This window comes from bacterium, assembly GCA_016708025.1.
Taxonomy (GTDB): Bacteria; Zixibacteria; MSB-5A5; order GN15; family FEB-12; genus FEB-12.
Window position 1 is genome coordinate 57,672 of sequence record JADJGQ010000004.1, and the last position, 57,671, is coordinate 115,342.

The window sequence follows — 57,671 nt, forward strand, 5'->3', positions numbered from 1 at the left end:
GCCAACAAATTTTTCAACGATTCGGCCCCCTGGCAATTGCGGAAAGCCGGCGAAACCGACAAGCAGGGGGGCGTACTATACGCCTGCTGCGAAGTACTGCGGATCGTCTCGATCATCCTCTATCCGGTGATGCCGCGAAAGATGAAAGAGATCCGCGGGGTGCTGGGTCTGGATGACAGCACGCTGACGCTGCGGAATGCGCGCCAGTTCTTTGATCTGGTCCCGGGAACGACGATCAATATCGATCAACCGATCTTCCCACGTATCGACGGTACCTTTACACCATCCGCACCATCGGCATCGCCGGACAAAGCGGAAGTGAAAAAGCCGGACCTTGCGCCGACCGATGACAAACTGCTGGATATCGCCGATTTCCAGAGGGCGGAGCTCCGGGTCGCGCAGGTGCTGTTTGCCGAGCCGGTCGAGGGCGCCAATAAACTACTGAAACTGCAGATCGATATCGGCACCGAGCAGCGACAGATCATTGCGGGGGTGGCGGAGTATTATTCTCCCGAGCAGTTGATCGGCACCCACATCATTGTGGTGACGAACCTGAAACCGGCGGTGATCCGAGGCGTGGAGTCGCGTGGAATGCTGCTGGCGGCCAAGTCCGGCAAAAAGCTGGTTTTGGTTCGGCCGGATGGCGTTATACCGCCCGGCGCCAAAGTAGGCTGATGATCGATTCACACTGTCATCTCGATTCACGAGTATACAATCACGAGATAGAGCCGCTCCTGGCGCAGGCAAAAGCGTCGGGAGTGGATACCGTCGTTACGATCGGCGCGGATATGGAATCCTCGGAAAATGTCGTGGCGATCGCGGCAAAGTATGAGATGGTGTACGGGACAGTGGGGATACATCCGCATGACGCCACGACATGCGATGCAAAGGCGCTGACACGACTCCGTGAACTTGCGAAGCGCGAGAAGATCCAGGCGATCGGTGAGATCGGATTGGATTACTATCGCGATATGTCGCCGCGACCGGTGCAGAAGCGGGCTTTTGGCGAGCAGTTGGATCTGGCGGTCGAACTCAAGATGCCGGTGGTGATCCATACGCGCGAGGCGTTTGAAGATACGCTCGAGATAATCAAGCCTTACGCCAAAAATCTTCCGGGCGGGGTTTTTCACTGTTTTCCCGGCAATGCTGAGGATGCCGCGAAAGTATTCGACCTGGGATTTGTGGTGTCGGTCGGCGGCGTGATAACATTTCCGAAAGCGGGAATGGCCGAGATGGCGAAACAGGTGCCGCTGGATAGGATCATTCTCGAGACAGATTCACCCTATCTGACCCCGGTGCCGTTTCGGGGAAAGACCAATGCGCCGGCGTATGTGGCATTGGTGGCAGAGGCGCTGGCAACACTGCGCGGAATCACCAAAGCGGAAGTGGTCCGCGTGACTGACCGAACCTGCCGCAAACTCTACCGGATGGTAGAGACCTTTGGCGGATAAGATGGCAGCATATTTCGCGAAAAAGCGGCTCGGACAACATTTCCTGACATCGGAGAAGATCGTCAGCCGGATGGTCGACCTGATCAGTCCGAAAGCAGAGCAGACGATTCTCGAAGTCGGGCCGGGGCGTGGTGTATTGACCTTGCCGCTGGCGGAGTCCGGCGCCAATCTCTGGGCGGTCGAGTTCGACCGCGACCTGATCGGGACACTTGAGCGGCTGCTTGATCCGTACAAAAACGCGACGTTGATCAATAAGGATTTTCTGGCGTTTCATCCCGAGGATTATGAACTCCAGTCGTTCTTGTTGGTGGGGAATCTTCCGTATAATATCACCTCACCGATCATCGACTGGTGCATTCGCTATTATGACCGGATCCAGATGGCGGTTTTCATGGTGCAACGCGAGATGGCCTGGCGCATCACCGGCTCGCCGGGGAGCAAGGATTGGTCGCCGATAGGGATCTTCACGCAGTTGCATTTTGACGCGACCTACTGTTTTGATGTTCCGCAGCATGCCTTCACGCCGCCGCCTGAGGTGGTCAGCGCGGTGATCAAACTGGAGCCGTGGCCGACCATCCCGAAGTTCAATATCGAAAAACTTGAAAAGGTGGTGCGCGCCTCGTTCACCCAACGGAGAAAAACGCTTATCAATAACCTGGTACCAAACCTGATCGCCGATGCGACCAAACTCAAGATCATCCTGGCTCAACTCGACCTGACTGAGAACTGTCGGGCGGAAGAGCTGTCGATCGCGCAGTTCGCCAAATTGAGTGAAATGCTGATCCCATCATCTCCGGGTGCGCATGAATAAACTGTCAGACAAACCGGACAGAAAGCTGGTGACGTTGACTGTCCCCGCGGATGCAGTCTCGCAACGGCTGGATAGCTGGATCGCGGCACAGCCGGAACTTGCCCTGTCGCGCACCAAGGTGCAGCGTCTGATCGAGGACGGGGAGATTCTGGTGAATGGACAGCGCGAGCAGACCAAGTACCTGATACAAGGTGGTGAGTCGATCGCGGTGCTGATCCCGTTGCCGCCCTCGACCGATGTCGTCGGCGAGAAGATAGCTCTCGATATTGTGTACGAAGATGAGTATCTGGCGGTGATCAATAAGCCGGTCGGCATGATCACACATCCGGCGGCAGGAGTTTATTCAGGGACATTGGTCAATGCGCTGGTGCATCATTTTAAATCGCTTCCCAAAATTCAGGGGGCGGAGCGGCCGGGGATAGTCCATCGGCTAGACAAAAATACTTCGGGGCTGCTCTTGGTCGCCAAGCAGGAAGAGACGCTGCTGAATCTGCAGCGCATGCTGGAAGCGCGGGAGATCAAGCGGACGTACCTTGCGCTCGTCTGCGGGCATATGCCGAATCCGGCGGGGAAGATCGATCTGAAGGTGGGGCGGTCGCAACGTGACCGGACGCGGATGGCAGTGACTGAGACTGGGCGCGAGGCGGTGACGGAGTATCAACTCAAGGAGCGGTTTCGCTCGGTGGAATTGCATGAAGTGCGGTTGCAAACGGGTCGGACACATCAGATACGCGTGCATTTTTCGCATCTGGGACATCCGGTGATGGGGGATCCGGAGTATGGCGGGCGGGAGAAATGGGTGCGAGGGATATTCGCGCCGGAGCGACTGCTTGCACGTAAGTTGCTCTCGATATTGGATCACCAGGCATTGCACGCGTGCCAACTGGCGCTGAAACATCCGCAGACGGGAGAGCAGTTGTTGTTTCAGGCGGAGGTCCCGGGGGATTATCAGACGGTGTTGGCGCTGCTGCGGAGTCAGCCGACGTAGGACGTGTGCAAGTCGACGGGGGTTACGAATGATTAAGAGATCTCAAATTCACTCTATCAAAAGCATATTCATTGCGCTGGTCGTTTGGGGAGTACTCACAGGCGGGGTGTGTGAAATGGTGCCTGAGTCTGACCCAATTTCAGAAAGCGATCTTTGGGGTCCGTACTCCGCGAATTTTCAGACTGGGCAGTTCGACAGCCTCTTTCTTCATCCTGACTCTAAGTACACTCGACTATTTGGATCAAGAGACGGGCGAGTCTTCGAAGACACTGGCAACTGGAGATTGAAGTATCTTAATGGAGAAGCCCCTGATTCACGTCGAATGGTAGTTGAATTCCCCGCCTTTGTGACAAGGTTCAACCTTGATTCGTTGGGTGAAGATGCTCCCTTCGGTGGAGCAATCGGAATTCCGGACTCATTACCTGCTCCACGGAGAGTTGGAGTTTACAAGTACAGGTGGGGGCAGGGTGCGGTGATTCAGTTGGGGCAAGTGTACGGGCCTGCATGGAAAAAGCACATTCAATCGCAGCACTAGTTAAGAGCTTAGTTTGATGGGTTGCTTCGAAATCGCGGAGGGGTAGGGGGTTGCTTCGTCGACCGCTCACTCCGTTCGCATGCTCCTCGCAATGACGGTATCAGGCAACTAGTCGCGGCGGGCTATGTCTTAAGGGGCACAAGTACTGGAGAGAACAACAATTCTGCGAAATTCCAGCACTGGGTTATCCTTCCGAAACGACGATTTCAACTCCGACGAACGCTGGTCGAGCCCACCCGCTTCAATGACTACTTGCTGTTGTCCATTCAGTACGCTTAACAGACTCCTTCGCAATTCTGTGAAACCGCTACGAGAACCAGATATCTCTAACATGTCCGAATTTTCGCGATGTAAATACCGCGGTACCGGGATTTGAAAAACTCCAAGAGCCGGAATGTCCACTGATTCTTCAACGCGTAGCGTAACAAGATTGACAATTGCGTTAGACGGGTTTTTGCACGAATCAGCCAGATCCTGGTCCTGACCATACTCGGTAGAGCATAGATGAAATTCACCGATGACTCCATCGGCGAGAAGTGTCAATATCTGACAAAGGTTTCCATAGCCAAGTATCGTACCTGAAATCAATACCTGTGAGTCTTTGCGGTCAATTTCGACAGTGAGTTTGCCCGCAGGCTCTGGCACCGGTCGAATAATCTGCAGCGACGACACCGGAAGCTGGGTGGGGAGTAAACCTTGCGAATACGTTGTATCGCACTCAATGTTCTCGCACAGAAGCTCTGAAGTTTCTGCATTAGCGAGACTCAGTACAGCTTTCAAAATTGCTGCCAAACCCTGTGGTCCCATGGATAGAGATAAGAGCCAATCGTCTTCTACAATTAGAGACGGGAGATTCGAGCTGCTCGTTTCGATGGAATAGACATTGACCTGGTTCAATAGCATGTCGGAATGATACGGAATCGGAGTTAGTTCGCTCCCGCCAGCGTCGGGGGTGAACAAGTGGAAATGATCTCTTCGGCCAGTGGTCAGCTCATTCAATTGTTTGGCAAAGCGGAATAGGCCACCGTTACCCGCCACCAAACGCACCCGTTGATGAGACTTGTCATAGTTGAAAGAGAATAACCTCATTAACTAATCCCCACGACTTGCCATATAGGGAAAAAATATATGTGCCGCTACAAAGGTGGGAGAAAGCAGTGCGCCTGTCAAGGGATAACAGGGTTGCTTCGTCGACCGCTCACTCCGTTCGCATGCTCCTCGCAATGACGATTGAAGCAAAAAAGATGGGGAGGAGACGGGGAGGCGGGGATGTATGCCGCGCAAATGGTGATACCCAATTTTTAAGCCAATCTCTCTTTGGAACGTTGCGTCAGGTCCTGCTTCGAAGCCCCTAGTGACGAACTTCTCCCACATCCCGCGTTATCCGTGCCCTGCTTCGAAGTGTGACCTGACGCTTTAACGGAGATGAAAAGAGCCGTCAGGTCTCGCGCTCGCGTGATTGAGATGAGAGGTCCAGTTTGAGAAGTCCGGCGAGCGCTAGGACCTGACGGAACGTTTCAACGCAGACCTTTTCCAAAATACCCTATCCTTCTTTGCGCGGCAGAGCTCCTGCTCTGCCCGAAACATTTTACCGAGCTGATGGTGATGTCTGCTGCGCAAATAGACCAATTCAGTGCAGACGATGAAGATATCAAGAAAAATGCTTATGCAATCGCTAATGCCCGTGGTGCGGGCTTGACAATAGTGATGGAGCAGTTAATTTAATCGTCGAAATCTGTTTGAATGGGCGACTATTATCACGCCGGGCAGAAACCCAAAGGAGCGATTGCGTGAAGGGTCCGGCAGCTCTACTGGTGAAACTGATCGATCAAAATCCCCTCATCAGCTTTTTCGTGCTAACGTACGTTTTTACCTGGTCATTGCTCCCCCTGGCGGCGACCTCCATTCCCGCAAGTCTGGTCGCGCTCTGTGGTCCGGCATTTGCGGCGATGGTGGTCGCAGCATGCGAGAAGCAAAGGGAGAGGCGCGAATTCTACGCTCGCGTGACCGACTGGCGCATCCCCCCGGGTTGGTACCTGCTGGCGCTGCTTCTTCCACTGCCAATCACTGTTTTCCGAAGTTATCTGGAGCAATTACTTGGGGCGCAGGGTGAGATGGTCATTCAACCGATCTCAGTGCTCGGGTTGATTGTATTCGTTTTAGTGGCGGGGGAGGAGATTGGCTGGCGAGGATTTGCGTTGCCCCGACTCATCCCTCGCTTTGGGAACTTTGGCGCCAGCGTGATCTTGGGAGTGATCTGGGCGTTCAGGCATCTTCCGCTTTTCTATATGCCAAGTATGCCGCAGTTTGGCGGCCCCTTCCTGCCGTATATTGCTTACACCGTATCGCTCTCGCTCATCTTGACTTTTCTCTCCCTGGGGAGTCGCGGGAGTGTGGTGATAGCGACTCTTTTTCACGGGGCTGTCAACACGATCGGTCTGACCAACGGTGCCGCAAGTCACGAAATGCGGGGTTACAGCAATGCGCTGAGTTATGGTCTGGCAGCGGTACTTATTTTCGCGGTGATCTGGTATCGTCAGAAACGAAATCAATCGATGCCGCTACAAAGTTGAGAATGAGGAGAGATGGAGTATAGACTTCGAATGCTTATCGCCGGTGGCGCCATGCTGTTTCCGGCGCTCCATACGCTGACCGATGTCATCGAGTGGGCGCAGGGCGGGTTCTCCACATCACAGCTCTGGCTCAATTATGTCGCCTTCCTGCCACTTCCTGCGCTGATAATTGGATTGTACGCGGTGCAACATCCACGCATCTCTTTGATTGGTCTGATTGGCGCGCTTCTGTATGGATTTGCCTTTATCTACTTTTCGTATTCCACGCTCAGTGCACTGGCAAACAATGCAGCCACCTACGAAGAACTCTGGGCAAACCTGAGCTGGGTCTACACCTTCCATGGCGGACTGATGATAGCCGGGGGGCTGCTGTTCGGTTATGCCACCATGCGCGCAGGTGTACTGCCGACGTGGGCCACCGGGTTGTTCCTGCTGGGCTTAACGATAAATCTAACTGTTGCATTGCTTCCGGTTCCCGATCTGTTTCAGACTATCGGCAGCGGGATACGAAATGCCGGGCTTGTGTGCATGGGGTGGGCGGTGGCGCGAGTCGGGCAAACGGGGAGACGATTGTAGTTTAAGAAGTGGGGACAGGACGGGCAGACGGGGACGTCTGCCGCTCATGGCACAGGGGGTGGCAGGATTGCTCCGAGCCCTTCGGGCCGGGGATCCTGCCCTACATTGACAACGTTGATGACAATCCACCTAATCTCACATTTCATAGTTTAACATTAACCTTTCTCCCTCTCCGATTGTTATAATAATCAGGCAGGGGAGAGTGAGGTTACTATGAAACGGGCAGCAGCATTGAAATCGGGGGAGCGGCAGGCGCTGGAGACATATACCGTCTTAGTACGGGGGACTGAATCAGCGACCTCGCGCATTCACAAATATCTTGATGAGCTGGGGCTGACGATCAGTCAGTTCGGCGTGCTCGAGGCGCTCTATCATCTCGGGCCACTTTGCCAGAAGGATCTGGCTGCCAAAATACTCAAGACCTCCGGCAATCTCACAATGGTGATCGACAATCTGGAGAAGTCGGCGTTGGTGCGTCGGGTGAAGGATGAAAAAGATGGCCGCGTCTGGAATATCTCGCTGACCGATGCCGGGAAGAAGCTGATCGCGCGGATATTCCCGAAGCATGCATCGATAGTCGAAAAAGAGATGGCGGTGCTATCGCAGGCGGAGCAGAAGACGTTAGCGAAGTTGTGTAAGAAGCTGGGGCTGGGGAGATAGACGAAGCACCCAAATCGGGTTGTGGGTCAATGTGATGCAGTCCCCTCACCCGCCTCTTCGAGGCACCCTCTCCCAGAGGGAGAGGGGAATCGATCTAAAGTCGTGCGAACTCACAAACAATCATCAATCCATAAATAAGTATTGCCTCCAGCGATGGTCGGAGACACCGATATAGCGCTGGATGAAATGTATATGGGTCGGACGAGTCGGGCGTTTCAGCAGAGTCATGCCGGCCTGTTCCGGTGACCTATCTCCCTTCCGGTTGTTGCATTTCACACAGGCACAAACCAGATTTTCCCAGGAATCGGCCCCCTTGTGCATTTTCGGGATGATATGGTCGACGGTCATCGGCCCCTTGGTGATGCCGCAGTACTGGCAACGGTGGCTGTCGCGCGTGAGGATATTTTTGCGCGTCAGCATGATCCGTTTGTAGGGGACCTTTTTGTAGGACCAGAGGCGGACGATCGAAGGGAGCGGCCAGGCGGAATTAACCGAACGTAGCTTGAGGCCATCCGCGGTCTCGATCATTTCAGCTTTGCCCTGGAAAAGGAGAATGATGGCGCGACGGGCGGAACAGATGGATAATGGCTCGTAGTTCTGATTTAACATCAGAACATTTCGACTGACTAGCGGACTTTCCATACCTTCTTGCACTCACACAGTGGCAGCCGGTCTGGTTTCTCGGTCGGAAGTCCCGACCATTGGCCGGACGCCGTTAGCTACATTGTCGGGTAATAACGTCAATTCATGAGCGATTGTCAATAGGAAAGTGGAGTGGCGTGTGGGGTAAGTGATAATAGGGGAAGGGGTTAGGGTAGTGCTTGAGCGGCAGACGTCCTCGTCTGCCCTGAGTGTGGAGAGGAGTGAGGGTCGGGCAGACCGGGAGGTCTGCCGCGCAATGGGGTCGGGCTTCGCTCGAAAACCGGGGGCTTGCTGAATAGTAACGTAGGCGTATATTGTCCATATCTGTCCAGGCAATGCATGACCAGTGAGGGATGAATGGCAGAACCGAAAACCAGACCGACCAAAGCGAGTGTGACCAAGTTCATCCACGCAATCGCCGATGAACAGCGCCGAGCCGACTGCAAAAAGATATCGGCAATGATGAAGCGGATCACCGGGGAGAAGCCGGTGATGTGGGGAGAGTATATCGTTGGATTCGGTTCGGTGAATCTAACCTACGCCAATGGCAGTGTGCTGGATTGGCCGATAATCGGGTTCTCGCCGCGCAAACAAGCCCTGACGCTGTATGTCATCACCGGGAAAGAGAAACCGGAACTGATGAAGCGATTGGGGAAGCACTCAACCGGAAAGGTCTGTCTTTATATCAAGCGGCTGGCGGATGTTGATTTTAGCGCGCTTGAGGAATTGGTGACTCAGACAGTGGCGATCAATCGGAAGCGTTATTCAGAAGCGAAGAAGCAACTCACAAAATAGGATCACGCACAATGGCAGAGCTGAAAACCAAAGAGACCAAAGCGAGCGTGGCGGAGTTCATCGACAAGGTGGAGGATCCGGTCCGTCGCAAAGAGTGCAAACAGATCATCGCGCTGATGAAAAAACATACCAAGGCGCAACCGAAGATGTGGGGGCCGAGCATTGTCGGGTTTGGGAATATCAAGCTGAAGTATGCCTCGGGAAGGGAGCTGGAGTGGTTGATAATCGGGTTTTCGCCGCGCAAGGCGGCGTTGACGCTTTATGTGCTGACGCAGCGCGAGTCACCCGAGATGATGAAGAAGCTGGGGAAGCACAAGACGGGGAAGGGGTGTTTGTATATCAAGAGTCTTGAAGATATCGATATGAAGGTGCTGGATCAGTTGATCGGGCAGAATGTGAAGGCGATCAAGGCGTACGCGGCGGGGAAGTAGGGGCGGCTTGAATGTAGGGGATTGCTTCGTCGCTACGCTCCTCGCAATGACGATCTAAGCCAATAAAAAACCCGCCGAATGGCGGGTTTCAGATCTCCCCCACGGGTCTCCCCCGGTGGAACCTCACGAAGAAAACTTAGTTATCGTCGCGGACTGCGGCGTACTGCTCGTTCAGTTCTTCCTCGATACCGTATTTCTTGATCTTATCGAACAGTGTCGTGTAATCGATCTTCAATATCTGCGCGCATTTCCGTTTGTTGCCGCGGACCTGCTTGAGGATGCGCAGGATAGTTGATTTCTCTGCGCGCGCCTGAGCCATCGCGCCGATCTCCTTTAATCCGGCGCCATCGCGCAACTGAACCTCGTCGGTTCGCTGGAGGCGGATAGCCAGATGTTCCGGCGTGATCTTTTTTCCTTCGGCCAGGATCACCGCGCGTTCCATGGTATTTTCTAGCTCGCGGACATTGCCGGGCCAGTGGTAGCGCTCGATAAGGGAGAGGGCCTCGCGGGTCATCGATTTGAGCGGCTTTTTCAGTTCGCGGCAATATTTGTCGATGAAAAAGTCGGCCAGCGCGGAGACATCATCGCGACGATCCCGCAGCGGCGGAATATTGAGCGGGAAGACCGAGAGGCGATAATAGAGATCTTCGCGGAATCGCTTCTGCGTGATCAGTTCCTGCAGTTCCATGTTGGTGGCGGCAATGACGCGGACATCAACATCGACAGTCTTGGTGCCGCCGAGGCGCTCGAAGTTTTTCAGTTGCAGGACGCGGAGCAGTTTCGCCTGCAACGAGATCTCCATGTCGCCGATCTCATCGAGGAAAACGGTGCCGCCATTGGCGATCTCGAATTTTCCCATCTTGCGGGCATGGGCGCCGGTAAAGGCTCCTTTTTCCGAGCCGAACAATTCGTTTTCGAGTAGTTCGTGCGGGATCGCGGCGCAGTTGATGGCGATATAGGGGCCATTCTTGCGATTGGAGAGCGAATGGATGGCGCGAGCGAAGAGTTCTTTGCCGGTGCCGGATTCGCCTTGCAATAAAACGGAAGCATCGGACTTGGCGACTTTCTGCACCAGGACCGAAAGTTCTTTCATCGATTCGTTTTTGCCAATGATATTGTCGAGGCCATGGCCGGAGAGCAGCTCTTCGCGGAGCAGTGTATTTTCCGCGACCATGCGTCGATTCTCCAGCGCCCGATTGACCAGGACACAGAGATGTTCGGTGTCGAACGGTTTGGTGATAAAATCGTAAGCGCCGCGCTTCATAGCGTTGACGGCATCCTCGATCGTGCCATAGGCGGTCATAACGATGACGGAAGTCTCTTCGTCGATCTCCTTGACCCCGCTGAGCACTTCGAGGCCATCGATCGTCGGCATCTTGAGATCGGTCAGGACCAGGTCGTATGACTTGTTCCTGACGAGATCAAGCGCCTTTTTGCCATCCTCAGCAGCATCGACCCGATAACCTTCTTCGGTGAGGGTTTGGGTCAGCATGTTGCGCATCGAATCTTTATCGTCTACTACTAATATAGTAGGCATCAGTTACTCCTCGTCCGGTTCCTCAAACTCCACTTCAGTCGTTCCCCCGAAAGGGGGATTTACCCCATATATCGGCGAAATCCGACACCAGTCGAGTGCAACGGTGAGGAAATTGTCAGATAAACTGAAAAAGAATGGAATGAAGGAGTTAGCGGGTGATGGCGAAGGTCTTCTTGGCGGACCGTCCGCAGTAATTTGCGCGCAAACTGTAGACGCCGGGCGATACGCCGCGTTCGTCGAAACTGACCTTGTAATGTCCCTCGCCGAGGCGTTTGGAGAAGAGATGGCTGATCCGTCGGTCTTTGGAGTCGAGCAATTCGATCGTGGTATTGCAGGCTGTTTCGATATGAAACGTAACGGAGGGTGTATTGCCGGGAGTGTAGTCGATATTTTTCTCGACCGCGACGGAATCAAGGCGCGAGGAGCGGATGAGGGTGAAGTTTTTTCCGGATTCGAGGATCTGCGGGTCGACCCAGACGGTCTGCCATTTGCCGGCGCCGCCGGAAGGAGCGCGAGGAGCCTCAGTGACGCCCTCGTCGTACGGGCGACAACCCGCGAAAAGTGCGATCATCAGCGAAGCGAATGCCAGCAGTGTCCGGTAGTTCATATAGCAGGTATGCAAAGAAAGAGTGGGGATGTCAACAATAGAAGTTTGACAGCGGCAGACGGGAAGGTTTGCCGCTCAATGGTTGGAGTAGGTTGTTCATCAGTTTTGAGATTATACGCAGTTCAGTTCGAAAAGTCGGAACATGGTTGACGATTGACGGGTAGAATGCGTGTGATGTGATTGCGGGGAGGGAATGAGTAGATAATATTTGAGCGAAATAGAGGGGGGAGGGGCCAAAATTTCATTGAGGAAAAGCGGCAGACGAGGACGTCTGCCGCTCAATTACTGGTTCGTGTTTGGACAAACTTGCGCGGCAGAGCTCCTGCTCTGCCCGACCCTTTCGCACTTTCTGTTGTAGAGCAGACGGGGACGTCTGCCGCTCAAACGGTGCAGGGCAGACGGGGACGTCTGCCGCTCAAGTTACAGAATTAGTTTCTACGCCAGGTCGAAGAGGAGGAACTCTGCGGTATCACTGGCGGTGATAGTAAGCAGAGATTCTTCGCTCACCGCGGCGGCATCGCCGGCCTGCAATACAACATCGTTCAATGTCAGACTTCCCGATATCAGTTGCAGCCATCCGAAGCGGCCCGGCGCCAGCGTATGTGTGACGGTCTGGCCGGACTCCAGAATTGATGCATACATCGTAGCATCCTGGTGCATTTTCATTGCTCCGTCGGTCGGCGAGCCGGAGACGATCTCGCGAAGTTGATTCCGCTTGTCGTCATCGGAAAAATGCTTTTGCTCGTAGCTCGGCTCAATATCCTTGGTCTCAGGAAACAGCCAGATCTGCAGGAGCTTCACCGGCGTTTTCGGCGAGTGGTTGAACTCGCTGTGGGTGATACCGCTGCCGGCAGACATCCGCTGAACATCGCCGCGCTCGATCACCGAACCATTCCCCATCGAGTCGCCATGTTCCAGCGAGCCGGAGAGGACATACGTAATGATCTCCATGTTGTCATGGTCATGTTCCGGGAAGCCACCGCCGCCGGCGACTTTGTCCTCGTTGATGACCCGCAGGGTGCGGAAGTGCATGTGGCGCGGGTCGTAATAGCCGGAGAACGAAAAGCTGTATTTGGTGTCGAGCCATCCGTAGTTGGCGTGCCCGCGATCTTCGGATTTGCGAATCGTGATCATGGTCTACCTCGTTTGGGTTACTGTTTTCTGAGAGGTAGAACAGTTTAATGTTAAAGTAGTTCCCGGGGACCCTCACCCGCCCCTTCGGGGCACCCTCTCCCGGGGGGAGAGGGGAATTTCCCTTCTCCCAATGGGAGAAGGTGGCGCAGAGCGCCGGATGAGGGAGAGGGAGGGGGGGATTGACAAATTCGCCCTGGTTATCTATGTTACGCCACAAGTTGTACTAACCGTCCGCATCTATCGGGGAGTGTTCCGATGCTGTCTCGCTGGTTCCAAATCACAATCATAGTAATGCTCTGTTTGACATTTGGCTGCGGTGATGACAGTCCCACCAAACCGGTTCCGGAGGAATCGTTTGAGTTGAAAATCGCGGTGGTTGATTCGAGTGGGGCGCCGGTGGAGGGCCTTTTGGTAAGTACCTGGACGGATACGGTGGTCCTTAATCCCGAGTCGTCCAGTGCCGCCGCTCCGTTACAAATGGACGACACGCACCTGTACGGCGATGTGGACTGTGATGGAGGGGCCTTCACGTCCTGGGACACAGACAACATGATGTACTACATGGCAAGAATGCCCAGCACTCTAACTGATGAGCAATTGGACTGCATAGAGCGATCTGGAGATGTGGTGCCAGCGACTAAAGGTATTACGGTAGCCGATTTTGAATATGTGTTTCTACGGTTCAATTATCCAGGTATTCCTGACGGTCGTACGTTAAGATATGGTGAGGTGGACTACCTCTACGATGAATCTACCGGCGTCATTTCATTCCCGTATCCATTCGAGGTGTGGGCACTTCTCCTTACATACGAGAAACCGGGCTTCGGTTGGCCGCAGATCGTCTACAGGGGACACAATAGAGACATTGACATAACCTACGGCTACGATTCAAGCTTTTACTATGCGCTCGTATGGAGCAACAGCGGATTTGAAGGGGACGTGGTACAGGGTTACGGCACGCTTCACTCGATTGATGCGGCGGGTCATTTTGGACAGCCATTGCGTTTGACGCGGGTGGCTCATCACTTTAGCATCAACGCCTGGGACACTGATTTGTCCGACAGTGTAGTTGTTTATAGGCTGTTCAACGAGATCCTCGGTCAGCCCAAATCAGAATATTCGACCTGATCGGCCAGCAAGTATTTGATACGGTCCTCTACATCGGACCAAATTGGCCTGTTAATTGGAGGCCGGATTCACTCTTTTCCACCGTGTACCGCTTCGAAATGGAAGTGGTCGAGGCTGAGGATTTGGTTGTGAGAGATACGTCTTTCGGAGTCTTTTGGACGGATAATCCTGAGCGGACGGTTGTGGGGCAGACAGATTTCAGTGGCGGAGTGGTAGTTAGCGATATCCGGCTTTTTCCGGGCTTGTTTGATTTACCGCCTATGTGGGTGGGAGACACAATATATCCATTCCACGGTACGCAATTTCTCTTCTCCGATTCCGTTACAATCCATGTGCGAGATACGTCGACCGGTGAGTTCAAAGAACAGAGATTTCTGCTATCGCATGGACGGAATGATGTGACGGTCGTTTGGCCTTAGTGCGAATGTCGGGTTTCGCTGTGTTCGCTGGTGGAGAATCAGGGCGGAGGTGGAGAATCCGCTCAACCCGACCTACGAGAAAACTGGATTCCCGCCTACGCGGAATGAGGCGGTGCATGGTCCACGTTTGTAGGTTGAAATCGAGCGGCTGGTCTTATCTGATGACCGCTGAGTGCAGACCTACAAGAGAACTGGATTCCCGCCTGCGCGGAATGATGCGGTGCATGGTCCACGATTGGTGGTTGAGATGAAAGAATGTCCGGACCGTCAGGTCTCGCGCTCGCGTGATTGAGAAGCAAGAGCGCGGTTGAGAAATCTGGCGAGCGCTAGGCTTGCCCTCGCGCAGGCGGGGGACCTGACGGAACGTTTGCAGGAAAATGTGCGCCAAGAGAGAACTGGATTCCCGCCTACGCGGAATGAGGCGGGGAACATCTCGTAATCCTCTGCTGTGAAGGCCGCCGCCGAATTGACCTCAGACCCCACCGTTGAAGTCCCAACCCATCCCTCTATCCGATGTTGACTTAGGGTGGTTCGCACGGTAGATTGCGGGCTATGGCTGACCAATCCACACCCAAGAAAATGACCTACGCCCAAGCGGGCGTTGATGTTAAGGCCGGCGAAGAAGCCGTCCAGCGCATCAAAAAACTGGCCAAAGCTACTTTCGGCCCCAATGTCCTCTCCGAAATCGGATCATTCGGCGGCTTCTATAAACTCCCGCTCACCGGTATCGCCGAGCCGGTACTGATCTCATCTGCCGACGGTGTCGGAACCAAGCTCAAACTCGCCTTCATGACCGGCAAACATGACACGGTCGGCGAAGATCTGGTCAATCACTGCGTCAATGATATCCTGGTACATGGCGCACGCGGATTGTTCTTTCTGGACTATATCGCGACCGGGAAACTGGATGTCACGACGGTGGCGGATATTGTCGCCGGTCTGGCGCGCGGCTGCACGAATGCCGGCATGGCGCTGATCGGTGGCGAGACCGCCGAAATGCCGGATTTCTATCAGGCGGGTGAGTATGATATCGCCGGGTTTATTGTCGGGATGGTCGACCAGAAGAAGGTGATCAACGGCTCGACGATCAAGATCGGGGATGTTTGTATCGGGCTGGCCTCAAATGGGCTGCATACGAATGGATATAGTCTGGCGCGCAAGGTGGCGTTTGATATCGCCGGGCATAAAGTCGATGACTTTGTGCCGGAACTGAAGATGACAATCGCCGAAGCATTGATGAAAGTTCATCGCTGCTACGCGCCGCTGATCTTCCCGCTGATTGAAAAGTATGATATTCACGGCATGGCGCATATCACGGGCGGAGGGTTACCGGGGAATCTGAACCGGATATTGCCGGAAGGGTGCGATGCCTCGATCACGAAGGGGAGTTGGCCGATTCTTCCGCTCTGCAGTTATCTCGGAAGAGTGGGGAATCTGGACGAAAACGATATATATTCCGCGTTTAATATGGGGATCGGGTACGTACTGGTAGTGAAGCCATCGGAAGCCGATAGTATAATGGATAGTTTAGCTCAGGCGGGTGAAACCGCGTACCGGATCGGGGAGATCGTCCCCGGCGAGAAAAAAGTCAGACTGATATAAACGATGCTGGTACTACTCTGCATACTTGACGGATTCGGACTTCGTGAATCGACCCCGGATAACGCGGTAGCGGCTGCCAACAAGCCGACCTATCAGCGACTGCTGAAGAATTGTGCGTTCACCAAAATCGACGGTTCGGGACCATCGGTAGGACTTCCAGTCGGACAGATGGGGAATAGCGAGGTAGGGCATCTCAATCTCGGCGCCGGCAGAGTGGTCTATCAGGATGTGACGCGGATCGACAAGGCGATCGAAGACGGCGACTTTTTCGATAACGAAGTTTTCGCCGCCGCTATGGAGCGGGTGGCGCAGGAAGGGAAAGCGGTCCATCTGTTCGGGTTGATCTCGGATGGGTGTGTGCATTCCTCGCTGAAACATCTGTATGCGCTGACCGAGATGGCGAAGCATAAAGGGGTGGAGCATCTTTATCTGCACGCGTTCACCGATGGGCGCGACACGCCGCCAACCTCGGGGCAGAAATATGTCAGCGAGATCCTGGCAAAATTCAAAGAGATAGGATTAGGGAAGTTCTCGACGATCGGCGGGCGATATTACGGGATGGACCGTGACCGTCGCTGGGAAAGAACCGACAAGGCGTATCGTGCGATCATGTATGGCGAGGGGCCGAAATTCCCCGACCCGATCGCCTGTCTGCAAGCCTCGTATATCAACAAAGTGACGGATGAGTTCGTCATTCCGGCGGTGATCGATCTGGGGGATACGGAGATCGGCAGAGTGCGGGAACGGGATGTGGCGATCATGTTCAATTTCCGGTCGGACCGTGCCCGTCAACTTTCGTACATGCTGTTAGGGCATGAGATCAAGGGGTATCCGCACTCGAACTCGCCGAAGATCGAATTGATCACGATGACCAATTTCGATGCCAAGATGTTCGAAGCGAAAGTGGCGTTTCACCCGATCAGACTTCGGAATATCCTCGGCGCGGTGCTGTCGAAACATGGGGTGAAGCAGTTACGGACGGCGGAGACCGAGAAGTATGCGCACGTGACGTTTTTCTTCAACGGCGGCATCGAGGATCCGTATACGGGTGAGGATCGGGATATGATCGCATCGCCGAAAGTGGCGACGTATGATCTTCAGCCGGAGATGTCGGCGGCCGAGGTGACGGACAACTGCATTCGACGGATACAGTCGGGGCAGTATGGCTTTGTGTTGGTCAATTACGCGAACTGCGATATGGTTGGGCATACCGGGTCATTCCAGGCGGCCAAGACAGCAGTGGAGGCGGTTGACCAGCAATTGGGTCGACTGCTGGAGGCGGTACGGGCGGCGAATGGAGTGGCGATCGTTACTGCCGATCACGGGAATGCCGAAATGATGATCGATCCGGCGACGGGTGGACCCTGGACGGCACACACGACGAATCTGGTGCCGTGCATTCTGTATGATCCGACCGGGCAATTGGGGAATCGGCCGGTTGGAGATGGCGGCGTGCTAATGCCGTTCGACCAGACGACACAGGGTCCGGCGATAAAACTTCGCGACGGGGGGATTTTGGCCGATGTCGCGCCAACGGTACTCGATATGATGGGGCTGCCGCAGCCAAAGGAAATGACGGGCAAGTCACTTATCATCAGAGGTTAGGACACTGACGTCGCTGTTTAGCAAACTCAAACGGTTTCTTCTTCCGCCAGAGATCGAGATTCGGAAACGCAGACTGGAGTTAATGGTCTGGGCGTTTCTGTTGTCATTGGCGTATTATCCCGGGATATTCGGTTTTCTCGCGTGGATATCGCTCGTCAGGCCATTCTGGATAATCAGTAAGCTTTCGGGGCGAGAGGCGTTTACTGCCTCGTACTTCTACAGCTTCTTCTTCGTTCTCTTTTCTCTCTACTGGATATTTCCGGTCACACTCCCCGGAACGATGGCGGCGATCACGATCGTCGCATTCTACTATACGGGCGTGTTCGTGGCGTTTTCGGCGTTGTACCGTTTCAGGCCTTGGATCGGGATAGCCGCGGCGCCGTTTTTATGGGTCGGGATGGAGTATTTCCGGACACTGGGGGAGATAGCGTTTCCGTGGTCGCAGGTTGGCTATACACAGGGGTATTACCTGTACATCCTGCAAATTGTGGCGGTGATCGGGGTGCATGGGTTGTCGCTGTTGATCCTGTTCGGAAATATGCTGGTCTGGCTGGCGTTCCGAAAGGAGTTGTCGGCGGAACGTCGTCTCACTTCGGCGTTTGGAGCGATTCTGATTGTGGTCGCTCTGCTTTTGTGGGGTTGGGCCGAGATGGAAGCGTATCCGACTGAGGGGAAGTATCCGGTGGCGGTGCTTCAGGGATCAGTCCCGCTGGATATCAAGTGGGAGTTGGAGAATCAAGGGTATAGCGCCAAGCTGTATGATTCTCTGAGTAAAACGATCACCGAGCCGGTGAAGTTAGTGGTATGGCCGGAGAGCGCGGTCCCCTGTTATGTGGCCTCGAACAGATGGTGCCGCGGGATGGTATCCTCCACCGCAAAAGAGACCGGCACCTATCATCTGGTTGGAGCGTTGGGTTCGGGTACGGTCGAAACTGAGATCAGATATTACAATTCCTGCTACCAGTTTAATCCCGAAGGTGGGATCGAAAAGCGGTACGACAAGGTCAAGCTGGTGCCGTTCTCCGAGCAGGTGCCGTATCAGCGGTTTTTCCCGTTCATGCGGCCGGCAGTGATATTCAAGCATCTGCAATTTCTTGAGGATATGGGGGTGGAGTGGTGGTCGGATTATCATCCGGGGGATTCGATACATTTGTTCACGCTTCCGGATGCCCAGTATGGGGTGCTGATCTGTTTTGAGTCGACTTTCCCGGAAGTGACGCGCCGGATGATATTGGATGGGGCGAACTTCATCGTGGGTATAACGAATGATACCTGGTTCGGGACCTCGATTGGTATCCATATGCATAGCCGGATGTTCATCACCCGGGCGGTGGAGAATCGGGTCTGGATGGCGCGTTCGGCCAATAGCGGGTTGTCATATGTGGTCGATCCGTACGGCCGGGTGCGGGAGAGTCTGCCGGTGAATGCGGTGGCGGCGTTGGTGGGGAAGGTGAACCTTCTGGATGAGACCAGTTTCTTCACCCGGCGGGGGGATATAGCCGGTCGAATCGCGTTCGTGACAATGCTGTCCCTATTATGTATCTTGGTCGGAGTATGGTTGCTGTCAAAATTACGACGTTCCTCGCGCTAGCGCTGATCGCACTCGGTGGTCTGGTATCGGAAGATGCTTCGGCCGCGGATCGATGGGTGACGTTGACCTCGTTCTCCGAGGTCAACCGGATGAAGCTGATCGATGATTCGGTCTACCTGGCGACCTCCGGGGGACTTCTGGTGGCGGCCGATCCGCAGTCATTTCCTCGTCTCTATACCAATCTAAACGGTCTCGGGACAACCTCCATTTATGATGTCGTGAAAGATGCGGATGACCGTCTCTGGGTGGCCGGACTGGGGAGACTGGCGATGCTCGGCGCGGATGATTCGCAATTGTATCCGTTCTATGATAATGACGGGAAGCCGTTCCAGTTGTATGCGCTGGCGGATGACGGAGAATTTCTCTGGGTCGGCACGGGCAAAGGGTTGGTGCTTTTTTCGAAGCAGAATGATGGCGGACAGATAGAAGATAGCTACACGCAATTCGGTGATCTGAACCCGGATGCGGTGGTGTATGATATCGTGCTGGATGGTGACACGATCTGGCTGGCGACCTCGAGCGGGCTGGCGGTGGCGGACAAAAGCGATCCGGTCGCGCTGAAGGCCCCCTCGAACTGGACAGTCTTCGGACCGAATGATTTCCCGGTCTTGGGGACCGGCAGTATGAGCCGTCTGGCCGCGTTTGAATCGGATATTTATGTCGGGACTGAGCGCTCGGCACTTCGATTGGATAGAGAGATCGGCGACACAACGTTCACAGAGTTGACGATCGGCCGTGATTCGGTCTTCAACGATCTCAAGGTTGAAAACGACACGCTGTTCATGTATTACAGCGGCGGGCTGGCGGTGGTGAAGGATGGCGTCAACAGCCGGATCAATTTGACCGGGCTCCCGACGCAGAATTTCAAGAGCGGTCTTAACACGGGGAGTTATCGTTGGGTTGATCTGGTGAATCGACCGATCTACCAGAACGAGGGTGGGAGTTTTGCTTCGTACGCGTTCACTGGCGCGCCGGGGAATAATGTCAGTGATGTGGCGATCAATCGTTCGGGTGAGGTGGTCTCCGCTTTGACCCAACAGCAGATCGGCCTCTACGACGGCACCAGTTGGAGTCAGCCGTTTCAGCCGGGAGCCTCGGATGGCGCGATCTCGGCGCTGGCGGATTCATCCGGCGATCTCTGGGTCGGGACATTCGGCAACGGGATGTGGCGAGTCTCGGGAGACTCGATCAAGAATTTCGATGAAAACAATTCGACTCTGCGCGGCAATAGTGACGGTGACCGGGGTCGAACGTATGTGGTGGTGGAAGGGATGGCGACGGATGGGGAGTATCTGTTTGTCGCCTGTTATCGCGCACTAAATGGACATCCAGTGGCGGTTTGCCGGATGGATCAGATAGATACGCCATCGGCGTGGGATTCGATCGGGACGCCACACGGACTGATGGATACATTTGTGACCTCGATCGCCTGCGCGCCGGGGAATATGGCGGTCGGGACGGAAGGGGATGGAATCTACTGGTGTCGTAATGGCGGGAGCGGTGACTGGTTGACCGATGACTTTGTCGACTGTGTTCATTTCACGAAAGAGAATCGGTTTCTTCGTTCGAACACGGTACGGACGGTGGAGTTTGCGCCGGATACGACACTGTATGTCGGGACGAATTTCGGGATCTCGTGGTACGATATCGGGATCGATTATTTCGTGGATATCGACCTTCCGGAGGGGATCAGTTCGGATGTGACGGATATCGATTTCGATGGACGGGGGAATATGTATGTGGCGACCAAAGACGGGGCGGCGAGACGCGATCGTACCAATGGAGTTTTTACCACCTATACGATGTTTAACTCGGGACTGGTGAGCAACGATGTTCGCTCGGTGACAGTCGACCAGGCGAGAGGGGATGTCTACTTTGGGACCTCGTCAGGGATATCGGTGCTTCTCTCGGAGATCGGTGATCCGACGGCGGTGCTGGATTCGGTATTTGCGTATCCCAATCCGTTCGTGATCGACGACGCCAATGACCGGGTGCGGTTCAATTTCACACGGCCATATGTGGTGTCGATCCACGACCTGACCGGAGCGGTGGTGCGGGATAATATCAATACCACCTCCTGGGATGGGAAAAATAACCAAGGCGAACAGGTTGCCTCGGGTGTCTATATATTCGTGCTGACCGATGTAACCGGCGTATCAACGCGCGGCAAGATCCTGCTTATCAACAACCAATGAAGATCGAACGACTGATGTCGGCGGAGCTGCCGTCCGAACAGTCGGCCCTGCTCCAGACCAGCTCACTTCTCGGTTCGCTTCCGTTCCTCAGGCTCTGGGAAACGGTAGGCGGGAGAGTTGTGGTATGGCGGATGGAGGAGAATGGGAAGATCGAAGCGATGCTTCCGGGAGTGGAGTTTCGGGGGAGACCATTCACGCGATTCCAGGCGGCGCCGGACGGATTGTATCTTCGGATGATACGTTCAGACCAGACCAAAACATCGCTGGACAGCCAGGAGCAGATGCTTGGAGCGATTTCAAAGGCCGGCTATGCGCGAGTTCATCTGACCGACTATTTCCGGGAGTTGGGGGAGATGGTGCGGATGTCGGTGACGATGCACAGTACGCATCTGATCGAGTTAACCGAGGACTGGGAGCCGCCGGATGCGAGTCTCCGTTCGGAGATACGCAAAGCAGAGCGGGAGGGAGTGACGATCGGGAGACTCGACCGATCACGCGACCTGAGTGGGTTTCTGGCATTGATGAAGTCGACCGAAAAACGACATGGGAGAGGGCAGAAATACTCGGACGAGTTTTTTAATGGACTGGCCGGGCTGGCGGAAATTGATGATCGGGTGCGCTGGTATTATCTGTCGCATGACGGGAAGCCGGTGGTTTCGCAGATCTACTTGATCGAAGGGGAGACCGCGCTCAACTGGCAGATCTATCTGGATAAAGCGTTTTCTCATCTTAAGGCGAATCAGGCGATGATGTACCATGCGGCGATGGATTTACGCAAAGTGGGTGTACGGTTTCTGAATATGGGTGCGACGCCGGACGATGCTGAGGGGGTGAAGGTCTACAAGGAGAAGTGGGGAGGCAGGACGATCGGATATCCGTGCTATGAGCGAATCAGTTTGCTGGGGAGGATCGGCTGATGGCTGAGCGGATGCGGGTGTTGCTGCTGGCGGATGTCGCCTCATTTCATACGGAGAGATATGCGGCGGAATTGCGGCGGCAAGGGTGCTTTGTGCTGATCGCATCGCTGGAGAATGGGCGGATCACGTATCATCAACTGAGAAAGCGGGGGCCATTCAGTTCGCTGCACTATGTGCTGGCCTCGACCGAAGTGAATGCGGTGATCAAACGGTTTCAGCCGGATATCATTAATCCGCACTATGTGTCGGGGTATGGGTTCACGGCGGCGTTGGCGGGAGCGAAAAAGTATGCGCCGATCGTCACGCATATCTGGGGGTCGGATATCCTGGTCGTGCCGAAGAAGTCGATCTTTCACCGTCGCAAGACGGCGTACGCCCTGGGGGATGCAGATCTGATAATCGGGGATTCGGATCATCTGGTGGCCGAAGCAGAGCGGGTGATGCCGATGAAGCGAGCGATCGTGGTGCCATGGGGGATCGAGCGAAAATATCTGTCTTTTCACAAATCTGATTATCATCGCGGGAGACCGCTTCGAATATTAGTGCCGCGGATGCATGGGCGGGTTTACAACAATCAGTTTATTGTCAAAGCGCTGGCACCGCTGGTACAGGCAGGAGAGGTGGAGTTGACGTTTCCCTCGTTCGGGCCGGATGCCGGGCTATTCAGATTACTCGCCGACAAAAGTTTCAACTCCGGAATCAAGTATTACGATCGATTGGAGCGAAGCGACCTGATGAAGCTGTTTGCCGCGCATGATGTCTATCTGTCGGCGGCCTCGACGGATTCATCGCCGGTTTCGCTGATCGAAGCGATGGGGATCGGGTTGGTGCCGGTAGCGCCGAATATCCCGGGAGTGAAAGAGTGGCTGGGAGTCGGGCATGGGTTTGTGTACGACCTGTTCAATGAGGAGATGCTTCGGGAGAAGATACGCGGGATAATTTTTTCGAAGAATGATTTTGACGAGATGCGCAGGTCGAATCTTGAGCGAATCAAAAAGACGGCGGTGTTCGAGGAGAATATCGGTCGAGTGGTCGCGGAGATGCGCGCGCTGGTGAGGAAGAAGTAGAGATGCCGCGCGTGTTGTTGGTCTGCTACTATTTTCCGCCGCTCGGGCTGGCGGGGGTGAGCCGTCCGCTGAATCTATTCAGGCACCTTCCGGCGTATGGATATGATTGTCATGTGCTGACGGTCAAGCCGGTGGCGTATCGGAAATATGCGCCGGAGCTGTTGGAGGGATTGGATCGGAAGAAGATCTTTCGAGCGGGGAGTCGCGATCCGCAGCGGTTGATGTATTTGCTGGGGATACGGGAGGTGAATCCGAAGACGATCGCGCGCGGTTCGAAAGTCGGTGAGTCGCTTTTTCCGGATTCAAAGGTTGGTTGGGTGAATGCGGCAGTGCGGTTGGGAAAAAAGTTGCATGCGATGCATGGATACGATGCGATCATCTCTACCTCGCCGCCGATATCATCGCATCTGGTGGGGATGAAGCTGGCGAAAGTGTGCGGAATCAAATGGGTGGCGGATTTCAGAGATCCCTGGACGGTGGCGCCGGTTGAGACTGCATACTCGAATGAGGGGATGATGGCGAAGGGGAAAGCGCTCAAGGCGGAAATAGTAAAGGGAGTCTCGGCGCTGGTGGGGGTGAATAAAACGATTGTCGACTATCTGGGGAGAGGGGAAGTGATCAGTAATGGGTTTGATCCGGAGGTCGCCAAGGGATGGGGAGTACCGACTGATCGCGAAAAATTCTCGATCGGGCTGCTCGGGGGATTTTCCGAAGAGATGCCGGTTGAGCCGCTGTTACGGGTGGTGCAGAGAGTAATTGAGAGCGGAAGTGTCGGGAAAGAGCAGATTGAGATTCTGCAGGTGGGGGATGTCGACAAAAACTGGCTGGGGGGACTAGCGACGAAGTATGGTTTGGTCGAGAACGTGAAGATGTACGGGGTGCGACCGCGCGAAGAGACGGTCAGAATACTGTCGTCCTGTGCCATGATGTATGTTGGGTTGTCGGAAAAGTTGTCGGGGGCGACAACCTCGCGGGTCTTTGATATGCTGGCATCGGGACGACCGATACTGGCGTATGCAGGCGCGGGGAGCGAGCTGGCATTGCAGGTGAAGCAATCGGAACATTGTCTGTTTGGGGAGAAAAGCGAAGATGAAGCCGTTAGGGTTGTTGAATCCCTGGTAAGGAAATATCGAGCGGGCGAACTGAGAATCGAGCCGATGCCGGAGTATGCGATGGTGCACGCGTGGCCGCGTAAAGCAGAGCAGTATGCGGAGCTCCTGAGGCGGCTTGGATGAGCAGGCCGAAGCTATCTGTGGTGCTGATAGTCTGGGAGGGGATGCGGTTTCTGCCGGATTGCCTGCGGACATTGAGTGAAGATCTGCGAGAGATCTCGCATGAGGTGATCGCGATCGATAATGGGTCAAGCGATGGTTCGGCGGAGTATATCGCAAAAGAGTATCAGTCGATAATACTGATTCGCAATGGGGAGAATCTCGGGTTCGCGAAGGCGGTCAATCAGGGGATAGAAAGATCGACCGCCGATTACATTCTTTTGCTCAATCAGGATATTCGGGTGAAGAGAGGGGCGATCGCTGCGCTACTGACCAAAATTGAGAGTGACAAGTCGCTCGGGGTAGTCGGGCCGAAGTTTGTCGGGTTTGATGGCGTGACGCAACAGTCGGCGCGGAGCTTCCCGGGGATCCGCCATGTCTGGTACAAGTTCTTGCTCCTCTCGGAGCTTTTCCCCCGTCACAAAGAGTTCGGATCATGGAAGATGAGTTGGTTTGATCATGAGAGCGAACTGGAAGTCGATCAGCCGATGGGGGCGGCGCTGATGATTAGGCGTGAAGTGATCGAGCGGGTGGGGAAATTCGACGAGCAGTTTCCGATATTTTTCAATGATGTGGATTTCTGTCGGCGGGTCAGTGACGCGGGGTATCGACTGTTATACTATCCGTCTGCAGTGATAGAGCATTATGTGGGAGGGTCGACGCGGCGGTATCCGCTCAAAATGAAGTGGGAGTCGCACAAATCGATGTATCGCTATCTGGCGAAATACAATCCGTGGTATCTTCGCCCGGCGCTCTGGCTGACCGGGCTGATTTTGTTGCTTGGTGTAATCCCGGCGCTTCTGTTATCTCGACGTAAAGCTACTTAAGCAGTAGCATCTTCTTCGTTTCAGAAAAAACTCCAGCGTTCAATCGATAGAGATATACTCCGGCTGAGAGATTCTCTGCATTCCAGATGACCGTATGGTCGCCAGCGGCCATCTCAGAGTTGACGGGGACGGCCACAACCTGTCCGAGAAGGTTGTAGATCGTGAGTGAGACTTCGGCCCGCGAAGGGAGCGAGAAGTTTATCTGGGTCGACGGATTAAACGGGTTGGGATAATTCTGCGCCAGAGCGAATGATCCGGGGAGCGGTTGGTTATCGTCGACATCGGTGACGATCGAGCCGCTCAGGTAGCCACGGCTGACAGTGAAGCCGGGTTTCACCACCGAGATGTTGTAGATGAATGACGGGTCGAGATCGGCAGTGAAGGTAACGCGACCGGAGAGGTCGGTGATCGTTGATTCAATCAGGCTGTCTGCCATGGAAAGGGTGACCTCGCAATTGGCGAGCGGCTGATTGTCCGCAGTGACGATCACTGTTTTCGGGTCATCCAGATCGGCGGCGAATGTCGCGGTGGCGGGGATCGACTGATAAACGCGAAGGGCAGGGTCGCCCAGATAATTCAGGCCATAGACCATGTCGCGATAGAAGTAGAGCGCGCTTTTCGCGCCATACATCGCCCGGACGGCGGGGCGATCGGGATGGGCGAAGAGGGAGTCGAAGAATGCCTGTTGCAGCATATAGCTGGTGCCGACCCAACCCCATCGCGAGTGGCCGACGAATCCAACCGCACCGTTTGGATCGGCCAGCAAGGTCTGGGCGAAGTTAGGGGGGCATTAAAATAGGGTTGGTCGCAATCAAACTGAGTGTTGTCGCAGGCGAGGGAATAGTAGAAAGCGGGTTTTCCCTGCGCGGTCATATCGGCGATGGCGCCATGCCCGCCGACCGGTTCGGTCAGCATGATGGTCTTGGGCCATTCGTTGTAGTTGGCGGATTTCAATACAAAGCCATCGGAGCGGCCATGCGCGATGATATTTACGATCCCATAACCGGACTCCGTCACCTGACCAAGCTCTGCGGGCGGGAGATTGGAAGGAGCGGGATCATCGCCGCGATCGGCCTCGACGCCGGAGATGGTGTCGAGTGAGAAGTTTGGCGGATAGGCGGAAGCGATCTGGTTATGCTGGCCATCGTTGAGGTCGCGCATCTGGTCGGATGAATAGAAAAAAGCGCGGGTGAGCCAGTCGCGGTTTTCGCCGGGATTGGATTCATAGCCGATCAGTTTATTGGTATACGCGAGGAAATCCTCGGCGCGATCAAAGGGGAGCCGTCCGACCAACAGTTCGGGAGTGATATCCGCAACATCATCGAGCCGTTCGCCCCAGGTATTGTCGTGATCGCGATCCCAATTGCCATTCAGGTCGGCGAAATAGAGATCGCAGATCTGCAGGTTGACCGGAGAGATGGCGGTGTCGCTATGGTTGGTGTAGTGGTACGCGAGACGGATCGGGACGACGGTTTCATCACCGGCCAGCAGGAGATAACTGCCGGGATCGGCGTAGTTGGCTTTGAGATATTCACGGATCTGTTCGGCCGGATCAACGCCGGCGGAGGTGGCGAGAATCGACTCAACAGTGACGATGCGCGCATGGTAGCCGGTCGCAATACGGTATTGCTTGAGCGGCTCAAGCGAAGGGGCCATCGCCTGCGAAGTGATGATCAGGTACTGCGGCGCAGAAGAGCCATCATCAGGCGACTGCTGCAACAGGTGATCGGTCGACGAATAGGGGAGAAGCGCGGCGGCATCGATCTCGCGGTCACCGACCGTGATCGTGATGGAACTGTTGAGAGAGAGTATGCTTTCGGCGCTGTTCGTATAGGGGAAAAGAAGAATGTCAGCGTAACGAGTGCCGTTGCGGACGATCTCTCCCTGCACTGATCCGGGTGAAGTGAGGGTCGGGTAGCCCTGACGAATGATCGCCGGATCATAGGTGTGATAGTCGGAAGTGGGGGAGTCTTCGACAAAGGTCAAATCTGCAATCATCAGTTGTTCGGCGGCGGTGAAGCGAATGTCGGCGATCGATTCGTCTGACTGTAGTTCGATCAAGTATCGCTGAGCGGCAAAAGAACCATTGGCGCCGAGCGAAATGGACGGCCAGTCGCTGTACGAAAAAACTCTATCGGCGGAATTGTATTGGATCGCAGATTGATCGATCAGCAGTGTCGCGCCCGAGGCTCCGGTCACTCCCGTAACCATCGCCAACAACAGACTCAAAAGCTCTCTCTTCACCGTGTACCCCTGTTTCAGGTTGAACCCGACGCTCTAGAGTGCATGCCGGATGCCGGACCATTGGGGAGTCGTTTGGTCGGTGAAGAGCTGGATAAACGGTTGATTTCAAAGAGGTTCAGTTTCGGGCACTAAGTGGGAATTCTCTGGAATAGCAAATCGGTATTGGGGATGGCCACGGAATGTAGGGGGGTGACTACAAGTTTGGCGGGGAGCCGAATTTGAGATTGTGGAAAAGTGGAGATTGTCTCTTGGCCGCTAAGTGGCAAGCGGTTTGCCGGTTTTGAGTTTTTAATCGGTGATTTCTCGATGTACGATAAAGGTTTAAGGTTGAACTTTTTTCTAATACGGGGGAAGAAATATCTTGACAGTGGTGGGAGAAAAGTGATAAATAAGGCTAACTCTGGGTATTAGTGGTTCAAAGTGGAGGATTTCTCTTGACCGGCTTTTGTGGACAGTTCCAAACGACCCTCGATGACAAGGGGCGTTTCGCGTTGCCTGCGAAGCTACGGTCGGTCCGGGGGATGTCCGAAGAGCCACTGCTGGATGGGAACATCACCCTGACCAAAGGTCTGGATGGCTGTTTGACTCTATATCCGGAGCCGGAGTGGGCAGAGATACAGAACCGCCTGGCATCGCTCAGTTTCACACAAAAGGATTTCCGCTTTTTCAGTCGCGAGTTTTATGCAGCGGCCACGGTTGTGGCTCCGGATAAAAACGGCCGCATCCTGGTACCATCGCATTTGGTGGCGGAGGCGGGGCTGAAGAAGGAGTTGCTGGTGATCGGTGTGAACCGTTGGGTAGAAATATGGAATCCTGAGCGCTACCAGTATTACAAGCAGCAGTACACCCGCAGTTACGAGGAAGTAGCGGAACGATTGTTCATGGGCGATGACCGCGAACGAACCTGATGGGTATCATCAGCCGGTCTTGGCTGATGTCGTGGTCTCACTATTGATCACAGATCGTGAGGGGGCTTATCTCGATCTGACGGCGGGGGGCGGAGGTCACCTGAAAAGGTTGGCCGGAGCGTTGGGCGCTCACGCACGACTGTACGGGATCGACCGGGATCCGGAAGCGATCCGCCGCGCGACCGACGAACTGTCACACTTCAAACAATCACATCAGATCATTCAGGCTTCGTTCGGCGATCTCGCCGAGGTGGCGAAGCAGTTTTCAGATAGCGCTTTTGCGGGGATCCTGCTGGATCTCGGAGTATCATCGCGACAGATCGATGATCCGGGACGGGGGTTCTCGTTTCGACAGGAAGGTCCGTTGGATATGCGCATGGACCCGTCATCGGAAACGACGGCGGCGGAGTTGATACAGCAGAGCAGTGAGCGGCAGTTGACCGAGATGCTGCGCTCATACGGAGAAGAGAAACAGGCCGCGCGAGTGGCCAGGGCGATCGTCAAGGAAAGACAGCGAGAGATGATACGGACCACCACTCAGCTAGCATCGGTTGTCTCCTCGGTCATTCATCCCCCCCATCAGGTCAAATCGATCGCGCGGGTTTTCCAGGCGCTTCGGATCGCAGTGAATGGTGAACTGGAGCAGTTGGAGGCGGTGCTTCCGGCGGCGTACAGTTTGCTGGCGCCGGGCGGTCGGATGGCGGTGATCTCCTATCATTCTCTGGAGGACCGGCTGGTGAAGCGGTTTTTGCAGCAAAAGGCGAATCCGCCCTGTGTTTGTCCGCCGCGGTTACCGATTTGTCAGTGCGATCGGACGCCGACCATGAAATTGATCACGCGGAAACCGATAGAGCCGGACGAGGCGGAGATCGCGTCGAACTCGCGCGCCCGTTCCGCCAAACTTCGAGTGGGGGAGAGGCTGTAGCATGGCGGATTCGGTCCGGAAATTCAAAGAGACAGTTGAGTTCCAGCAGGGGTTCGTGACGCGGATCCGACAGCACCGTCATTTCGGCATAGCGGTCATCAGTGCGACGCTGATCCTGGTGGCCTGCATACATATCTGGCAGCGGGTGCATGTGATCCACCTGGTCCAGGAAGTGGATGCGCTGAAAGGACAGAATGCGCTGATGGTGGATGAGACCAAAAAGGCGCAGATGGATATTGCCGGGCTGACCCGTGCCACGCGCATTTCGGTTTGTGCGGCGGAATCGCTGGGGCTGGAGCCGATCGCGGCGGACCGTCTGTATACGATCCAGTTGCAGAGCGAAAAAGTGATCCATAAGGACAGCACCGACGAATTTGCGGCGGTGATGTCATCGATAAAGCGGGTGGCAGATTTTATGCCGGTGATGAGCGAAGCGAGCGCCGGTTCCAGTGAACTTCGACCGATCAAATTCGATTCGATCGAGAGCCGGAAGGATATCCGATGACGCGGACGCGGCAGGAAAATATCCGTCTTCGCGTGATTTTCGCCCTGGTGATCTTTTTCTTTTTGCTGGCGGCGGGGCGGCTGGCGCACCTGCAGTTGTATCTGGGCGAAAAGTACGCATCGATAGTCGAAAAGCAGTCGACGGGGACGATCACGATCCCGGCCGAGCGGGGAATGGTGTACGACCGTTACGGCGCTCTCGTAGCAAAGAACGTGATCGTATCATCTTTATATGCCTATCCGAATGATGTCAGTGAAGTTGATTCGGTAGCGACATACCTCGAGAAATTCCTGGGATTGAGCCGGGGCGAGGCGGTCCAGAAGTTCAAGCTGGAGCCGCGCAAATTCCGCTGGATAAAGCGCCGTCTCGCGGATGATGAAGCGAAGATGGTGGCAGCAGACAATCCGCCCGGACTGCACCTTCGTGAAGACAGTCACCGTGCATATCCACTCGGATTAGTGGGGAAGCAGATCCTCGGGTTTACGGATATCGACAACAAGGGGCAGTCAGGTTTCGAGCTGGCGTATGACTCGATGTTGACCGGCAAAGAAGGGTATGCGGATATCCGTCGCGACGGACTGCGCAATACGTACCGGGTCGAAGAAGCGGCGTTGTTGAAGCCGACTCCGGGGAGATCGGTCGTGTTGACGGTAGATTGGCGGTTGCAGGATATCGTCGAGAGCGAGTTAGCCCACGCGGTCGATTCGTTTAATGCGAAGCAGGGGATGGCGGTGTTCATCGATACGCGCAACGGGGATATCCTGGCGATGGCTCACTATGATCCGCTGGAGAAGGATCCGGAGAAGCCGACCAAACTCCGCGCGATCAGCGATCAATATGAACCGGGCTCGGTATTCAAGATCTTCACGGCGGCAGGAGTACTGGATCGCCGCGATGTGAGTTATTCATCATTGGTAGATTGCGAGAACGGCGCCTGGAAAGTCGGGAAACGAGTGCTGCATGATGACAAGCGGCACGGGCTGATGAATTTCCGCGAGATCATCGAGGTGTCATCGAATATCGGGATCGCCAAGTGGGCGATCACGGTCGACCCGGAAGAGATGTTTGACATCTATAAGAAATTTGGATTCGGGAAGAGACTTCGGTGCGGATTGCCGGGAGAAGCATCGGGTCAGTTGTTCACGCCTCCCAAATGGAATGATTTCACGGTGTCGCAGTTGGCGATGGGGCATGCCGTGGCGGTGACGCCGTTGCAGTTGGCCTCGGCGATCGGAGTGGTGGCGAATGACGGTGAGTTACTGCGGCCGCGCCTGATCCTCGGGTATGTTGATGACCAGGGGTATGTGGTGGAAGAGCAGAAGCGTGAAGTGCTGCATCGGGTAGTCGACAAGGGACTTGATTCATTACGAGCGTTCATGCGCGGAGTGGTGGAGAAGGGGACCGCCAAAGCGGTCAATTCCAAGGTAGTTGAGATCGCCGGGAAGACCGGGACGGCGCAATTGCCGGACCTGGAGACGGGGCGGTACTTCCAGAATAAATATGCGGCGACGTTTGGTGGTTTTTTCCCTTATGACAATCCGACGGTAGCGGGTGCGGTAATATTGATCGATCCGCAGCCGATGCATTACGGCGGGTTGACTTCGGGGCCGACGTTTCGCCGGATTGTCGAACGATATGCCGTGCTAAATCCTGACCTGATAACGCTGCCGGAAAGGACTCTGGCGGCGAGGTCGGGACGTGTTCGTGTGACAGTGGATCTTCCGAATTTTGTCGGTCGGGATCTGGAGGCTGCGACGCAGCTTGCGGAAGTACGAGGGATCACGTTGCGCAGCACCGCCGATGAGGGGACGGTAGTTTGGCAATACCCTCCACCCGACCGTAAAGTGGATGAGGGCGACGAGGTCGTCGCCCTTGTCACCAATCCGGCGGACAGTGTGATGCGGATGCCGGATCTGGTTGGATTGCCGGTGAAGAAAGTTACGGCGCTGCTGAGTCATGTCGGCGCGAAATTCCATATCCGGGGGACCGGGCGAGTGGTGGCAACGTCAATAGCGGCGGGGGAGCCATTCGATCCCAAAGTGCCGGTCAACGTGGAATGTCAATCGATCTGAAGGGTGCATGAAACTAAACGAATTGGTAGCTGAGGTTGAAGGCGCGATCATCACCGGGAACGGTGAGGTAGATATCGAAAATCTCGAGTACGATTCGCGACAGATCCGTCCGGGGTCGCTATTCATGGCGGTCAAGGGATTCAAGGAAGACGGGTACACTTATGTGACGCAGGCACTGCAGAACGGCGCGGTGGCGGTGATGGGAGAGCGAGAAGGGGCCGAAGGGGCCGCGGTCCATGTGCAGGTGCCGGATATCCGGAAGGCGATGGCGGATGTATCCGCGCGCTTTTACGGCTACCCCGGGATGCGGATCAAAGTGTGCGGCGTGACCGGCACCAATGGAAAGACGACGACCTGCAACCTGATCAAGAAGATCATGGAAGCGCGAGGAAAGAAAGTCGGCCTGGTGACCTCGTTGTTGTACGATACCGGCGATGAGCAGTTTGTGGCATATCGGACGACGCCGGAGTCGCTGGATATGCAGCGGTTGCTGTTTTTGATGCGGAAGAATAACTGTGTGAATGCGGTAATAGAGACCTCGTCGCACGCGCTGGCGCTTCACCGGGTGGACAATATCAATTATCGGGTGGCAGTGTATACGAATTTGACGCGGGACCATCTCGATTTTCATGGAACGATGGAAGATTACTACCAGGCGAAAGCGATGCTGGTGCAGAAGCTTCAGGGGCCGATGAGTTACGCGGTGATCAATCTGGATGTGCCGGAGTTTCACCAGTTGTTCGGTGAATTGAGCGGACCATTCATCGCCTACTCGCTGGGAAATAAAGAAGCGGATGTGTATGCCGGTGATTATGAGATCAAGCCGGACAAGACCATATTCGACCTGGTGACGCCGATGGGGACGCGGACGGTGTCGTTCAGACTGCCGGGGCAGTTCAATTTGATGAATGCACTGGCGGCGGCGGCAGGCGGGTTGGCGGCGGGGATCGACCTGGATACGGTGGTGAAGGGGTTGGAAGACGCGGAGCCGATACCGGGGCGCTTCAACTATGTCGAGATGGGTCAGCCGTTTGCGGTGTATGTCGACTACGCTCACACACCGGATGCGATCGAACGGTTATGTGAAGCCTCGCGCGGCGTGATGAAGCGCGGGCGAATACTGTTGATGTTTGGGTGCGGCGGAGATCGCGACACGGGGAAACGTCCGCTGATGGGAACCGCGGCGACGACCTTTGCGGATCATGTGGTGGTGACTTCGGATAATCCGCGCACGGAAGATCCGCTGGAGATAATCGAGATGATCAAGCCCGGACTGAAAGGGCACAATTACGAAATACATGCGGACCGTCGCGGGGCGATCGCGGCGATCCTGGCCAAGGCACGTCCGGGTGATGTGGTACTGCTTGCCGGTAAAGGGGCAGAACGGTACCAGGAAATCAACGGAGTAAAGCACGAGTTCGATGATGCCACCGAGGCAAAGCGGGCACTCGAACAACTCGGATATACCGGCGCAGTCGCCACAGAGGGACGTTGATCAGTTTGCGATTCGACCAATTAGCGCAGATGACCGGTGGCAGGTTACAGACCGCCGGAAGTGGAGAACGGACATTTGCCGGAGTCTCCATTGACAGCCGCACGCTCAAGGCGGGCGAGTTGTTCATTGCGTTGCGCGGAGAGCGAGTCGACGGGCACAATTTTATCGCACAGGCGATCGAGCGCGGCGCGGCGGGATTGATGACGGAGTTGTCATTCCAGGGTCCGGCGCTGACGAGTGATGTCGCGATCGTGGCGGTGCCGAACAGCCATGAAGCGATGATGTCGCTGGCGCGGCAGTATCGGGATATGACCTCGGCGAAGGTGGTCGGTATCACCGGTTCGAACGGGAAAACGACAACGAAAGAGATCACCTATACCCTGTTGAGCGCCGTAGACAAGGATGTCTACCGCTCTTCAGGGAATTTGAATAATCTGTTCGGGATGCCGCTCGCGATCATGGCGATGCCGAAGGAGACGCGGGTGGCGGTGCTGGAGATGGGGATCTCGCAGCCTGGTGAAATGACCAAGCTGACGCAGATCGTCCGTCCGGACCTTGCGGTGATCACCAATATCGGCGCGACCCATCTGGAATTTCTTGGATCACTCGAAGGGGTGGCCCGGGCCAAGCTGGAGATGGTGGCCAGTTCATCGCCGGAGATACCGGTGATCATCAATGCGGATGATCCGGTGCTGACGAGAGAGATCAGCATGTACCGGGATAACTACATCACGTTTGGGATCACGCACGCGGCGACATTCGAGCCGGAGAAGATCCAGCGCCAGTCCGATGGAACGGCGATTGTGACGATCGAAGGACACCGCTTCCGGTTGCCGCTGTTCGGAGAACACCAAGTTTACAATTTGCTGACTGGGTACGCGGTGGCACGGACGCTGGGATATGGTTTTGACGCGGTTGACACCGAAGCGATCCAGTTTGTGACGGCGCCGATGCGCGGTCAGACGGTGACGCAGCGGGGAGTGACGTTTATTGTCGACTGCTACAATGCGAATCCGGAATCGGTGCGGCTTGGGCTGAAATCATTTGCGACGATGGAGACAAGCGGACGCCGGATCATCATTCTCGGAGATATGCTGGAGCTGGGCGCACAGGCGCAGGAATATCATCGACAGATCGGGGCATTGCTGGCGCAGCAGCCATTTGATCTGGCGGTCGGCGTGGGACCATTGGCGAAGTCGATCATCGGGTCCGCCGCCGAGGGTGGCGCGCCAAAAGAGAGATTACAGCATTTCGGCGATGCATCGACTGCCGCAAAAGAGCTGGTTGGCATGTTCAAGTCCGGCGATTTGGTGTATATCAAGGGGTCGCGCGGAATCGGGTTGGAGCGGGTTTTCAATGAGTTTACCGGTGAAGGAGCAGGGCACTAATGTTCTACTACTTCCTGGTGCCGCTCACCGAATATTTCAGCGGATTCAATCTGTTCCGCTATATCACGTTCCGGACGGCCGGGGCAACCATCACGGCATTGCTGATCTGTTTGATATTCGGGCCTTTGTTCATCAAGTGGCTCCAGAAAAAGCAGATCGGCGAAGAGATCCGCGTAGATGGACCGCAGAGTCATAAGAAAAAAGCTGGCACGCCGACGATGGGCGGGATCATCATCCTGACCGGTATCATATTGCCGACGCTTCTCTGGGCGAACCTCTCTAATTTCTACGTCTTGATGTGCTTGTTAGTGACGATCTGGTTGGGGGGGCTGGGGTATCTGGATGATTATTTCAAGGCGATCAAAAAGCAGAAATCGGGATTGGTCGCGCGGAAGAAATTTGCCGGGCAGATCGCATTGGGAGTGATCTTTGCATTGGCTCTGGTGTATCTCGCTCCTGAGGGACGATACGACGGTACAACCTCGATCCCATTTTTCAAGAATTTCGTTTTCAATCTGGGGATACTGTATATCCCGTGGATCGTTTTTGTGCTGGCGGGGACCTCGAATGCGGTGAACCTGGCGGATGGGCTGGATGGGTTGGCGATCGGTCTGATCGGGATCTGCTTCATGGCGTTCACGGCGATCGTGTATGTAACGGGTCGACTTGATTATTCGAATTATCTGCAGATCGATTATCTGCCGGGGACGGGAGAGCTGACGGTCTTTTGCGGCGCGGTGCTTGGGTCGGCGCTCGGATTCTTGTGGTTTAATTCGCATCCGGCGCAGGTCTTCATGGGGGATACCGGCTCGCTGGCATTGGGCGGCGCGCTGGGGGCGATCGGAATACTGCTGAAGAAAGAATTATTGCTGGTGATCGTAGGAGGCGTGTTCGTGGTGACCGCGCTCTCAGTGATCATCCAGGTATTGTCCTATCGGTATCGCGGCGGGAAGCGGGTTTTCAAAATGGCGCCGCTCCATCATCATTTCGAATTATCCGGGTGGCATGAAAATAAAGTGGTGATCCGGTTCTGGATCATGGGGGCGTTGTGCGCGTTGTTGACGCTCGCGACGTTGAAAATACGATGACGTTAGAAGAGAAGATCAGAGGAAGACGAGTCGGTATTCTCGGGATGGCGCGTTCCGGCGTGGCCTCGGCGATCCTTGCGAAGCGCAAGGGAGGGAAGCCGTTTGTCTCAGATAATGCTCGGGCGGAGTTGTTGAGCGAGCCGATCGCGCGCCTGCAGAAGGCGGGGATCGAGTTCGAGGTGGGCGGGCATACCGACCGGCTGCTCGGCTGCGACTATATAGTCGTTTCGCCGGGTGTGCCGTTGACGATGGAGATGCTCAAGCGAGCACGCGCGGCCAACATACCGATCTTTTCAGAGCTTGAATTTGCCGCGTGGTTCTGCGCGGGACAAATCGTGGCGATCACCGGCACGAACGGCAAGACGACGACGACGTCACTGACGGGCGAGATATTCAAGGCGGCGGGTGTGCCGACGTATGTGTGCGGCAATATCGGCGTGGCATTTACGGATATTGCCGATCAGGTGCCATCGAATGGTGTCGCGGTGGTGGAAGTTTCCAGTTTCCAGTTGGAGACGGTGGCGGATTTTCGACCGAAAGCGTGCGTGATCCTGAATATCACGCCGGATCATCTGGATCGGCATGGTTCGATGGATGGATATAAGCGGGTGAAGTACCGCATCACGGAGAATCAGGGGCCGGAAGATTATTTCATTGTCAATCGGGATGATGAGATCCTGATGACCGATCCGGCGCAGACGCAGGCGACAAGACTGCAGTTCTCGATCAAAGATGATATCGCGGCGAATACGTTCGTGCGAGATGGCGCGCTCTGGATACGATTCAAAGGGCGCGAGACTAAAGTGATCGCGACGGATGAGATAACGATACAGGGGCCGCACAATCTGCAGAATGCGGCGGCGGCGGTGTCGCTGGCGATGACGCTCGATATTCCAGTGAGCGCGATGGCGCAGGCATTAAAGTCATTCCCCGGAGTGGAACATCGGCTGGAGAAAGCCGGAGTGGTGGCGGGAATCACGTTCATCAATGATTCCAAAGCGACAAATGTTGATTCGGTGGTGGTGGCGATCCGTTCGATGCGGACCCCGACCTATCTCATTATGGGTGGGCGGCACAAAGGGGCGCCGTATACGCCGATCATCGAGGTCGGCAAGCCTATGATCCAGGGCGTGATCGCGATCGGCGAATCGCGCGAGAAGATATTCAACGATCTGGGGAAAGCATTCCCGGTCAGTTTTGCGGCAACGCTCGAAGAAGCGGTACACAAAGGATTTGAGATGGCGCATCCGGGGGAGACCGTGCTGTTGTCACCGGGGTGCTCCAGTTTTGATATGTTCGAGAATTTTGAACATCGCGGGCGCGTCTTCAAGGAGACGGTCGCATCGCTCAGAAATGGAAAGAAGAAGAGTGAGTCAGTCGGTCGCTAAACCTCGTTTTGACGAGACGTTGCTGTTTCTCTATCTGGGGATAGTGGCGTTTGGCCTGATCATGGTCTATTCGACGTCATCGATCATGGCAGATGGCCGGTTCGGCTCGCATTTCCATTTCCTCAAGCAGCAGGCGGTCTGGATGGTGGTGTCGCTGTTGATGATGTTCGCGATATTCCGGATCGATCTGCAGAGATGGGCGGCGCTTTCAGTGCCAGCATTGTTTGTCACGTTTATCCTGTTGGCGTTGGTTTTTTTCATGCCGGCACGCAACGGAGCGCACCGCTGGCTGATGCTTGGGCCGATGACGTTGCAACCATCGGAGCTCTTCAAGTTTGTCACGATCTACTATCTGGCGTTTTCGTTGTCGAATCCAAAGCGAGATCTGAATTCGATTCGGCAGTTGATGTTGCCCTACGGTCCGCTTCTGGGGGCAGGATTAGGATTGATCCTGCTTGAACCAAATTTGGGAATGACGATTTTGGTGTTCTTCACGGCGCTGGGGATATTTTTCCTGGCGGGACTTCGAATCAAGCATATCCTGGCGGCGGCGCTTCCGCTGGTGGCGACGGCATCGTTTGTAGTGTTTGTGATCGGATACAAGAAAGCGCGAATTCTTGACCATATCGCGGCGGTGGTTGATCCGTTGCAAGGGAGTTATCAGGTCAAGCAGTCGGCATTGACACTTGGCGCGGGGGGGCTGCTTGGTACCGGACTTGGCGAGGGGAGACAGAAGCTGTTTTTCCTGCCGTATCCGCACACCGATTTCATTTTCAGCGCCACGGGTGAAGAGATCGGATTCATCGGATTGGTGGTGTTGTTGATCGGGCTGTTTTTCATCCTCTGGCGTGGATTCAAGATCGCGGCGGCACAGCCGGATCGATTTGGCTATCTGATGGCAGCCGGGACAACCTGGTCGCTCTTCATCAATATGGCGGTTAATATCGGCGTGGTGACGGCGCTCATTCCGGTGACGGGGCTTCCGCTGCCGTTCATTTCATACGGTGGGTCATCGCTGCTGTTTTCCAGTTTGGGAATAGCTGTGCTTTTGAATCTGTCGCGACGGGTGGTGAGAGCATGACCACTGCGCGGCTGATCTTTGCCGGCGGCGGCACGGGGGGGCACTTGTATCCGGCGATCGCGATCGCGGATCGGATGAAAGAGATGCTGTCATCGAAAATGCCGGTGGAGATCATCTTTGTCGGGACGAAGCGCGGGATCGAGTACCGGGTGCGTGAGACGCTGGGCTATCCGTTACATCTGATAAATATCCGGGGGATAGCGCGTTCATTTACGTTCTCGAATCTGGCGGTGCCGTTTTTGATAGTCAGCGCGATGTTCAAGGCGAATGCGCTGGTGAAAAAGTTTGCGCCGCATGTGGTGGTGGGGACCGGCGGATATGTTTCATGGCCGGTGCTGAGAGCGGCGAGCGGTCAGAAGATCACGACAGTGTTGCAGGAGCAGAATTCATTTCCGGGCGTGACGACGCGTCAGTTGGCGCCGAAAGCAACACGGATATATCTCGGATTCGGTAAAGCATCGGAGATGCTCAAGACGAGTGGAGAGATGATCGTGACCGGGAATCCGGTGCGCGCGAATATCTCCAAGGGGGATCGCGCGGAAGCGATGAAGGCGTTCGGGCTTGATCCGAACAAGAAAACGATTTTGGTGATCGGTGGAAGTCAGGGGGCGCGGAGTGTGAATCAGGCGGTGCTGCAGGGATTGCAGAAGTCGGTTCTGCCTGATGGGTATCAGTTGCTGTGGCAGACGGGCAAGAGGGATTACACGGAGGTATCCGCGGCTGCGGGTGCAAAGGCGAAAAGTCACGCCCTCTTCCCGTTTGAATCACGCATGGAGTTGGTGTACGCGGCGGCGGATGTGGCGATCGCGCGCGCCGGGGCGATCACGCTGGCAGAGATAGAAGCGTGCGCGATACCATCGGTCTTGATCCCGTATCCGCATGCGGCGGGAGATCACCAGCGGAAGAACGCAGAGGAGTTTGCGCGTCAGGGGTATGCCACGGTGATCGATGAGAATGAACTGGCGGGGCACGATCCGTTGAGTGAAGCGGTCGCGCTGATCAGTTCCGGCAAAGCGGCGCAGATGCGCACGGCGATGCGGCAGGCGAATGAGAAGAGAAGTCCGGCAGTCGACATAATTGCGAATGATATTGTGAACCTCGTAACCATGGCGATGCAGCCGGGAGCGGTGAGTGACCATAGAGCAATTGACAACAAAGGCCGTTAACCGGTTTCAGAGTGATAAAGTAATGTTTGGTCGATTCAAGAAACTGCATTTCGTCGGAATAGGCGGCGCGGGGATGTCCGGCATCGCGGAGATATTGGTCAACCTGGGGTACCAGGTGAGCGGCTCGGACAGTAATCCGAGCGAGATGACCGAATATCTGGCGAAGCTCGGGATAACGATCCAGAACTCGCATGTCGCCGAGAATGTCGAGGGGATCGATGTGGTGGTTATCTCATCGGCGATCAACCCGAATAATCCGGAAGTGCAGGAAGCGCGGCGTCGCGGGATCCCGGTGATCAAACGAGCCGAAATGCTCGGCGAATTGATGCGGCTGAAGTTTTCTATCGGCGTCGCGGGGACGCACGGCAAAACAACGACGACTTCGATGATCGGCCGGATATTGCAGCATGCCAACCTGATGCCGACGCTGATCGTCGGCGGTGTGGTAGCAGAACTGGGGACCGGCGCGGCGCTTGGTACCGGTGATTACCTGGTGGCTGAGGCGGATGAATATGACAAGTCGTTTCTCGCAATGTTCCCGAGTATGGCGGTGGTGCTGAATGTCGAACCGGATCATCTCGAGTGCTACAACGGGATGGAGGATCTGCTTGGGTCATTCCTGACGTATATCAACCGCGTTCCGTTTTACGGCTCGGCGATCATTTCGGCGGATGATCCGAATATTCAGTCGTTCCGCGGCAAGATCAGCCGTCCGTACGCGACGTTTGGATTTAGCAATGACGCAGATTATCGCGCGGTGAATATCACGCTGGAGCCGAGTCGGACAATGTTCTCGGTTTATCACAAGCAGGATCTGCTGGGGGATATCATCCTTCGGGTGCCAGGGAGACATAATGTCGCGAATGCGCTGGCCTCGATAGCGGCCTGTCGCGAGCTGGATGTGCCGTTTGCGCCGATAGCCGATGCACTGCGGGATTTCCGCGGAGTGGGTCGTCGATTCGAGCAGATAGCCGAGGTGAATCGGATACTGGTGATCGATGATTACGCGCATCATCCGACAGAGATCAAGGCGACATTGAGCGCGGCGAAAGATGTCTATCCGGACCGTCGGATCATAGCCATTTTCCAGCCGCATCTGTTCAGCCGTACGCAGCAGTTTGCATCGGAGTTCGCGCAGGCATTGGCGCTGGCGGACCAGGTGATCCTGACGGATATCTATCCGGCGCGCGAACAACCGGTCCCGGGGGTTACCTCAGAGTTGATCCGAAAAGAAGCAGAGAAGATCGGCGCGAAACAGTTCCAGTGTGTTGGAGTCAAAGAGAACGCGCTGGACGCGGTGGTGAAGATGGCGCAACAGGGAGATGTGATCATTACGATCGGCGCCGGTTCGATCACGCATATCAAACATCTGATCGTGGAGAAGATCAAGGCTCTCTAAGAGAGTCGTGAGCAGGGAAGCTCGTCATGTTCAGTAAAGAGATCCGTGTTTTGTTGGGAATGATAATCGTCTGCGGTGCATCGGCAGTCGCGCTGGTGCAGTACACGGATATTTGTCGACTCAACGCGGTGACGATCAACGGCGAGAAGGTACGTCGGGTCGAGGATCTCGGGCTGTTGGCGACCAAGCCGATCGTCTTCCAGCCGGTGGATAGCCTGGCGGATGCATTGATGACGCGTCGCGGGATCACCAAGGTAGATATCGACTACAAGCTTCCCAATTCGATACGCATCACCACCAATGAGCTTGAACCGGTCTGCTATCTATTGGACAGCAAGACGGGGATCATCTATGGCGTTGAGGAATCCGGTCGCGTGGTGCCGTGTGAATTGCAGGGGATCGACTGGAACGCTCCGCTTTTCACCGGTGTGGCGGTAAAGCGATTACATGAGTATCCGCCCGATGGGCGCGTGATGCAGATCCTGAATCAGATGCGTCGGCTGAAAGAGACCGAGCCGCGGCTGTATCGCGAGATAGAAGAGATCGATCTGAGCCGCACTGAATATGCGACACTGGTTCTGGCGAACAAGCCGTACCGGTTGAAACTTCAGTCGGAAGAGTTTGCCGAAAAGTATATCGGCTTCGATCAGTTCATGATGACGTTTCGTCCTGAGACGGACAGCGTCACCTCGTTCGACCTGACGTACACCGATATGATCATTCGGCAGGGGTATACCGAGCCGAAGGAAAAGCCGGTGATCGATACCTCTGAAGTGAATGACAAAGCGGCGATCATCGATGATGCGGATATGCTGCAGGCCTCGATCAGCAATGAGATAGTCAATAAACGGCAGGCGGCGGTAACACCGGCGAAAAAGCCGGCCGCAAAGTCGACTGCATCGGCGGTCTCCAAGAAAAAGTCGACCGGCAAAAAGAGTCCGGCTGTCACGAATAAGAAGAAGAGTTCTACAGGAGCGAAGGGGAAAACGACCAGCTCCAAGAGTGGCACGACGAAAAAGAGCACATCGGGCAAAACCACAACGAAAGGCGCCAAGCGTGGCTGATGAACAGATCATAGCGGCGCTGGATATCGGGACGACCAAAGTGGTCGCTCTGGTTGGCGAGATGGATGAGCGTGGCGGCATCTATGTGATCGGCCATGGAATCTCACCGGCAGAGGGACTTCGCCGTGGTGTCGTGGTGGACATGGACAAGACCGTGCGCTCGATCCAGAAAGCGGTTGAAGATGCGCAGATGGTATCCGGAACGGTGATCGATCGGGTGACGGTCGGGATCGCCGGAGAACATGTGCGGTCGATCAACAGCCATGGTGTGGTGGCGGTGAGCCGCTCGGATAAAGAAGTAACGCCGGCGGATGTGCAAAAGGCAATTGAAGCGGCGCGAACGGTGGCGATACCGGCTGATCGCGAGATCATCCATGTCATTCCGCAGGAATTTTCCGTGGATGACCAGAATGGCGTGAAAGATCCGACGGGGATGTCAGGAGTGCGGCTCGAAGTGGAAGCGCATATCGTGACTGCCTCGGTGACGACGGCGCGGAATATCTATCGCGCACTGGAGCGTTGCCGCCTGGGAATCGACCATATCGTGCTGGAGTCGCTCGGATTGGCGAATATCCATCTGACACCGCGTGAAATGAACACCGGGGCAGTGATAATAGATATCGGCGGGGATATCACGAATATGGCGCTCTTTTATGATGGGGCGATCCGGAGTACGGCGGCGATACCGCTGGGGTCACGGAATGTGACGAACGATATCGCGATCGGATTGCGGACGACGCTCGATCAGGCGGAAGAGCTGAAGATCGGCTATGGCGCGGCGCTGGCCTCGATGGTCGATCCGGAAGAGATGGTGAATGTGACGGGAGTGGGGGGGAGAGCGAGCCGGGATATCTCGCGCAATGTGCTGGCCTCGATCGTTGAGCCGCGGATGGAAGAGATCCTTTCGCTGATCGCGCGCGAACTGAAGAAGATCGGGCGGAGTGACAATATCGCGGCGGGGATGGTGTTGACCGGGGGCGGGTCGATGTTGCCGGGGACGGTTGAATTGGCGGAGCAGTTGTTTGATGTGCCGGTCCGACTTGGGCAGGTCAAAGGGCTGACGCATGTACCCGACGAACTGAATTCAGTCCGTTTTGCGACGGCGCACGGACTCTTGTTGTACGGATTTGCGAACGAAGCGAATGCAGCAACCTCGAGCGGCGCCGTCAAAGGGTGGTGGAAGCGGATCGAGGGCTGGATCACGAAACAGTTTTAGGAAACAGGAACAGGTTAAGCGCTAGAGAGGAACCAATCATGCTGGAGAGCAAACATCAGTTCAACCTGGCGGCCGATTATGTCGGCTACGCCAACATCAAGGTCGTCGGTGTGGGAGGCGGCGGCGGGAATGCGATCAATCGGATGATCCAGAACAATCTGCGCGGCGTGGAATTCATCGCCATCAATACCGATGCGCAGGTGCTGGATCAGAGCATGTCCGAGAAGAAAATTCAGATCGGTCGCGAGATCACGAACGGTCTTGGCGCCGGAGCGAATCCGGATGTCGGCCGGAAAGCGGTGGAAGAGTCGCGCGCCGAGGTGATGCGCGAGATCGGCACGCCGAACCTGGTCTTCATCACCGCCGGTATGGGTGGTGGCACCGGAACCGGCGCCGCTCCGGCTGTGGCTGAATTGGCCAAGCTGTCGGGTGCATTGACGGTAGCTATCGTCACGACGCCGTTCCGGTTCGAAGGAAAGCAGCGGATGAACCGCGCTGAGTCCGGATTGGCGGAGTTGAAAAGCAAAGTTGATACGCTGATCACGATCCCGAATGAGCGGCTGCTGTCGATCGTCGACAAAAAGACGACGTTGTCGGATGCCTTTGCGACCGCCGATGAAGTGTTGCACCAGGCGACCAAAGGGATATCGGACCTGATCACGATCCCCGGATTGATCAACTGCGATTTTGCCGATGTCCGCACAGTGATGCGTGAGATGGGTGATGCGTTGATGGGGACCGGTTCGGGCAAGGGAGAGGATAAAGCAAGTGAAGCGGCCCGCGAGGCGATCTCATCGCCGTTGTTGGGTGATGTATCGATCAGAGGCGCGCGCGGCGTGCTCATCAATGTGACCGGCGGCGAAGATATGACGCTGTTTGATGTCAATACGGCGACCTCGCTCATCTACGAAGAAGCGGGCGACAGTGCGAATATCATCTTCGGGGCGGTGATCGATCCGACGATGAATGATGAAATGCAGGTGACGGTGATCGCGACCGGACTTGGCGAAGAGATGCCGAAAGCGAAGCCGGTTCTGGTCGAAGAGAAAAAGCCGGAGCCGGTTCGTCCGGTGGCCCAGGCTGTACCGGCCGAAGAGATGTCGTTGTTTACGCAGCCGACGGTGAATCAGCCGATAGAGCAGGTTGCTCCGCCGGCGCCAGTTGTGCCGCCCGCGCCGAAAGCGCCGATGGCTCCGCCTGCACAGCCGGTGTTCGACGCGCCGAATTATTACGCGCCGTTTGCGGATGAAGGTGTGACCGGGCCGGTTGAGGAAGTGGAAGAAGAGATGGCGACGGTGTCACCATCGGTGCCGGAATACACGCCGGAATCAGGCAACGGGAATGGTCATGGAAACGGAAATGGAAATGGCCATGCCAATGGAAATGGACATTCGAACAAGTATCGTGTGCCGAACTTCAGTGAAGATGACCGGACTATCCCGGCGTATTTACGCAGACTGAGAGGTCAGCGCTAACGCCGAGATAGCACGACATAAAAATGTTGATCCACCCTGATCAACTCGTAGCGTAACTGCTACTGTATTTTGGTTCCTCCACAAGCCGTCGGTTCAACTACCCTACCGACGGCTTTATTATTTGTGGGCGAACGGGTCGCCCTATTGGCGGCAGTCTACACTATTGTGCGGGTTTTACAACGGGAGATTTTACCCACCCGGCTAAGTTGTTGGGGATAAGCAAGATATTTTTATGGTGGGCTGGGCAAGCGGGTTGCGGTAGAAGGGGGAGTATCCGGGCTAACAGCCGGATACACAGCTCTTACTGAGCTGGGTGACAACTCCTCCCTCCTTGTGCTATAGGATAGTAGATGTGTCGAATACCGCCGGGTCGCTCCCCCCGGCGGTTTGTTTTTGCCCATCAGCGCCATCTATCAGAAAGCCATGACTGCGTGTCTTTACGGTGGGCGGGCGAGGGAATTGACAAATTGGACTCAATAGGTATATTATACCTTACGGTTCGCGGCCGAATTCTCAGACGAACACAACCAATAAACATAGGCGAAACGTCATGAAGTCATTACGTCCGGGCATAGGTGCGACCCTGATTGCCTTCATCATTCTTCTGGCCTGTTCATCCGACAAGAATCCAGTTTCGCCAAAACCGCCGGATAATCCGGTGGTGCTCGACACCGGTGGGATTTCCCAGATCCCTGGGAACTCGTCGGATACAGCCGCAAAAGTCCTGCCGGACATCCCTTGTCATCCCGCACCGCAGGATCAGATGGATGATGATGGATTTATGCGGACGCGGTTGAGCGCGAGCTGCATCCAGAGGCGACCCTGGGGGAACTAAACGCGGCGCTGCACTCGAACAGGCGGTGGTGACATTTGCCAATCCCAGGGAAGTTGATCTGGCGTTGCGAATTCCGGAAGTGGTCTGATGAGACGCGAAGCGAACTCAGTAGCGGCACGACTGATGGCGACAGGAGCGTTTTTGGCGGTATTCCCGGAACGCGGCAGGGCTGATGGTGGAGGATATCCTCGCACCCGGCACGGACTATACGACGTGGGAGTATTTGACACGCATCAAGATGCCGGCGGCATGGAACGCCAGAGGTTTGGCGGAGCGGCTGGGCGAACAAGTGACGGTGCTGGTGGCAGACAAGTATGCCTCACCGAACAGGCATAGCGATATACCCGCGCAGAGGTTCCTGTCGACATCGGGAACGTATGAGAACACACCGTTGTCGAGCGGGAGTATTCCGGGGAATCATGGTTTCCATGTGTGCGGAATTCTGGCTGCCTCGCTGGATGGTGACCAGGGGACCGGTGCCCATCCAGGGAATGCGGTCCTGCTTGATCTTCAGTCCTTGTCGGTGGGAGGGCAGTTGTTTCGTGAAGTCATAGACAACCTGCGGGACCAGCTTCCGACCACAGGGCGATTCCTGGTCAACACCTCACTGGGATATAATTCGACGATTAGCGAATTTTCAAAACTACAGCGCGCGTATGATGCGATCTACTGGCGAGCATATTGCGGCGCCGCACCAGGATCGATTTCTTCATTGTACGTCGGCGGGGAACAGGGGGCAACAATCCGACGATACGCGGTTCTCCCATTGGAACTCACCGTTCACGATGGCATCTCACTTCGCGACCCCACAGGAGATGGCACCCATAGGCGATCACACGGTGGCAGAAGTGGCCAATCTGGTACTGTACGCGCAGCAGGTTTACGCCAGTACTCCGTCGGCGCAGAGTCCTCTGACCAATGTCGTCGTTGTGGGGAACAGTGATTATGCTGGTGCCAAAGCGCCGGAATCATGTGAACCGTCAGATGTGCGGGTTCTCGGAGACGATATCTACAATGTCTGCGCAGTGGCGGAGATAGCCGGCGGCGATGCCGGGTGTCAGGTGGAGACTGGTGAGTTGCGTGCGAAATACAGCGGTACGTCGATGGCGACACCCCAGGTCACGGGATTGGCCGCCTACCTCTGGAATCTCAGACCGGAACTAACGGTGAGTGAGGTCATATCGACCATCATTAACAACTTCCATGAAACTGATCCGATGATCCCGGGTCGGGTCGATGCTTATCAGTGCGTGACGTCGCTGGATCACAGTCTGGCGGATAGTCCAATTCGCCGTGAGCTTTTTGATGTTGCCGGGACAACTCCGGTTCCTGGAAGCAATCGATCGTTCGATGAGAACGATTTGCAATTGTATTTCGACCAGTTCAGGGCGATCCAGGAGGCTCGTGAGAATCAGACCGGCAGGACTTACGATAACTCCCGCTATGACTTGAACGGCAATGGTATTACCACGATCGATTCGCTGTGGATCGATTACGAAACCCAGAGATTCGATCTGGATGTCAATTCGCCGCCCTATTATGCGCTTGAAGTGGCCCAGACAATTGAAAGGCAGAACATCAAGTACAATGAGACCGAACTTTCTGATCTGGATATTCTCTGCTACTATGCCTATTCGCCGCTCTACAGCGGCGACGAACAGAAGCGGACGGAACTCTGTCTGCCGTGCCTTGGGGAGTTCGAACTTCAACTCAACATAGCGAATGAAATACACACTGGACAGCCGGAACTGCTGACAGTCAAGTTAGTGCGCAAGCCATCGGCGGATGTAACACTCAACGCTCCTGGAGTTACCATCACTGTCGACGTACTGGATGGCGTTGCGTCGATACCCGAAGGAACGACCGACAACAATGGTGAATTCACCACTGAAATAAGCGCCGACGGAACACAGCAAGAAGTCGAAATTCACGTGGAGGCGTTCTTGAATGATGTGTTGGTTGATTCGCTGACTATTGCGCCGAGTGTGGTAGCGGAGGCGACAGTGACGATAACCGATTGGAATTTATCTTACAAGTACTCTCATTTCGTTCAAGAGTGGGATGGTACTGTAGTCATTTGCGACCGAATAGACAACGAGGATGTTGTTCAGCTTCCACTCATTGGTCACAGTGAAAACGCGTTTGCCTCCCAAGCCGGGCCATGCACAACGGATGAAGGTGCGACCTGCAACCTGATGCTCGACGCAAATTATCAGACCGACGGGACTGCAACTGATAATGGGTCCTCAGCAGTCTTGTCTCATTCTTTTTACTCAAATCATTCTGGATCCGCCAAACCAAGTACTTGGCGATCAACAGGGTGAAGTCAGTACAAAAGAAACCGTGGTGATCCTCTTTGAAATCAAGGGGAATTGGATGCAGGTAGATTTGCAAGCCACTATGAATGTCGTTGCTTATGCCCCCAAATTCACTTTCCCCCGACAGTCCTTCGTCTATAACGTTCTCGAATACTCCATTGAGGACGCTACACAGCCGCCTGGAAACGGCGCTCTCTTCTTAACGGCCAATAGTGGATCCGGGAGTAATCAATATGCACCGTTCCTACCGCCAGGGAAATACCGCCTTGCGTTTACACTGGAGAATTACCTGTATTTGTATAACCAAAAGAACTTTTTGCCTCATCTTTCAAATGCAGAATGTGAGATTGGTGTCGATATAACTGTGACAATTACCTCTCCTTCAGGAGGTTGATCGGAGACGATCTTGCGGATGAGGTGCGATGAATAGCGAGGTCACGTTGTAATGAAGTAGCTTGCTTCGCCCAGCAACTCGTCACCCTTCGACTGCGCTCAAGGCGACGAGCGAATGGGATCGCAATGACGGTGGAAAGCAAACGGCAGACGGGGACGTCTGCCGCTCAAAGTGTCAGTAGCATTCGAGATTAGGATGCCAGCTTTCGCTGGCATGAGGCGGTAAAGTCCTGCTACTGCTCGAAGACGATCTTGCCGCCGAGGATCGTCTTGAATGTCTGACCCGACAGCTTCCAACCGATAAACGGAGAGTTGTTCGATTTCGAGAGGAACTTGTCTCCCTTCACCGTCCACTTCTTCTCCGGATCAATGATCGTAATATCCGCCACCGCGCCTTTCTTCAGTGTCCCACCCTGCAGGCCGAATATGCGCGCAGGATTGGCCGACATCTTTCTGATCGCATCGGTCCAGTCGAGATACCCTTTATCGATCAGACAGGTTTTCACCAGCCCAAGAGTCGTCTCAAGGCCGATCATCCCTGATGGCGCCTGGTCATACTCGCAATCCTTCTCTTCGGCAGAGTGCGGGGCATGGTCGGAGGCGATACAGTCGATAGTCCCATCGACCAGACCCTCGATGACGGCCATGCGGTCATCTTCGGTACGAATCGGCGGATTGACTTTCAGGTTGGTGTTGTACGCTTTGCCGATCTCGGTATCATTGAGCGCAAAATGATGCGGGCAGGCCTCAGTGGTGACATTCACGCCCTCGCGCTTGGCCTGACGGATAGCATCGATAGCGCGGCGAGTCGAGATATGCTGGATATGCAATCGTGCGCCGGTGAGGCGGCAGAGGGCGATATCGCGCAACACCGCGATCTCTTCGGCAACAGCGGGAGAGCCGCGCAGACCGAGGCGCGTTGATTCGAAAGACTCATTCATCACGCCAGGGCCGACGAGGTACTGATCCTCGGCATGCTGCATCACCACCAGATTGAACATTTTGGAATATTCAAGGGCGCGGCGCATGATATCCGGGTTCTGCACGTAGTGGCCGTCATCGGTGATCGCCACACAACCCATCTTGACCAGATCACCGATCTCAGAGAGTTCCTTGCCATCGATATTCTTGGTGATCGCACCAGCGACATACACTCGCGCAGAAGCATTCTTCGCGCGATCCTGCACGAATTTGACGGTCTCCTGATTGTCGATGCGGGGCGTGGTGTTCGGCATACAGCAGATGCCGGTATATCCACCCGCGGCCGCGGCCATGCAGCCGGACTCGATCGTCTCTTCATCTTCGCGACCAGGCTCGCGCAGGTGGACATGGATATCGATCAGTCCGGGGACAACCAGTTTCCCCTTGGCATCGATAACCTGCGACTTGTCGGCGGCTTTGATAGCCCGCTGGGTCTCGGCGGAGTCCTTCTCGACTGAGGAGATGAGGCCGTCTTTGATGAAAACGTGCCCTTCGTTGCCGAATCCCATTTCCGGGTCGAGGACGCGTCCGCCGGTGATGACAAAATCGAATTTTTGCTGCTCATGCTGCACCGCCCTCTTCTTTGCGACCGGAGAGCAGATAGAGAACTGCCATGCGGACCGCCTGACCATTGGTGACCTGTTCCAGGATGACCGAGCGATCGCTGTCGGCGACCTCGCTAGTGATCTCCACGCCGCGATTCATCGGGCCGGGGTGCATAATGGTGTAGTTTTTGTTGAGTCGTTTGAGTCGCTCTTTGGTCAGACCAAAGAGATTGGTGTATTCGCGCTGGGACGGGAAGAGGCCGGCCTGCTGCCGTTCCAACTGGATGCGCATGATATTGACGACATCGGCGCCATCGAGCGCTTCGTTCAGATCGGTGTAGACATCGACGCCGAACTTTTCGACATCGACCGGCAGCAGCGTCTGCGGACCGCAGACCGCAACCGAGGCGCCCATCGTTTTGAGTCCCCAGATATTGGAGCGAGTGACGCGGGAATGTTTGACATCGCCGACGAGCACTACGCGCAGCCCTTTGAGCTTGCCGTATTTCCGGCGGATAGTGAACATATCGAGCAGTCCCTGAGTCGGATGCTCATGGGTGCCATCGCCGGCATTGATGATGTTGGCTTCCATGCACTGCGTGAGATAGTACGGAGCGCCGACGGAGGCGTGGCGGACCACCACCATGTCGATCTTCATCGCTTCGATATTCTGCACCGTGTCGCGCAGCGATTCACCCTTTTTCACCGATGAGGTGGAGGGTGAGAAGCTGACCGTGTCGGCGGAGAGACGCTTTTCGGCAAGCTCGAATGAGATGCGCGTGCGAGTGGAGGGCTCATAAAAGAGATTGAGCACTGTGATACCGCGCAGAGTGGGAAGTTTCTTTACTTCGCGGTCGAGGACCTCGCGGAACGATTCGGCGGTATCGAGGATCAGGTCGATATCGGATTTCGGCGCGCCCTCGAGCTGTAAAAGATGTCGGGAGGAGAGCTGGCTCATTTGCTTTTCCCTTTCTTTCCAGCGGGTGATTTGGTGGCTTTGGCAGGCTTGGCGGGTTTCGCGGCTTTGTCGTGGTTTTTCACGATATAGACGCGGTCGGAGCCTTCTTTTTCTTTCACTTCGAGCACGACCTGGTCGGATTTGGCGGTCGGGATATTGATGCCGACATAATCCGCCTTGATAGGGAGCTCGCGATGGCCGCGGTCGACGAGGACGGCGAGCTGGATCGTTTTCGGGCGGCCGAAATCGATGATCTGGTCGAGCGCGGCGCGGATAGTCCGGCCGGTGAAGAGAACATCATCGACGAGGATGATATTCCGTCCGGCGACATCGAAGAGGATATCGGTGCGCTGGACGATCGGCTGGTCATGTTTGGAGCGGACATCGTCGCGGTAGAGGCTGATATCCATGAGGCCGACCGGGACTTTGACGCCTTCGAGTTTTTCAAGAGTGGCGGCGATCCGTTTGGCGAGAAACGCGCCGCGGGTGAGGATGCCAATGATCGCGAGCGACTCGGCGCCGGAATTGTGCTCGAGGATCTCGTGCGCAATACGGGAGAGGGCCCGCTGGATCTTGGTATCATCCAGCAGCAGATCAGACTTATCTGACAGGGGCATTCGGATTCCTTTTGTGACCTCGCAGGATCACTTTAAAAGGTTGGTTTTTCTAGCTGGCGGGAAAATAGCGGATTGTGGGGCAGTGTCAAGGGCGGGGGGAAGAAAATGTAAGTGGTTGGGGGGAGAGGGGAAAGAAAAGGCGAAAGCACCATGAATGACGGGGCCCTCGGCCTCGATTAAACGGATCGGTGATATCCGCATTGCCTATTGCCAGACTGTGAACAATTCTATACAGGCAAGCAGAATCGCGCAGAACCAGAGACTCCCTGTCCGAAAATAGGTGGTTCCTAGAATCAATCCGATAGCCAAATAAGTGGGCCAGAAAATTGGAAGCACGTAGTAGTGCAGTAGAACAAATACTATAGCCCCAAGTGTGATCCGCATGAGACCCTTGCTGTCCTTTAGATTGGCTCGCTCTATAAGTTCAGCCGTGAAACCAAAAGAAATCCAGACAGTAATGAACGAAAGGAACGGCAGAACCACCATGACATGCCGCAAGAAAACAGAAAGTGGAGACGCAATTCTAAGGTCGAGAGAATACTTAGCTAGGAGAAGATCCGTGACAAACAAAACACCAATGACAGAGACGGCCGCAATACTCCAGGTGTAGAATGGCCGAGTATTGTGACCCAGTGGCGCTCTGTCCTTTCGCGCGGCATCAAACTTTGCTAAGGCCAACATCGGTGTCACTGTGGCCACGAGAAACGGAATGACATAGGACATCATGTATAGGATGCGAGAAATTGCAGTACCGGAGCCCGTTGCCAATTCGAACACACCTGCGTAAGGCCGTGCAGCTGCCATGAGCAGTGCGAGGACAAATCCAGTTATCAGAAATACGAATGGAGTCGAACTACCTTTCCACAGAAGCATAGTCATGCATAGTCCAAGAATGAATACGGAATAAAACGGCATGGAAACGCCCAATAGTGAATAGAACGGATTTGATGCACCCAACCAAGCAAGCGAAATGTAGTAGAATATGCATGTAGCAAAAAGCCAACCTACGCCAACTCCAATCGCAATCCTACGAGATGAAAACGGCACAAGAGTCAAGGTCGCAAATAACCCAAGCTGAGCAATTCCAAAAAGAGTACTGACGTCCACGAAATTTCCAGTCAATCAGTTAGTGCGTTGGCGAATTCACTGAATCTTATTCGCCAAGAAACGAGTACGATTTTGTGCTGTCAACTAATAGATCAGCAGCTCTCACATCTCGTCTCCGCTCGATGCGACAGGTTTATCCCACTGGTTTGAGATGTTCGGGGCGGGATGTAGAGAGAGATTTAGGGGGTTGCTTCGAAATCGCGGAGAGGGTATTTGTGTTGTAACAGGAGTGGTGGCCGCGATTTCTCGCAATGACGTTACCGCCAGTACGTGGTTGAGGAGTCTGGCCGGTTACAATCGAACCTTACGGAAATTGCCTATTGCCTCCCCAAGAGTCTTCGCCTCTTCTATGGTACACTCGCCCTTATCGGACATTGAGACACTGTATTTCATCAGGCGGCCATCGGTTTCGAACCAAATGTAGTAATCTATGAACCAGCGATGCAGTTTCGCTCGGTACTCAAGCCACCCATTGCCGATAGTATCAGGCAGCATTTCCAATTGCTTCTGCAATTCGGCGCGGTTCAACGTGCCGTTACCGGTAATTCCCTCCTTACCGAGACGTACCTGTAGCTTGACAAACGAGTCAGCATTCACGGCGTAGTGATATCCGAAGGGATCATAGAGAATTGCTGTTTCAAGAAAAAGTCTGGCAATGCTGTCTGCAGTTGCAAGAGTAACGGTTAGGTCTTGCGAAAGCACAAGGCGATTGAATTCGGCTTCAGCGTCGGCAAAGAGTCTGTACACACCACCAAGAGAGTCCACTGCCATCCGCGCAGGAGGGAAGTCGGCGGACCTTGGTGCTACTGTTATGCAACTTGTATCGACCACTAAGAATCTGACCCCAGGCAGAAGTTGCTGAGGTGTCTCTTCTATTCGAATGCAGCGGGGATTTGATGAAGGAAAAGTCTCCCTCACAATTGAGTCAAGAGGGAACGAGCTTGCCAATGATGCGAAGAAAATGAATAGTGTTAGGAACATTGCTCAATCTCCAAGACAAAGGTATGGGAATTCCATGGGAAGGGCAAGGGGGGAGTGGGCGGTCAAATTCACATCTCGTCTTCGCTCGATGCGACAGGTTTAGCTACGTGGTTTGAGATGTACGGGGCGGGATGAAGTGGGAGATACATGGGGTTGCTTCGAAATCGCGGAGGGGTGGGGAGGGCGGACTCAGAGGTCAAGTCATTCCGGGTACCATCCAAGTACGTCGAGACCCTTGATGGCAAGTATACAGATCGCTAACGCTACAGTGAACGCAAACAACGCGAGGTCAATTGCACGTGATTTCGGCACTTTCTTTATGGCACGTCGATAAGAGACAATTGAACTCACGATTGCGATAGAAAACACGCCAACGCCAATAATGAACTTATTCACTGCTGAGTACTCATTTCAAAGGTATGGAGCCTAGTTACAAATAGGGTCGCTATCTCCATTGGGATTGTAAAAGAATGAGGCGGTCGAGGCAAGAGGAGAGTGGGGATGTCGAAAAGTCTCGCATCTCGTCTTCGCTCGATGCGACGGGTTTGGCCACGTGGTTTGAGATGTTTGGGGCGGGATGAAGAGGGAGATTAAAGGGGTTGCTTCGAAATCGAGGAGGGGGGATTTGTGTTGTAACTCGGGGAGTGGCCGCGAATTCTCGCAATGACAGTCATAAGAAAAGGCGGGTTCGAAGACGGACCCGCCCTACAATGTCAGTGAGTGTCGAAACCCGCGCTTTGCGCATCGGCCACGCCGGCATCGGTTTCGACCTACAGGCTACAAGCTACCCGGCAGTTCTAGTTGCTGCGGGGGGTGCCGGGGGCCTCAGGAGCCTCAGGGGCTTCGGGAGATTCCGGAGGTTCGGGGGCGTCCAGATCGTCCATGTCAAACATGTCATCCATATCGTCCATGTTGCCCCAGTTGCGGTGCATGCCGTCCATGCGTCCCATTCCCTGCATACGACCCATACCCTGCATGCGGTCCATGCGCATTTCTTTCAGTTGGGTTTTCTGTTTGTCGGTCAGGACATTTTGAATAGCCTCGCGATGGCGGTACTGGGCCTTCTGCATATCGAGGCGCAATTTCGCCAGTTCATCCATAGCGGCGAAAATCTGAGTCTCAGACGCTTTGTCGTTGCGTCGAAGGTCAGCCATCTTGACTTGCGATTTTTGCATGGCGGCGCGACGGTCGATCTGCTCAAGACGGAAAGTGGTCATCATACCCTGGATCTTTTCTTTCTGAGCCTCGGTCATCTCGAGTTTGTCAGCGAGCATGAGCAGACGCTGGGCGCCATCGCCACGTCCCATCATGCCGTGGCCGCGCATCCCGCGTCCAGCTTTGGCGCGCGGAGCCATGCCATGTCCCATCCCCTGGCCCATGCCGGGGCCGGAGCCCATTTCACAATTGGCCTGACAGTTCTGGCCGCGGCCACCGGGTCCGGCAAAAGCGACGACTGCGGCGACCAGCACGAGGGCGGCGAGCAGTAAAAGAATCCGTTTCATACAATCCTCCTTAGCGGTTATTTAATTGTCTTCAGAGTCATCATCGTTGTGCGGCGGAGTCATCGGACCGCGGGGTCCGGGGCGACCGGGCATGCCGCGCACTTTTTGGATCATCTGTCGCTCGAAGCGTTGCAGGAAGATCCTCAGTTTGGCGCGCTGCACGACAGTGAGCGATTTGTCCGCCTCAGCTTTAAACTTCAGGCGTAACTGGTCGCGTCGGGTGTCCAGATCATCGAGTTGCGACAGTATCAGGCTGATCTGTTTTTCATCCCGCGTTTTCTTTTTGACCAGCGGTACCAGTTGGTCAGTCAGGGTGCGGGATTCGCGCTCTATTGCCTGGAGCTCTTTCATTTCATTGTCGAACAGGTCGCGCATGATCTTCTGCTGGTTTTCATCGAGATCCAGCATTTCGATCATCTTCTGCATGCGGAACTGCTGGAACTGACGGCCGCGTTTGTCGGACATCGGTGCGTCAAACGGCACGGGCGGTTCACCGGAGAGCGGATCAGTGCTGTCATCGTGGCCCATGCCATGGCCGGGAGGGGCGAGAGGCGGCTGGTGGTCCTGCGCGCCGGTCGGTGTGACTGCGGCGCCGATCAGGAGCAGCAATGCAAATATCGGTAGCATCTGTTTCATCAGAGGAGTTCTCCCACATCGAAGTTCTTCTCAAGGTACTGCATCTCTTCATCGGTGAGATTCTGCAATACTTCGCTGGCGGCGTTATCATCGAGAGTGGAATAGTCGAGTAACATCTGTTCGAGCTCGGAGTCGGTCATGTCGAGAGTCGTGGTCGGCAACAGGTTGGTGTCGACCGACGCGAGCTGGGTGGTGTCCTTGGTGGTCGGGATATCAACAGAGATATTGCGACGGTACTGGTCAACACCAATTGCCGCGGCGAGCACGACCACTGCGGCGGCCGCGATATAGCGGATGCGGCTGGTCCAGGCCGGTTTCGGTTTGGCCTGACGGTTGATGGCATCCTCGACCGCCCATCCGATCTTGTTGGATTCGAAGATGTCGGTCACAAAAGCGGAATCATCGCCGAGATTAGCGGAGAGCGACTGCAGTTCCGCGGCATAGGCGCGGCATTCAGCGCAGGTCGCCAGGTGGGCGCGCATCTCTTCCGGAAGGTCCGGTTGCCCAAGCAAGAGATCGAGTTCTTCTCTTCGCTGTTCGCAGGTCATGACCGCCACCCTTTCTCGGTTGCAGTGACGCGCAGTTTTTTGATCGCTTCGCGATACAGAGTTTTCACGGTGCCCAACGCTTTGCCGGTGATCTCGGCTATTTCATCGAATTGATATTGTTTGTAGAAGCGGAGTTCAAAGACGATCCGCTGTTGTTCCGGAAGTTGCCGCATGAAGGCGACGACATTGCGGCGCAGTTCATCGCGGGTGAGGTCCTGCTCCGGGGTGGAGGCGGATTCGATTTCGGTCTCTTCCAAAGGTGCAGAGGTTCGGTTGGCCGCGGAATTGAGATAGTGTAACGATTTGTTGACGGCGATCCGGTAGAGCCAGCTCTCGAATTTGGCGTCGCCGCGGAAGGTGCCGATATTCTGCCAGGCGGAGATAAAGGAGTCCTGGGCGAGGTCGAGAGCTACCTCGCGGCTACCGGTCATTTTGTGGGTCAGGGCGACAATCGGGTTCATAAGTAAATTCACCAGTTCAGAAAACGCAGCTCGGTTTCCCGAGCGAGCTTGCTCCGCCAACCGACGGATGGATTCTTCGTTTCCATGTGTCATTCTGCGTATCTGACCTTTGGACCGGTTAAGGAGCAAAAAGATTAATCGGGGGGGAAAGGGCAATAAAAAAGCCGGATATATCAATATCCGGCTGAAACTTGCGAAAAGGGGGGCTTTTAGTCTTTGCGGCTCTTTTCGAGCACTTTCTGGTATTTCGGGAATTCATCCAGGACCCGTCCGGCGCCACGGACCACGCAGGTGAGCGGGTCATCGGCGACATTCACCGGCAGGTTGGTTTCCTGGCGGAGCCGTTTGTCGAGGCCGCGCAACAGTGCGCCGCCGCCGGTCAGGACGATTCCACGTTCCAGAATATCGGAGGCCAGTTCCGGCGGAGTCTGCTCGAGCGTCTGGCGGACAGCTTCGACAATGATGTCGACGGTTTCGGCCAGGGCCTCGCGGATCTGCACGGAAGAGATCTTCAGATTTTTCGGCACACCTGCCACCAGATCACGGCCGCGAACCTCGAGCGAGAGTTCTTTCTCGAGCGGGAAGGCGGAGCCGATCTTGATCTTGATATCCTCGGCGGTCAGTTCGCCGATGAGCAGGTTGTAATTTTTCTTGAGGTAGTTGATGATCGCTTCGTTGAACTCGTCGCCGGCAACACGAATGGAGGTATCATTGACGATACCGGAGAGGGCGATGACCGCGATCTCGGAGGTACCGCCGCCGATATCGATGACCATCTGGCCGGTAGGCTGTTCGACCGGAAGGCCGACGCCGATAGCAGCCGCCATCGGTTCCTGCAACAGGTAGACCTCGCGAGCGCCGGCATTTTCGGCGGAGTCGCGGACCGCGCGTTTTTCCACTTCGGTAATGCCGGAAGGGACGGAGATAACGACACGGGGTTTCATCAGATATTTGTGCTTCACCACGCGGCGAAGGAAGTCGGCGATCAATTTTTCGGAGATCTCAAAGTCAGC

Annotated in this window: 53 protein-coding genes (2 of these 53 cut by a window edge); 36 read left to right on the plus strand and 17 right to left on the minus strand. The window is 55.2% G+C overall.

Annotation, left to right across the window (positions count from 1 at the left end; translation table 11 throughout):
* The 4 genes in view from metG to IPH75_13660 are tightly spaced (at most 1 nt apart) and all read left to right on the plus strand, a layout consistent with a single transcriptional unit that may run on beyond the window.
* A protein-coding gene (gene metG / locus IPH75_13645) for a methionine--tRNA ligase (GenBank protein MBK7143112.1) crosses the window boundary here: on the plus strand, window positions 1-675 show its 3' portion. The gene continues 1,272 nt to the left of window position 1, outside the view; 675 of the gene's 1,947 nt are visible here — the last part of the coding sequence; its start codon lies beyond the left edge, outside the window; its stop codon occupies window positions 673-675.
* The gene (locus tag IPH75_13650) at window positions 675-1,451 is read left to right on the plus strand and encodes a TatD family hydrolase (protein ID MBK7143113.1); all 777 of its coding nucleotides are present in this window, start codon (window positions 675-677) and stop codon (window positions 1,449-1,451) included. The genes metG and IPH75_13650 overlap by 1 nt, the downstream gene beginning before the upstream one ends.
* A 1-nt stretch (window position 1,452) precedes the next feature.
* The gene (rsmA, locus tag IPH75_13655; protein MBK7143114.1) at window positions 1,453-2,262 is read left to right on the plus strand and encodes a ribosomal RNA small subunit methyltransferase A; all 810 of its coding nucleotides are present in this window, start codon (window positions 1,453-1,455) and stop codon (window positions 2,260-2,262) included.
* A complete protein-coding gene (locus tag IPH75_13660) occupies window positions 2,255-3,250 on the plus strand; it encodes an RluA family pseudouridine synthase (GenBank protein MBK7143115.1) in 996 nt (331 codons plus the stop codon). The genes rsmA and IPH75_13660 overlap by 8 nt, the downstream gene beginning before the upstream one ends.
* Window positions 3,251-3,914: 664 nt before the next feature.
* Here the strand turns inward: IPH75_13660 and IPH75_13665 are convergent.
* Window positions 3,915-4,874 carry a hypothetical protein gene (locus IPH75_13665; protein ID MBK7143116.1) on the minus strand — a complete coding sequence of 320 codons (960 nt, stop codon included), beginning with the start codon at window positions 4,872-4,874 and terminating at the stop codon, window positions 3,915-3,917.
* Window positions 4,875-5,575: 701 nt separating this feature from the next.
* Between IPH75_13665 and IPH75_13670 the strand changes: the two genes are divergently transcribed.
* The 3 genes from IPH75_13670 to IPH75_13680 all read left to right on the plus strand — a co-directional run bounded on the left by IPH75_13670 (window position 5,576) and on the right by IPH75_13680 (window position 7,594).
* The gene (locus IPH75_13670) at window positions 5,576-6,358 is read left to right on the plus strand and encodes a CPBP family intramembrane metalloprotease (protein ID MBK7143117.1); all 783 of its coding nucleotides are present in this window, start codon (window positions 5,576-5,578) and stop codon (window positions 6,356-6,358) included.
* 30 nt (window positions 6,359-6,388) lie between these two features.
* Entirely contained in the window at window positions 6,389-6,934 is a 546-nt protein-coding gene (locus tag IPH75_13675) for a hypothetical protein (protein ID MBK7143118.1), read from the plus strand.
* 213 nt (window positions 6,935-7,147) lie between these two features.
* Window positions 7,148-7,594, plus strand: coding sequence for a MarR family transcriptional regulator (locus IPH75_13680; protein ID MBK7143119.1), 447 nt, complete (start codon window positions 7,148-7,150; stop codon window positions 7,592-7,594).
* A 123-nt stretch (window positions 7,595-7,717) separates the two neighbouring features.
* On the opposite strand, the gene IPH75_13685 is transcribed toward IPH75_13680, so the two are convergent.
* On the minus strand, window positions 7,718-8,236 hold the full coding sequence (locus IPH75_13685; GenBank protein ID MBK7143120.1) for an HNH endonuclease: 519 nt from the start codon (window positions 8,234-8,236) through the stop codon (window positions 7,718-7,720).
* Between the two features lie 357 nt (window positions 8,237-8,593).
* Here IPH75_13685 and IPH75_13690 point away from each other — a divergent pair, with 357 nt between their 5' ends.
* On the plus strand, window positions 8,594-9,031 hold the full coding sequence (locus tag IPH75_13690; protein MBK7143121.1) for a DUF1801 domain-containing protein: 438 nt from the start codon (window positions 8,594-8,596) through the stop codon (window positions 9,029-9,031).
* A gap of 11 nt (window positions 9,032-9,042) precedes the next feature.
* On the plus strand, window positions 9,043-9,462 hold the full coding sequence (locus tag IPH75_13695) for a DUF1801 domain-containing protein (GenBank protein MBK7143122.1): 420 nt from the start codon (window positions 9,043-9,045) through the stop codon (window positions 9,460-9,462).
* Window positions 9,463-9,598: 136 nt separating this feature from the next.
* Here the strand turns inward: IPH75_13695 and IPH75_13700 are convergent, their stop codons facing one another.
* From IPH75_13700 to IPH75_13710, 3 genes are all read right to left on the minus strand, one after another.
* Window positions 9,599-10,999, minus strand: coding sequence for a sigma-54-dependent Fis family transcriptional regulator (locus IPH75_13700; protein ID MBK7143123.1), 1,401 nt, complete (start codon window positions 10,997-10,999; stop codon window positions 9,599-9,601).
* Window positions 11,000-11,147: 148 nt separating this feature from the next.
* Window positions 11,148-11,606 carry a hypothetical protein gene (locus IPH75_13705; GenBank protein MBK7143124.1) on the minus strand — a complete coding sequence of 153 codons (459 nt, stop codon included), beginning with the start codon at window positions 11,604-11,606 and terminating at the stop codon, window positions 11,148-11,150.
* A 435-nt stretch (window positions 11,607-12,041) separates the two neighbouring features.
* Complete coding sequence (locus IPH75_13710; GenBank protein ID MBK7143125.1) at window positions 12,042-12,740, minus strand: pirin family protein; 699 nt, start codon at window positions 12,738-12,740, stop codon at window positions 12,042-12,044.
* A gap of 255 nt (window positions 12,741-12,995) precedes the next feature.
* Here IPH75_13710 and IPH75_13715 point away from each other — a divergent pair, with 255 nt between their 5' ends.
* The 9 genes from IPH75_13715 (at window position 12,996) to IPH75_13755 (ending at window position 25,362) form a co-directional block, all read left to right on the plus strand.
* Window positions 12,996-13,868 (plus strand): hypothetical protein, encoded by an 873-nt coding sequence (locus IPH75_13715; GenBank protein ID MBK7143126.1) that lies wholly within the window; start codon window positions 12,996-12,998, stop codon window positions 13,866-13,868.
* A 971-nt stretch (window positions 13,869-14,839) separates the two neighbouring features.
* Window positions 14,840-15,889, plus strand: a complete 1,050-nt coding sequence (locus tag IPH75_13720) for a phosphoribosylformylglycinamidine cyclo-ligase (protein MBK7143127.1) — start codon at window positions 14,840-14,842, stop codon at window positions 15,887-15,889.
* Between the two features lie 3 nt (window positions 15,890-15,892).
* A complete protein-coding gene (locus IPH75_13725; GenBank protein MBK7143128.1) occupies window positions 15,893-17,494 on the plus strand; it encodes a 2,3-bisphosphoglycerate-independent phosphoglycerate mutase in 1,602 nt (533 codons plus the stop codon).
* Window positions 17,495-17,576: 82 nt separating this feature from the next.
* The gene (lnt, locus tag IPH75_13730; protein MBK7143129.1) at window positions 17,577-19,085 is read left to right on the plus strand and encodes an apolipoprotein N-acyltransferase; all 1,509 of its coding nucleotides are present in this window, start codon (window positions 17,577-17,579) and stop codon (window positions 19,083-19,085) included.
* Window positions 19,049-21,280 carry a T9SS type A sorting domain-containing protein gene (locus tag IPH75_13735; protein ID MBK7143130.1) on the plus strand — a complete coding sequence of 744 codons (2,232 nt, stop codon included), beginning with the start codon at window positions 19,049-19,051 and terminating at the stop codon, window positions 21,278-21,280. The genes lnt and IPH75_13735 overlap by 37 nt, the downstream gene beginning before the upstream one ends.
* Window positions 21,277-22,197 (plus strand): GNAT family N-acetyltransferase, encoded by a 921-nt coding sequence (locus IPH75_13740; GenBank protein ID MBK7143131.1) that lies wholly within the window; start codon window positions 21,277-21,279, stop codon window positions 22,195-22,197. The genes IPH75_13735 and IPH75_13740 overlap by 4 nt, the downstream gene beginning before the upstream one ends.
* Window positions 22,197-23,264 (plus strand): glycosyltransferase, encoded by a 1,068-nt coding sequence (locus IPH75_13745; protein MBK7143132.1) that lies wholly within the window; start codon window positions 22,197-22,199, stop codon window positions 23,262-23,264. Before IPH75_13740 ends, IPH75_13745 begins: the two co-directional genes overlap by 1 nt.
* A gap of 2 nt (window positions 23,265-23,266) precedes the next feature.
* Window positions 23,267-24,499, plus strand: a complete 1,233-nt coding sequence (locus IPH75_13750; protein ID MBK7143133.1) for a hypothetical protein — start codon at window positions 23,267-23,269, stop codon at window positions 24,497-24,499.
* Entirely contained in the window at window positions 24,496-25,362 is an 867-nt protein-coding gene (locus tag IPH75_13755) for a glycosyltransferase family 2 protein (GenBank protein ID MBK7143134.1), read from the plus strand. The genes IPH75_13750 and IPH75_13755 overlap by 4 nt, the downstream gene beginning before the upstream one ends.
* Here the strand turns inward: IPH75_13755 and IPH75_13760 are convergent.
* Window positions 25,355-26,128 (minus strand): T9SS type A sorting domain-containing protein, encoded by a 774-nt coding sequence (locus IPH75_13760; protein ID MBK7143135.1) that lies wholly within the window; start codon window positions 26,126-26,128, stop codon window positions 25,355-25,357. The two genes, IPH75_13755 and IPH75_13760, sit on opposite strands and share 8 nt — an antisense overlap.
* Before the next feature lie 1,912 nt (window positions 26,129-28,040).
* On the opposite strand from IPH75_13760, the gene mraZ reads away from it, so the two are divergent.
* The 18 genes from mraZ to IPH75_13850 all read left to right on the plus strand — a co-directional run bounded on the left by mraZ (window position 28,041) and on the right by IPH75_13850 (window position 48,323).
* The gene (mraZ, locus tag IPH75_13765) at window positions 28,041-28,514 is read left to right on the plus strand and encodes a division/cell wall cluster transcriptional repressor MraZ (GenBank protein MBK7143136.1); all 474 of its coding nucleotides are present in this window, start codon (window positions 28,041-28,043) and stop codon (window positions 28,512-28,514) included.
* Window positions 28,495-29,439: a 16S rRNA (cytosine(1402)-N(4))-methyltransferase RsmH gene (rsmH, locus tag IPH75_13770; GenBank protein ID MBK7143137.1), complete on the plus strand. Its 945-nt coding sequence runs from the start codon at window positions 28,495-28,497 to the stop codon at window positions 29,437-29,439. Before mraZ ends, rsmH begins: the two co-directional genes overlap by 20 nt.
* Window position 29,440: 1 nt before the next feature.
* Window positions 29,441-29,944 (plus strand): hypothetical protein, encoded by a 504-nt coding sequence (locus tag IPH75_13775; protein ID MBK7143138.1) that lies wholly within the window; start codon window positions 29,441-29,443, stop codon window positions 29,942-29,944.
* Window positions 29,941-32,016, plus strand: a complete 2,076-nt coding sequence (locus IPH75_13780; protein ID MBK7143139.1) for a PASTA domain-containing protein — start codon at window positions 29,941-29,943, stop codon at window positions 32,014-32,016. Before IPH75_13775 ends, IPH75_13780 begins: the two co-directional genes overlap by 4 nt.
* Before the next feature lie 7 nt (window positions 32,017-32,023).
* Window positions 32,024-33,511 (plus strand): UDP-N-acetylmuramoyl-L-alanyl-D-glutamate--2,6-diaminopimelate ligase, encoded by a 1,488-nt coding sequence (locus IPH75_13785; protein ID MBK7143140.1) that lies wholly within the window; start codon window positions 32,024-32,026, stop codon window positions 33,509-33,511.
* Window positions 33,508-34,899 (plus strand): UDP-N-acetylmuramoyl-tripeptide--D-alanyl-D-alanine ligase, encoded by a 1,392-nt coding sequence (locus tag IPH75_13790; GenBank protein MBK7143141.1) that lies wholly within the window; start codon window positions 33,508-33,510, stop codon window positions 34,897-34,899. The genes IPH75_13785 and IPH75_13790 overlap by 4 nt, the downstream gene beginning before the upstream one ends.
* Window positions 34,899-35,987 carry a phospho-N-acetylmuramoyl-pentapeptide-transferase gene (locus IPH75_13795; protein MBK7143142.1) on the plus strand — a complete coding sequence of 363 codons (1,089 nt, stop codon included), beginning with the start codon at window positions 34,899-34,901 and terminating at the stop codon, window positions 35,985-35,987. The genes IPH75_13790 and IPH75_13795 overlap by 1 nt, the downstream gene beginning before the upstream one ends.
* Window positions 35,984-37,375, plus strand: coding sequence for a UDP-N-acetylmuramoyl-L-alanine--D-glutamate ligase (murD, locus tag IPH75_13800; protein MBK7143143.1), 1,392 nt, complete (start codon window positions 35,984-35,986; stop codon window positions 37,373-37,375). Before IPH75_13795 ends, murD begins: the two co-directional genes overlap by 4 nt.
* Complete coding sequence (gene ftsW, locus IPH75_13805) at window positions 37,356-38,456, plus strand: putative lipid II flippase FtsW (protein ID MBK7143144.1); 1,101 nt, start codon at window positions 37,356-37,358, stop codon at window positions 38,454-38,456. The genes murD and ftsW overlap by 20 nt, the downstream gene beginning before the upstream one ends.
* On the plus strand, window positions 38,453-39,622 hold the full coding sequence (gene murG, locus IPH75_13810; protein ID MBK7143145.1) for an undecaprenyldiphospho-muramoylpentapeptide beta-N-acetylglucosaminyltransferase: 1,170 nt from the start codon (window positions 38,453-38,455) through the stop codon (window positions 39,620-39,622). The genes ftsW and murG overlap by 4 nt, the downstream gene beginning before the upstream one ends.
* Window positions 39,623-39,644: 22 nt before the next feature.
* A complete protein-coding gene (locus tag IPH75_13815) occupies window positions 39,645-41,021 on the plus strand; it encodes a UDP-N-acetylmuramate--L-alanine ligase (protein ID MBK7143146.1) in 1,377 nt (458 codons plus the stop codon).
* A 26-nt stretch (window positions 41,022-41,047) separates the two neighbouring features.
* Window positions 41,048-42,085, plus strand: coding sequence for a hypothetical protein (locus IPH75_13820; protein MBK7143147.1), 1,038 nt, complete (start codon window positions 41,048-41,050; stop codon window positions 42,083-42,085).
* Window positions 42,078-43,301: a cell division protein FtsA gene (gene ftsA, locus IPH75_13825; protein ID MBK7143148.1), complete on the plus strand. Its 1,224-nt coding sequence runs from the start codon at window positions 42,078-42,080 to the stop codon at window positions 43,299-43,301. The genes IPH75_13820 and ftsA overlap by 8 nt, the downstream gene beginning before the upstream one ends.
* 38 nt (window positions 43,302-43,339) lie before the next feature.
* Window positions 43,340-44,776 (plus strand): cell division protein FtsZ, encoded by a 1,437-nt coding sequence (gene ftsZ / locus IPH75_13830; GenBank protein ID MBK7143149.1) that lies wholly within the window; start codon window positions 43,340-43,342, stop codon window positions 44,774-44,776.
* A gap of 550 nt (window positions 44,777-45,326) precedes the next feature.
* Complete coding sequence (locus IPH75_13835) at window positions 45,327-45,611, plus strand: hypothetical protein (protein ID MBK7143150.1); 285 nt, start codon at window positions 45,327-45,329, stop codon at window positions 45,609-45,611.
* A gap of 87 nt (window positions 45,612-45,698) precedes the next feature.
* Window positions 45,699-45,947 carry a hypothetical protein gene (locus tag IPH75_13840; protein ID MBK7143151.1) on the plus strand — a complete coding sequence of 83 codons (249 nt, stop codon included), beginning with the start codon at window positions 45,699-45,701 and terminating at the stop codon, window positions 45,945-45,947.
* Window positions 45,948-46,267: 320 nt separating this feature from the next.
* Entirely contained in the window at window positions 46,268-47,935 is a 1,668-nt protein-coding gene (locus IPH75_13845) for a S8 family serine peptidase (GenBank protein MBK7143152.1), read from the plus strand.
* A gap of 19 nt (window positions 47,936-47,954) precedes the next feature.
* Window positions 47,955-48,323, plus strand: coding sequence for a hypothetical protein (locus IPH75_13850; GenBank protein ID MBK7143153.1), 369 nt, complete (start codon window positions 47,955-47,957; stop codon window positions 48,321-48,323).
* A gap of 232 nt (window positions 48,324-48,555) precedes the next feature.
* Here IPH75_13850 and IPH75_13855 read toward each other — a convergent pair whose 3' ends face one another.
* The 11 genes from IPH75_13855 to IPH75_13905 form a co-directional block, all read right to left on the minus strand.
* Entirely contained in the window at window positions 48,556-49,935 is a 1,380-nt protein-coding gene (locus IPH75_13855) for a dihydroorotase (protein MBK7143154.1), read from the minus strand.
* Window positions 49,865-50,806, minus strand: coding sequence for an aspartate carbamoyltransferase catalytic subunit (locus IPH75_13860; protein ID MBK7143155.1), 942 nt, complete (start codon window positions 50,804-50,806; stop codon window positions 49,865-49,867). The genes IPH75_13855 and IPH75_13860 overlap by 71 nt, the downstream gene beginning before the upstream one ends.
* Window positions 50,803-51,423: a bifunctional pyr operon transcriptional regulator/uracil phosphoribosyltransferase PyrR gene (pyrR, locus tag IPH75_13865; GenBank protein ID MBK7143156.1), complete on the minus strand. Its 621-nt coding sequence runs from the start codon at window positions 51,421-51,423 to the stop codon at window positions 50,803-50,805. Before pyrR ends, IPH75_13860 begins: the two co-directional genes overlap by 4 nt.
* 204 nt (window positions 51,424-51,627) lie before the next feature.
* Window positions 51,628-52,530, minus strand: a complete 903-nt coding sequence (locus IPH75_13870) for a CPBP family intramembrane metalloprotease (protein ID MBK7143157.1) — start codon at window positions 52,528-52,530, stop codon at window positions 51,628-51,630.
* Window positions 52,531-52,821: 291 nt separating this feature from the next.
* Window positions 52,822-53,277, minus strand: coding sequence for a hypothetical protein (locus tag IPH75_13875; protein ID MBK7143158.1), 456 nt, complete (start codon window positions 53,275-53,277; stop codon window positions 52,822-52,824).
* Between the two features lie 435 nt (window positions 53,278-53,712).
* Window positions 53,713-53,907 carry a hypothetical protein gene (locus IPH75_13880; protein MBK7143159.1) on the minus strand — a complete coding sequence of 65 codons (195 nt, stop codon included), beginning with the start codon at window positions 53,905-53,907 and terminating at the stop codon, window positions 53,713-53,715.
* 401 nt (window positions 53,908-54,308) lie between these two features.
* Complete coding sequence (locus IPH75_13885; GenBank protein ID MBK7143160.1) at window positions 54,309-55,013, minus strand: hypothetical protein; 705 nt, start codon at window positions 55,011-55,013, stop codon at window positions 54,309-54,311.
* A gap of 21 nt (window positions 55,014-55,034) precedes the next feature.
* Window positions 55,035-55,649 carry a hypothetical protein gene (locus IPH75_13890; protein ID MBK7143161.1) on the minus strand — a complete coding sequence of 205 codons (615 nt, stop codon included), beginning with the start codon at window positions 55,647-55,649 and terminating at the stop codon, window positions 55,035-55,037.
* The gene (locus tag IPH75_13895) at window positions 55,649-56,197 is read right to left on the minus strand and encodes a hypothetical protein (protein ID MBK7143162.1); all 549 of its coding nucleotides are present in this window, start codon (window positions 56,195-56,197) and stop codon (window positions 55,649-55,651) included. Before IPH75_13895 ends, IPH75_13890 begins: the two co-directional genes overlap by 1 nt.
* Window positions 56,194-56,670 carry a sigma-70 family RNA polymerase sigma factor gene (locus IPH75_13900; protein MBK7143163.1) on the minus strand — a complete coding sequence of 159 codons (477 nt, stop codon included), beginning with the start codon at window positions 56,668-56,670 and terminating at the stop codon, window positions 56,194-56,196. The genes IPH75_13895 and IPH75_13900 overlap by 4 nt, the downstream gene beginning before the upstream one ends.
* A 197-nt stretch (window positions 56,671-56,867) precedes the next feature.
* Window positions 56,868-57,671: the 3' portion of a rod shape-determining protein gene (locus tag IPH75_13905; GenBank protein MBK7143164.1), read on the minus strand. 258 nt of this gene lie beyond the right edge of the window; only the last 804 of its 1,062 coding nucleotides appear in the window; the start codon falls outside the window, past its right edge; it ends in the stop codon at window positions 56,868-56,870.

Bases quoted from the DNA above. Each gene is read 5' to 3' on its own strand.
- IPH75_13650 (MBK7143113.1), top strand. From the start codon at position 675: ATGATCGATTCACACTGTCATCTCGATTCACGAGTATACAATCACGAG.
- rsmA (MBK7143114.1), top strand. From the start codon at position 1,453: ATGGCAGCATATTTCGCGAAAAAGCGGCTCGGACAACATTTCCTGACA.
- IPH75_13660 (MBK7143115.1), top strand. From the start codon at position 2,255: ATGAATAAACTGTCAGACAAACCGGACAGAAAGCTGGTGACGTTGACT.
- IPH75_13665 (MBK7143116.1), bottom strand. From the start codon at position 4,874: ATGAGGTTATTCTCTTTCAACTATGACAAGTCTCATCAACGGGTGCGT.
- IPH75_13675 (MBK7143118.1), top strand. From the start codon at position 6,389: ATGCTTATCGCCGGTGGCGCCATGCTGTTTCCGGCGCTCCATACGCTG.
- IPH75_13680 (MBK7143119.1), top strand. From the start codon at position 7,148: ATGAAACGGGCAGCAGCATTGAAATCGGGGGAGCGGCAGGCGCTGGAG.
- IPH75_13685 (MBK7143120.1), bottom strand. From the start codon at position 8,236: ATGGAAAGTCCGCTAGTCAGTCGAAATGTTCTGATGTTAAATCAGAAC.
- IPH75_13690 (MBK7143121.1), top strand. From the start codon at position 8,594: ATGGCAGAACCGAAAACCAGACCGACCAAAGCGAGTGTGACCAAGTTC.
- IPH75_13695 (MBK7143122.1), top strand. From the start codon at position 9,043: ATGGCAGAGCTGAAAACCAAAGAGACCAAAGCGAGCGTGGCGGAGTTC.
- IPH75_13700 (MBK7143123.1), bottom strand. From the start codon at position 10,999: ATGCCTACTATATTAGTAGTAGACGATAAAGATTCGATGCGCAACATG.
- IPH75_13705 (MBK7143124.1), bottom strand. From the start codon at position 11,606: ATGAACTACCGGACACTGCTGGCATTCGCTTCGCTGATGATCGCACTT.
- IPH75_13710 (MBK7143125.1), bottom strand. From the start codon at position 12,740: ATGATCACGATTCGCAAATCCGAAGATCGCGGGCACGCCAACTACGGA.
- IPH75_13715 (MBK7143126.1), top strand. From the start codon at position 12,996: ATGCTGTCTCGCTGGTTCCAAATCACAATCATAGTAATGCTCTGTTTG.
- IPH75_13720 (MBK7143127.1), top strand. From the start codon at position 14,840: ATGGCTGACCAATCCACACCCAAGAAAATGACCTACGCCCAAGCGGGC.
- IPH75_13725 (MBK7143128.1), top strand. From the start codon at position 15,893: ATGCTGGTACTACTCTGCATACTTGACGGATTCGGACTTCGTGAATCG.
- lnt (MBK7143129.1), top strand. From the start codon at position 17,577: ATGGTCTGGGCGTTTCTGTTGTCATTGGCGTATTATCCCGGGATATTC.
- IPH75_13735 (MBK7143130.1), top strand. From the start codon at position 19,049: ATGGTTGCTGTCAAAATTACGACGTTCCTCGCGCTAGCGCTGATCGCA.
- IPH75_13740 (MBK7143131.1), top strand. From the start codon at position 21,277: ATGAAGATCGAACGACTGATGTCGGCGGAGCTGCCGTCCGAACAGTCG.
- IPH75_13745 (MBK7143132.1), top strand. From the start codon at position 22,197: ATGGCTGAGCGGATGCGGGTGTTGCTGCTGGCGGATGTCGCCTCATTT.
- IPH75_13750 (MBK7143133.1), top strand. From the start codon at position 23,267: ATGCCGCGCGTGTTGTTGGTCTGCTACTATTTTCCGCCGCTCGGGCTG.
- IPH75_13755 (MBK7143134.1), top strand. From the start codon at position 24,496: ATGAGCAGGCCGAAGCTATCTGTGGTGCTGATAGTCTGGGAGGGGATG.
- rsmH (MBK7143137.1), top strand. From the start codon at position 28,495: ATGACCGCGAACGAACCTGATGGGTATCATCAGCCGGTCTTGGCTGAT.
- IPH75_13775 (MBK7143138.1), top strand. From the start codon at position 29,441: ATGGCGGATTCGGTCCGGAAATTCAAAGAGACAGTTGAGTTCCAGCAG.
- IPH75_13780 (MBK7143139.1), top strand. From the start codon at position 29,941: ATGACGCGGACGCGGCAGGAAAATATCCGTCTTCGCGTGATTTTCGCC.
- IPH75_13785 (MBK7143140.1), top strand. From the start codon at position 32,024: ATGAAACTAAACGAATTGGTAGCTGAGGTTGAAGGCGCGATCATCACC.
- IPH75_13795 (MBK7143142.1), top strand. From the start codon at position 34,899: ATGTTCTACTACTTCCTGGTGCCGCTCACCGAATATTTCAGCGGATTC.
- murD (MBK7143143.1), top strand. From the start codon at position 35,984: ATGACGTTAGAAGAGAAGATCAGAGGAAGACGAGTCGGTATTCTCGGG.
- murG (MBK7143145.1), top strand. From the start codon at position 38,453: ATGACCACTGCGCGGCTGATCTTTGCCGGCGGCGGCACGGGGGGGCAC.
- IPH75_13815 (MBK7143146.1), top strand. From the start codon at position 39,645: ATGTTTGGTCGATTCAAGAAACTGCATTTCGTCGGAATAGGCGGCGCG.
- IPH75_13820 (MBK7143147.1), top strand. From the start codon at position 41,048: ATGTTCAGTAAAGAGATCCGTGTTTTGTTGGGAATGATAATCGTCTGC.
- ftsZ (MBK7143149.1), top strand. From the start codon at position 43,340: ATGCTGGAGAGCAAACATCAGTTCAACCTGGCGGCCGATTATGTCGGC.
- IPH75_13835 (MBK7143150.1), top strand. From the start codon at position 45,327: ATGAAGTCATTACGTCCGGGCATAGGTGCGACCCTGATTGCCTTCATC.
- IPH75_13840 (MBK7143151.1), top strand. From the start codon at position 45,699: ATGAGACGCGAAGCGAACTCAGTAGCGGCACGACTGATGGCGACAGGA.
- IPH75_13845 (MBK7143152.1), top strand. From the start codon at position 46,268: ATGATGCGATCTACTGGCGAGCATATTGCGGCGCCGCACCAGGATCGA.
- IPH75_13855 (MBK7143154.1), bottom strand. From the start codon at position 49,935: ATGGTCAGGCGGTCCGCATGGCAGTTCTCTATCTGCTCTCCGGTCGCA.
- IPH75_13860 (MBK7143155.1), bottom strand. From the start codon at position 50,806: ATGAGCCAGCTCTCCTCCCGACATCTTTTACAGCTCGAGGGCGCGCCG.
- pyrR (MBK7143156.1), bottom strand. From the start codon at position 51,423: ATGCCCCTGTCAGATAAGTCTGATCTGCTGCTGGATGATACCAAGATC.
- IPH75_13885 (MBK7143160.1), bottom strand. From the start codon at position 55,013: ATGAAACGGATTCTTTTACTGCTCGCCGCCCTCGTGCTGGTCGCCGCA.
- IPH75_13890 (MBK7143161.1), bottom strand. From the start codon at position 55,649: ATGAAACAGATGCTACCGATATTTGCATTGCTGCTCCTGATCGGCGCC.
- IPH75_13895 (MBK7143162.1), bottom strand. From the start codon at position 56,197: ATGACCTGCGAACAGCGAAGAGAAGAACTCGATCTCTTGCTTGGGCAA.